55 protein-coding genes and 1 pseudogene (1 of these 56 running past the window's edge) are annotated in these 57,671 nt (G+C 55.6%); 12 read left to right on the top strand and 44 right to left on the bottom strand.

The genetic code is table 11. From position 1 onward, the window contains the following. From JCM12296_RS01350 to JCM12296_RS37705, 24 genes are all read right to left on the bottom strand, one after another. A protein-coding gene (locus tag JCM12296_RS01350; protein WP_083455695.1) for a tetratricopeptide repeat protein crosses the window boundary here: on the bottom strand, nucleotides 1-324 show its 5' end (the start). The gene continues 864 nt to the left of window position 1, outside the view; 324 of the gene's 1,188 nt are visible here — the first part of the coding sequence; it begins with the start codon at nucleotides 322-324; its stop codon lies beyond the left edge, outside the window. After that, on the bottom strand, nucleotides 207-1,088 hold the full coding sequence (locus tag JCM12296_RS01345) for a tetratricopeptide repeat protein (RefSeq protein ID WP_157067283.1): 882 nt from the start codon (nucleotides 1,086-1,088) through the stop codon (nucleotides 207-209). The genes JCM12296_RS01350 and JCM12296_RS01345 overlap by 118 nt, the downstream gene beginning before the upstream one ends. Continuing rightward, nucleotides 1,067-1,549, bottom strand: coding sequence for a tetratricopeptide repeat protein (locus JCM12296_RS01340; protein ID WP_218187915.1), 483 nt, complete (start codon nucleotides 1,547-1,549; stop codon nucleotides 1,067-1,069). Before JCM12296_RS01340 ends, JCM12296_RS01345 begins: the two co-directional genes overlap by 22 nt. Before the next feature lie 162 nt (nucleotides 1,550-1,711). After that, entirely contained in the window at nucleotides 1,712-2,416 is a 705-nt protein-coding gene (locus tag JCM12296_RS01335; protein ID WP_054689049.1) for a hypothetical protein, read from the bottom strand. 65 nt (nucleotides 2,417-2,481) lie between these two features. Next, complete coding sequence (locus JCM12296_RS01330; protein ID WP_083455694.1) at nucleotides 2,482-4,107, bottom strand: putative porin; 1,626 nt, start codon at nucleotides 4,105-4,107, stop codon at nucleotides 2,482-2,484. Nucleotides 4,108-4,211: 104 nt separating this feature from the next. Next, complete coding sequence (locus JCM12296_RS01325; protein ID WP_054689044.1) at nucleotides 4,212-4,910, bottom strand: TonB family protein; 699 nt, start codon at nucleotides 4,908-4,910, stop codon at nucleotides 4,212-4,214. Nucleotides 4,911-5,402: 492 nt separating this feature from the next. Further along, on the bottom strand, nucleotides 5,403-5,753 hold the full coding sequence (locus tag JCM12296_RS01320) for an ExbD/TolR family protein (RefSeq protein ID WP_218187914.1): 351 nt from the start codon (nucleotides 5,751-5,753) through the stop codon (nucleotides 5,403-5,405). Next, a complete protein-coding gene (locus JCM12296_RS01315) occupies nucleotides 5,750-7,441 on the bottom strand; it encodes a MotA/TolQ/ExbB proton channel family protein (protein ID WP_172683717.1) in 1,692 nt (563 codons plus the stop codon). The genes JCM12296_RS01320 and JCM12296_RS01315 overlap by 4 nt, the downstream gene beginning before the upstream one ends. A gap of 147 nt (nucleotides 7,442-7,588) precedes the next feature. After that, nucleotides 7,589-11,449, bottom strand: a complete 3,861-nt coding sequence (locus JCM12296_RS01305) for a filamentous haemagglutinin family protein (protein ID WP_172683716.1) — start codon at nucleotides 11,447-11,449, stop codon at nucleotides 7,589-7,591. Beyond that, nucleotides 11,340-11,909: a hypothetical protein gene (locus JCM12296_RS39570; protein ID WP_054689036.1), complete on the bottom strand. Its 570-nt coding sequence runs from the start codon at nucleotides 11,907-11,909 to the stop codon at nucleotides 11,340-11,342. Before JCM12296_RS39570 ends, JCM12296_RS01305 begins: the two co-directional genes overlap by 110 nt. Next, the gene (locus JCM12296_RS01295) at nucleotides 11,909-12,190 is read right to left on the bottom strand and encodes a hypothetical protein (protein WP_054689034.1); all 282 of its coding nucleotides are present in this window, start codon (nucleotides 12,188-12,190) and stop codon (nucleotides 11,909-11,911) included. Before JCM12296_RS01295 ends, JCM12296_RS39570 begins: the two co-directional genes overlap by 1 nt. A gap of 2 nt (nucleotides 12,191-12,192) precedes the next feature. Further along, nucleotides 12,193-17,340 carry a two-partner secretion domain-containing protein gene (locus tag JCM12296_RS01290; RefSeq protein ID WP_054689031.1) on the bottom strand — a complete coding sequence of 1,716 codons (5,148 nt, stop codon included), beginning with the start codon at nucleotides 17,338-17,340 and terminating at the stop codon, nucleotides 12,193-12,195. 56 nt (nucleotides 17,341-17,396) lie between these two features. After that, nucleotides 17,397-18,458, bottom strand: coding sequence for a ShlB/FhaC/HecB family hemolysin secretion/activation protein (locus JCM12296_RS01285; protein WP_054689029.1), 1,062 nt, complete (start codon nucleotides 18,456-18,458; stop codon nucleotides 17,397-17,399). Continuing rightward, nucleotides 18,418-18,909, bottom strand: coding sequence for a POTRA domain-containing protein (locus JCM12296_RS01280; protein ID WP_172683715.1), 492 nt, complete (start codon nucleotides 18,907-18,909; stop codon nucleotides 18,418-18,420). The genes JCM12296_RS01285 and JCM12296_RS01280 overlap by 41 nt, the downstream gene beginning before the upstream one ends. A gap of 158 nt (nucleotides 18,910-19,067) precedes the next feature. Continuing rightward, nucleotides 19,068-20,417 (bottom strand): thioredoxin family protein, encoded by a 1,350-nt coding sequence (locus JCM12296_RS01275; RefSeq protein ID WP_054689025.1) that lies wholly within the window; start codon nucleotides 20,415-20,417, stop codon nucleotides 19,068-19,070. Between the two features lie 49 nt (nucleotides 20,418-20,466). Beyond that, on the bottom strand, nucleotides 20,467-21,303 hold the full coding sequence (locus JCM12296_RS01270) for a peptidylprolyl isomerase (protein WP_157067281.1): 837 nt from the start codon (nucleotides 21,301-21,303) through the stop codon (nucleotides 20,467-20,469). 368 nt (nucleotides 21,304-21,671) lie between these two features. Next, a complete protein-coding gene (locus JCM12296_RS01265; RefSeq protein ID WP_281491894.1) occupies nucleotides 21,672-22,352 on the bottom strand; it encodes a substrate-binding domain-containing protein in 681 nt (226 codons plus the stop codon). Continuing rightward, nucleotides 22,352-22,972, bottom strand: coding sequence for a hypothetical protein (locus JCM12296_RS43160; RefSeq protein WP_246803893.1), 621 nt, complete (start codon nucleotides 22,970-22,972; stop codon nucleotides 22,352-22,354). Before JCM12296_RS43160 ends, JCM12296_RS01265 begins: the two co-directional genes overlap by 1 nt. Nucleotides 22,973-23,059: 87 nt before the next feature. After that, the gene (locus tag JCM12296_RS01260) at nucleotides 23,060-23,773 is read right to left on the bottom strand and encodes a VPLPA-CTERM sorting domain-containing protein (RefSeq protein ID WP_054689020.1); all 714 of its coding nucleotides are present in this window, start codon (nucleotides 23,771-23,773) and stop codon (nucleotides 23,060-23,062) included. A 488-nt stretch (nucleotides 23,774-24,261) separates the two neighbouring features. Next, entirely contained in the window at nucleotides 24,262-25,065 is an 804-nt protein-coding gene (locus JCM12296_RS01255) for a hypothetical protein (RefSeq protein WP_054689018.1), read from the bottom strand. Next, the gene (locus JCM12296_RS01250; RefSeq protein WP_054689015.1) at nucleotides 25,035-25,517 is read right to left on the bottom strand and encodes a hypothetical protein; all 483 of its coding nucleotides are present in this window, start codon (nucleotides 25,515-25,517) and stop codon (nucleotides 25,035-25,037) included. Before JCM12296_RS01250 ends, JCM12296_RS01255 begins: the two co-directional genes overlap by 31 nt. Before the next feature lie 161 nt (nucleotides 25,518-25,678). Beyond that, entirely contained in the window at nucleotides 25,679-28,288 is a 2,610-nt protein-coding gene (locus JCM12296_RS01245) for a PKD domain-containing protein (protein WP_054689012.1), read from the bottom strand. Between the two features lie 108 nt (nucleotides 28,289-28,396). Further along, a complete protein-coding gene (locus JCM12296_RS01240; protein WP_054689011.1) occupies nucleotides 28,397-28,867 on the bottom strand; it encodes a hypothetical protein in 471 nt (156 codons plus the stop codon). A gap of 147 nt (nucleotides 28,868-29,014) precedes the next feature. Then, a complete protein-coding gene (locus JCM12296_RS37705) occupies nucleotides 29,015-29,239 on the bottom strand; it encodes a hypothetical protein (RefSeq protein ID WP_157067280.1) in 225 nt (74 codons plus the stop codon). A gap of 328 nt (nucleotides 29,240-29,567) precedes the next feature. On the opposite strand from JCM12296_RS37705, the gene JCM12296_RS01235 reads away from it, so the two are divergent. After that, the gene (locus JCM12296_RS01235; RefSeq protein ID WP_054689009.1) at nucleotides 29,568-30,656 is read left to right on the top strand and encodes a 3-deoxy-7-phosphoheptulonate synthase; all 1,089 of its coding nucleotides are present in this window, start codon (nucleotides 29,568-29,570) and stop codon (nucleotides 30,654-30,656) included. A 149-nt stretch (nucleotides 30,657-30,805) separates the two neighbouring features. Here the strand turns inward: JCM12296_RS01235 and JCM12296_RS01230 are convergent, their stop codons facing one another. The 3 genes from JCM12296_RS01230 to JCM12296_RS01215 all read right to left on the bottom strand — a co-directional run bounded on the left by JCM12296_RS01230 (nucleotide 30,806) and on the right by JCM12296_RS01215 (nucleotide 33,678). After that, on the bottom strand, nucleotides 30,806-31,765 hold the full coding sequence (locus JCM12296_RS01230; RefSeq protein ID WP_054689008.1) for a YcbK family protein: 960 nt from the start codon (nucleotides 31,763-31,765) through the stop codon (nucleotides 30,806-30,808). Continuing rightward, the gene (locus JCM12296_RS01225; RefSeq protein WP_054689006.1) at nucleotides 31,762-32,958 is read right to left on the bottom strand and encodes a TetR/AcrR family transcriptional regulator; all 1,197 of its coding nucleotides are present in this window, start codon (nucleotides 32,956-32,958) and stop codon (nucleotides 31,762-31,764) included. The genes JCM12296_RS01230 and JCM12296_RS01225 overlap by 4 nt, the downstream gene beginning before the upstream one ends. A gap of 390 nt (nucleotides 32,959-33,348) precedes the next feature. Further along, nucleotides 33,349-33,678, bottom strand: coding sequence for a hypothetical protein (locus JCM12296_RS01215; RefSeq protein WP_157067279.1), 330 nt, complete (start codon nucleotides 33,676-33,678; stop codon nucleotides 33,349-33,351). Between the two features lie 45 nt (nucleotides 33,679-33,723). Between JCM12296_RS01215 and JCM12296_RS01210 the strand changes: the two genes are divergently transcribed. The 5 genes from JCM12296_RS01210 to JCM12296_RS01190 all read left to right on the top strand — a co-directional run bounded on the left by JCM12296_RS01210 (nucleotide 33,724) and on the right by JCM12296_RS01190 (nucleotide 37,707). Next, complete coding sequence (locus JCM12296_RS01210) at nucleotides 33,724-35,475, top strand: sensor histidine kinase (protein ID WP_054688999.1); 1,752 nt, start codon at nucleotides 33,724-33,726, stop codon at nucleotides 35,473-35,475. An 11-nt stretch (nucleotides 35,476-35,486) separates the two neighbouring features. Beyond that, a complete protein-coding gene (locus tag JCM12296_RS01205; protein ID WP_054688997.1) occupies nucleotides 35,487-35,750 on the top strand; it encodes a hypothetical protein in 264 nt (87 codons plus the stop codon). Beyond that, nucleotides 35,728-35,973 (top strand): hypothetical protein, encoded by a 246-nt coding sequence (locus tag JCM12296_RS01200; protein WP_172683714.1) that lies wholly within the window; start codon nucleotides 35,728-35,730, stop codon nucleotides 35,971-35,973. The genes JCM12296_RS01205 and JCM12296_RS01200 overlap by 23 nt, the downstream gene beginning before the upstream one ends. A 63-nt stretch (nucleotides 35,974-36,036) precedes the next feature. Beyond that, the gene (locus tag JCM12296_RS01195; protein WP_172683713.1) at nucleotides 36,037-36,981 is read left to right on the top strand and encodes a SphA family protein; all 945 of its coding nucleotides are present in this window, start codon (nucleotides 36,037-36,039) and stop codon (nucleotides 36,979-36,981) included. Between the two features lie 177 nt (nucleotides 36,982-37,158). Beyond that, nucleotides 37,159-37,707, top strand: coding sequence for a universal stress protein (locus JCM12296_RS01190; RefSeq protein ID WP_054688990.1), 549 nt, complete (start codon nucleotides 37,159-37,161; stop codon nucleotides 37,705-37,707). On the opposite strand, the gene JCM12296_RS46895 is transcribed toward JCM12296_RS01190, so the two are convergent. From JCM12296_RS46895 to JCM12296_RS01180, 3 genes are all read right to left on the bottom strand, one after another. Then, a complete protein-coding gene (locus JCM12296_RS46895; RefSeq protein WP_340147730.1) occupies nucleotides 37,704-38,165 on the bottom strand; it encodes a class I adenylate-forming enzyme family protein in 462 nt (153 codons plus the stop codon). The two genes, JCM12296_RS01190 and JCM12296_RS46895, sit on opposite strands and share 4 nt — an antisense overlap. 17 nt (nucleotides 38,166-38,182) lie before the next feature. Next, nucleotides 38,183-39,283 (bottom strand): class I adenylate-forming enzyme family protein, encoded by a 1,101-nt coding sequence (locus JCM12296_RS01185; RefSeq protein WP_281491892.1) that lies wholly within the window; start codon nucleotides 39,281-39,283, stop codon nucleotides 38,183-38,185. 317 nt (nucleotides 39,284-39,600) lie between these two features. After that, entirely contained in the window at nucleotides 39,601-40,050 is a 450-nt protein-coding gene (locus tag JCM12296_RS01180; protein ID WP_054688988.1) for a Crp/Fnr family transcriptional regulator, read from the bottom strand. A 90-nt stretch (nucleotides 40,051-40,140) separates the two neighbouring features. Here JCM12296_RS01180 and JCM12296_RS01175 point away from each other — a divergent pair, with 90 nt between their 5' ends. Further along, a complete protein-coding gene (locus tag JCM12296_RS01175) occupies nucleotides 40,141-40,497 on the top strand; it encodes a hypothetical protein (protein ID WP_054688987.1) in 357 nt (118 codons plus the stop codon). A 32-nt stretch (nucleotides 40,498-40,529) separates the two neighbouring features. On the opposite strand, the pseudogene JCM12296_RS01170 reads toward JCM12296_RS01175, so the two are convergent. The 14 genes and pseudogenes from JCM12296_RS01170 to JCM12296_RS01110 form a co-directional block, all read right to left on the bottom strand. After that, a pseudogene (locus JCM12296_RS01170) lies at nucleotides 40,530-41,272 on the bottom strand (HesA/MoeB/ThiF family protein). 16 nt (nucleotides 41,273-41,288) lie between these two features. Beyond that, the gene (locus tag JCM12296_RS01165; RefSeq protein WP_054688983.1) at nucleotides 41,289-41,813 is read right to left on the bottom strand and encodes a hypothetical protein; all 525 of its coding nucleotides are present in this window, start codon (nucleotides 41,811-41,813) and stop codon (nucleotides 41,289-41,291) included. A gap of 172 nt (nucleotides 41,814-41,985) precedes the next feature. Beyond that, complete coding sequence (locus JCM12296_RS01160) at nucleotides 41,986-42,282, bottom strand: MoaD/ThiS family protein (protein WP_054688981.1); 297 nt, start codon at nucleotides 42,280-42,282, stop codon at nucleotides 41,986-41,988. Next, entirely contained in the window at nucleotides 42,279-43,226 is a 948-nt protein-coding gene (locus tag JCM12296_RS01155) for an NAD-dependent epimerase/dehydratase family protein (protein ID WP_054688979.1), read from the bottom strand. Before JCM12296_RS01155 ends, JCM12296_RS01160 begins: the two co-directional genes overlap by 4 nt. Then, entirely contained in the window at nucleotides 43,223-44,161 is a 939-nt protein-coding gene (locus tag JCM12296_RS01150; RefSeq protein WP_054688977.1) for a DUF4037 domain-containing protein, read from the bottom strand. The genes JCM12296_RS01155 and JCM12296_RS01150 overlap by 4 nt, the downstream gene beginning before the upstream one ends. Nucleotides 44,162-44,174: 13 nt before the next feature. After that, nucleotides 44,175-44,792 carry a hypothetical protein gene (locus JCM12296_RS43150; RefSeq protein ID WP_246803892.1) on the bottom strand — a complete coding sequence of 206 codons (618 nt, stop codon included), beginning with the start codon at nucleotides 44,790-44,792 and terminating at the stop codon, nucleotides 44,175-44,177. A 78-nt stretch (nucleotides 44,793-44,870) separates the two neighbouring features. Further along, nucleotides 44,871-45,476, bottom strand: coding sequence for a DUF4125 family protein (locus JCM12296_RS01140; RefSeq protein ID WP_054688973.1), 606 nt, complete (start codon nucleotides 45,474-45,476; stop codon nucleotides 44,871-44,873). Nucleotide 45,477: 1 nt separating this feature from the next. Beyond that, nucleotides 45,478-46,524 carry a vWA domain-containing protein gene (locus tag JCM12296_RS43145; protein WP_246803891.1) on the bottom strand — a complete coding sequence of 349 codons (1,047 nt, stop codon included), beginning with the start codon at nucleotides 46,522-46,524 and terminating at the stop codon, nucleotides 45,478-45,480. 13 nt (nucleotides 46,525-46,537) lie between these two features. Beyond that, nucleotides 46,538-47,182 (bottom strand): hypothetical protein, encoded by a 645-nt coding sequence (locus JCM12296_RS43140; protein WP_246803890.1) that lies wholly within the window; start codon nucleotides 47,180-47,182, stop codon nucleotides 46,538-46,540. A 17-nt stretch (nucleotides 47,183-47,199) separates the two neighbouring features. Beyond that, nucleotides 47,200-48,132, bottom strand: coding sequence for an AAA family ATPase (locus tag JCM12296_RS01130; protein ID WP_246803889.1), 933 nt, complete (start codon nucleotides 48,130-48,132; stop codon nucleotides 47,200-47,202). Between the two features lie 19 nt (nucleotides 48,133-48,151). After that, the gene (locus tag JCM12296_RS01125) at nucleotides 48,152-49,309 is read right to left on the bottom strand and encodes a glycyl-radical enzyme activating protein (protein ID WP_083455685.1); all 1,158 of its coding nucleotides are present in this window, start codon (nucleotides 49,307-49,309) and stop codon (nucleotides 48,152-48,154) included. A 126-nt stretch (nucleotides 49,310-49,435) separates the two neighbouring features. Then, nucleotides 49,436-49,585: a hypothetical protein gene (locus JCM12296_RS01120; protein WP_246803888.1), complete on the bottom strand. Its 150-nt coding sequence runs from the start codon at nucleotides 49,583-49,585 to the stop codon at nucleotides 49,436-49,438. Between the two features lie 146 nt (nucleotides 49,586-49,731). After that, the gene (locus tag JCM12296_RS01115) at nucleotides 49,732-52,158 is read right to left on the bottom strand and encodes a glycyl radical protein (protein WP_054688969.1); all 2,427 of its coding nucleotides are present in this window, start codon (nucleotides 52,156-52,158) and stop codon (nucleotides 49,732-49,734) included. Nucleotides 52,159-52,194: 36 nt separating this feature from the next. Beyond that, nucleotides 52,195-52,371 (bottom strand): benzylsuccinate synthase gamma subunit family protein, encoded by a 177-nt coding sequence (locus JCM12296_RS01110; protein ID WP_054688967.1) that lies wholly within the window; start codon nucleotides 52,369-52,371, stop codon nucleotides 52,195-52,197. A 740-nt stretch (nucleotides 52,372-53,111) separates the two neighbouring features. On the opposite strand from JCM12296_RS01110, the gene JCM12296_RS01105 reads away from it, so the two are divergent. The 5 genes from JCM12296_RS01105 to JCM12296_RS01085 form a co-directional block, all read left to right on the top strand. Next, nucleotides 53,112-53,861, top strand: a complete 750-nt coding sequence (locus tag JCM12296_RS01105) for an SDR family NAD(P)-dependent oxidoreductase (protein WP_054688965.1) — start codon at nucleotides 53,112-53,114, stop codon at nucleotides 53,859-53,861. A 40-nt stretch (nucleotides 53,862-53,901) separates the two neighbouring features. Continuing rightward, nucleotides 53,902-54,648, top strand: coding sequence for an SDR family NAD(P)-dependent oxidoreductase (locus tag JCM12296_RS01100; protein WP_054688962.1), 747 nt, complete (start codon nucleotides 53,902-53,904; stop codon nucleotides 54,646-54,648). Between the two features lie 62 nt (nucleotides 54,649-54,710). Beyond that, entirely contained in the window at nucleotides 54,711-55,952 is a 1,242-nt protein-coding gene (locus tag JCM12296_RS01095; RefSeq protein ID WP_054688960.1) for a CaiB/BaiF CoA transferase family protein, read from the top strand. Further along, nucleotides 55,942-57,192, top strand: a complete 1,251-nt coding sequence (locus JCM12296_RS50005) for a CoA transferase (protein WP_422698464.1) — start codon at nucleotides 55,942-55,944, stop codon at nucleotides 57,190-57,192. The genes JCM12296_RS01095 and JCM12296_RS50005 overlap by 11 nt, the downstream gene beginning before the upstream one ends. A 36-nt stretch (nucleotides 57,193-57,228) precedes the next feature. Further along, the coding region (locus JCM12296_RS01085; protein ID WP_246803887.1) for an acyl-CoA dehydrogenase family protein at nucleotides 57,229-57,671 on the top strand (443 nt) is incomplete at its 3' end.

The following is a 57,671-nucleotide window of genomic DNA, read 5'->3' as shown; positions in this document are numbered from 1 at the left end:
CTTGACATAACCCAGGGGGGTCCGCGGTGCCTTGCGGATGATTTCGTTGTAGGCCGCTTCGGCTTTATTCTCTTTTTTCCTTGATAGGTAGAAATCGCCCAGTTCCGCCTGCACATCGACGGCATTCGGGTATTTATCGACCAGATGGCGAAGGTGCGCCTCGGCCTGGATGTCATCCTGGTCCTTCAGGCAGACCCGGTAGGCGGTCATGCGCAGACTCGGGTTGTCGGGCGCGATGTTGAGTCCCTTGTCCAGCGCCGCCTTGGCATTTGACAGTTGGCCGAGAAGAACGTAGCAATCGGCCAGTTGGACATACCCATCCAAAAATCGGGCTGACGCGCCAGAACGGCGTTGAAATCGGCGATCGCGTCATCGATCCTGCCACGGGTTTTGAACACCACCCCACGAGAGGCCAGGGCCTGCAGGTTGTCAGGGTCCTTGGCCAGAATTGCGTCGAGGTAGGTTTGGGCGCTTACCGGATCCTTGATCGCCAGGTAGATTTTGGCCAACGCGTTGCGCAGATCGTTACGCTCCTTTTCATTGGCTTTTGACTTCCCATCAAGGTCCTTTTTCAACAGGTCGATGGCGGCCTGGGTCTTTCCTGTTTTAAGGTACAGCTCCCCCAGCGCCAACCGCAAGGTTGCCCCCGGATCGCCGGCGGCGATCCCCTTCATCAGAAGATCCGTTGCCCGATCGATCTGCTTTTGTTCAAGATAGAAGTTGGCCACGGCGATTCTGACGGCCGGATTGTTCGTGTTTTTCTCGACAGTCTGGCTCAGGAGCCGATCGGCTTTGGCATCATCCTTGGTTTGCCCGTAGAGTTGTGCCAGGGCAATGGCATGGTCGGCATTTTCCGGGGCCAGGCGGGTGACCGTTTCCATGGAAGCCTGAGCGCCTTTCACGTCTCCGCCACGCAGGAGAAGGTTTGCCATTTGCAGGTGCAGGACGGCTGCCTTGGGATTCTTCTTGATGCCGAACTCCAGGATGACCCGGCCCTTGATCGCGTCCCCCTTTTTAAAATAGGCCCCGGAGAGCAGCAGGATCAGGTTTACGTCGCGCTCTCCTTTCACATAGATCGGGTCAAGCAACTGAATCGCCGCATCCGTCTGGTCCTTTGATAGCAGGGCCGAGCCTTGACCAGGGTTGCCGCCAGGTTGTCGGGCTGGCGTTTCAGAATCGTTTCGACCCGCTGCAATGCCGCATCGGGCTTGCGCGCAAGCATGTAAATGCGGCTCAGGGCCAGTTGGGCATCGGTATGGTCGGGGTCGAGGCTCGTGGCCTTGACGAAATCATCCAGGGCTTTTTTGATGTTTTTCTCTTTAAGATTCACCTGGCCGAGGTTGAAGTAGGCATCCGCATAGTTCGGATACCCAGCAATCGCTTCGGTCAGTTTTTTCCTGGCGGTTGTGTAATCCGCTTTTTCATAGGCCTCAATCCCCTTTTTCAGGGCCTTGCGGGCCGACCGCCCCGGGCCGTCGGCGGCCACGGTGGTGCAGGCAGCGGAAAACAAAAAAACAATGATCAAAATGGCTGCACGCGTTGATATCATTTTTCCTCGAAAGATGGCGTTACGGTAACTGGATATGTTCATCGTGCTATCCCTTCTCCATCATATCGGTCAGTGTCTGTGAAGTGGGCGGTGTTTCAAGCCAACGATTCGTGACACGCCCGTTGCTTACAAAAAGATACTGGGGCAAGGGCTGTTTATCCATTATTCCTCATCCCGGATCGTCTGGTCATCGATCTTATCAAGATAAGCCTGGATCAGCTTTTCCAATTCGACCTTCTTGATCTGGGTAAAGGGCTCCACCTTGAGAATGGACGTCGCAAAAATTCCTTTTTCATCATACCGGGCCAGGATGGACTTGGCGGTATCGGCCATTTTTTGGTTTTCGTTGTGGTAACGATCCCGGGTACGGCTGGCAAACTGCAAGTCCGACTGCAACTGCCGGAGATTCTCCTCCATCTCCGCTATTTTTCCATCGCGCTGTTTGACGGTTTTCTGGGCTTGCCGGTAGGATTCGGTGAGCGAATCGAGTTTCTCCCGCCATTTTTCGATGGCGTCATCTTTCTCTTTTATCCGTGTTTCCAAGGCAATGACCTTGGCACCGACTTTCTTTTCGATGGTCGCCATCTCCGTCGTCTGCTGTTTCAATTGCGCGGAGAGTTCATGGATTTTTTGCTCAGCCTGACGCGTGAGCCCCTCGGCGGCCAGTTTTGCCCGCTGCATGGCCGCCGCCTGGGCTTTCTGCTCGACATATTTGCGCTGCAGCAAGTCGGCACGCCGGTTTGTGGCGTCCATCTCCTTGATCAACGCCGCATGGGCTTCGGAGAGGGTATGCAGGCGATATCCCAGAAAACTGCACAACGCGGCCATGATAATGACAATGATCCAAACCGTGCGCTTCCTAACCAATGTTCTACCCTTTTACTCGTCGTGCTTGCGTGTAAAAATCAAGGCGAAACCCGATCCCTTGCCGTTTAGAACCTGGCGTTGAAGTCCACCTGCAGCGTATCGACGCCGAATTGCGGCCCTTTAATTTCGTCTGACGAAAGCCAGCGGGCGGTCAACCAAAGATTACGATACAGACCGTATTCACAATTGAGAATCCATCCTTTGGCATTGGTCCCCCCCAGGTGAAAATCGGAATCCGTGAATGCATCCAATACCGCATCCGCCCCAAGGTATTTGTACTTCAGCCCAACATTCCACTCACCAAAATTACTAATTTTCGGATAGCCGACCATGGCACCAAACATATAGCCATCGGTGTCTTCGACCGGGCTGTCGTCTCCGGTGACCTCCGCCACGCGATCAGCATCAAAGCCAAAATTTTTGACGTATTGGGCGTCCAAGATGATGTGAATCGGATGAAAAATCCCGATATCGGTTTTTAGGAGAATATCCAATATGTTGTAATCCGTCGCCAAGGCGGTCTGAATGGTATCCTCCGGGTCGATATCCATCAGCGTATTGCCTTTCTGCTGATATAAAGGCGCCGTGAAATTATTCTCATTGGGGTATGCTAATGTATTTTGAATCCCTTCGACATTCTGATAGTCGTAATAGGCGGCGGATAGGGCAAACGCCATATTGTAGCTCGGCTGGTACTGGAGACCAACCTGTGCTCCCCACAACCATTTGTCGCGGTTTGAGAATTCCTCTTCCTGCAAGGGGAAAACGCCCGCCGTGAAAAACAAGTTCATTGGTCGCATCTGCTCAGTATCGGTTTCGTAACTGACGGCCAACCCTTCGAAGTTCAGATCCCCGTCCCACACCAGATCCGTGGAAAACCAGGGGTTCGCAAACCGTCCGCCGACAATACTGATCTGTGGCATGCGATCAAACCACGGATTGATAGGATGCCACTTCCACTTGAGGTAGGCACGGTCAAAGACAAGACTGTCCCGGTTGAAATAGTCCCCCATGGTGTCGTTTGTAGAAACCGGATCCTCCTCGTTGCCAGTGGTGAATCGAAATCCTGTTTCTACTTGACCGACGTTGATCTCCCGATAATCGACGAGTCTGGCTTTCAAACCCAGGCGAGCCCGATATCTGAAACGATGTCGGTCCTCGGTAGTATTCATCACACGGCTGGTATCATCCGGGTTGACGAAAATTGCATTGCCGTCCACGAAAGCGTCCTGTTGGTAGCGCAGCCTGACATCGCCGCTGATCGTAATTCGCTGGGCCCACTCGGACTTGATGGATTTGTCCACCAGCTGATCGAGAACACCGGCTTCCATGTCGTCGATACGGCGGGTTAACAAACGGTGGTCGAGCATCGTGGCGCCGCTTGTCCGCTCGAACTTTTCCTGCAAGGCTGCAACGTCTTGCTGGGTTGCCGGTTCGGGTTTCGGCGTTTTTTCAGTCCCGGTCAATTTTGGCTGCCCCCCGGCAGGAATCTGCGGCCCACGAATTCGCTGCATAAAAGCGGTTGCTTCTTCTTCGGTAATGATGCCTTTCTCTTTTAACAGCTCGAGAATAGCCCGAGTTTGGTCGTCGGACAAACTCGCAGGATGACGCTCCTGGGCCGGAAGAATGCCAACAAAACAAAATAATGTAACACTCACAATCAATACAAGTCGTATAAATCGTCTGGGCATAGATACGCTCCTACTTCACCGTCCATTAGGTTCTTGGGAATGGTTGCAACGATGGGTTATCCCCACGGTTGCCGTGTAAAATGGCAGGACGAAATAAAACGACACTATCCTTTTGCTGAAATTTTAAGTTTTATGATACGGGGCATTCCACGAGGCGGGGGCTCGCTGATGGAGGCCAGTTTAAGAGCATTGATCACGGCATCATCCATCTTTCGGTCACCTGACGACTTGGCGAGCTGGTAGTCGACAATTTTACCGAAATTATCAATTTCTATCTGAATCAGCGCCTTCAGGTTGCCATCCGGAATTCCGCCATTTTCTTCCATATGACGATTCATCTGTTTGCGCAGTTCGTCTTGAATAATGCGGGTATACCAAGCGTAACGGTGCATCAGCGTAACGGAATTACCGCCCCCGCCGATCAATGCCCTTCCGCCTTTGTTGGCCCGCAAACCAAAACCGTCCGTTCCAGCAGATCCTTCGGCATCCAATCCCAGATCTTCTCCAGGAGGGGTATCGTCGGGGGGTTGATCTTCCGACGCCTCCGGAGGTTGGTCTTCGGGTTCAGTTTCGAGGATCTCTTCCTGCTTCTTAACCTCCGGTTCGGGCGGTTTCTCTTTCATCTTTGGCGGAGGCGGCGGTTTGACCACGGTTACCATCTGGATTCGTCGCTGGCGGTGGCGGCCATCATCCCTTAACAGATATTTGACCCCATACACTGTTCCGGTGACCATCAGGGCTAACGCTATCACGAGAACTCCCCTGATAAGAAGGATGTTTGCCTGTTTGTCTTGCGTTTCCATTTTCAATCCGTAAAATAAAAGAAGATCGGAAAAAATCGTTGGTCTCATGTAGAGCTGGAATTTGTAGGGTAAGTTTGTTTGGAAAATATTAGAGAAAAAAAATATAGGAGTATATCATCTGATTATCCATACTTCGAGTTGTGGAAGCGGGCGATGATAGAGACGAGCGGATTAGACGTTTTTACCCGAACCACCAGAGGGTGTGAAGTCAAGGCAAAAATCGCCTGAACCATTTCGTCAATCATGCAGATATAGATCCGGTTAAGCGGCACCCAAGGCAGAAAAGGCAGACTGGAGAATGCCGGAAAGCGTATGATAAAGTTGACAAGGGTGCGCCTGAATAGCAGGACAGACGACCCTGAAGCATCAGAATAGGCGAATCACAACCACTGTCAGAAGCATGCCCGACTGACCCTGTATTGCTCACTTTCCCCGCCTACTTCACCAGTTTTTGGGTAACCAGTCCCATTTGGGTGATTTCCAGCCGCTGCATCAGATCCAGCACATCCACGACTTTCTCATAATAATTTTGGCATCTCCCTTGATGACAACAGGGAAATCCGCTTCCACGGCCTTGTACTGACGCAATCGGGTCTCCATCTCGGCAAGGGTGACGGGATAGGCATCTAGGTAGTATTGGCCGCTGGCGTCAATGGTAATGGCCTTGGTTTTGGGTTTGACCAAGCTGGGCGTGTTGCTGGCCTTGGGAAGGTTAACCTTGATCCCCTGAACCGAGGCCGTGACGGCAATAATGAACACTACCAGCAGCGTCCAGGCAAGATCCAGCAAGGGCGTGACATTGATCTCGTCATAGCCTTTCAGGTCAAACAGATCCCGTCTCATGCCGTTTCTCCCGCTTGGTTTTCGGCCTTCATGGAAAAATCGTCTATAAATACGGCCAGATCCACCGTGATATCCTTGATCCGGGTCGTCAGAAAGTTGTAGGCGAACAGGGCCGGGATGGCCACGATCAAGCCGACGACGGTGGTCGACAGGGCCGAGGCGACACCCGGGGCGATGGCCATGATATTGGCTTCGCCGGCTTCGGCCATGGCGGCGAAAGTATTCATCACGCCCCATACGGTACCGAGAAGCCCCAGAAACGGTCCTCCCGAGATGGCCAGGGTCAGCACGGTCAAATTGCTGTTGAGCCGCTTGGTTTCATCGATGTAGTTTTTCTCCAGCTCGTTCTTCATGGCCTTTAGCATTTGCGGGGATGCCATGGGCAATGTCGCCCCGTCAGCATCGCCAAGCATGCCGTTTCGAATAACCGCATATCCGGCGCGATACAGACGGCAGAGGCCTAAATTGGCAAAACGATCCGTTTCAACGGAGGTGACCACCGGGTTGTCACACGCTTGAAAGGCCGTCATGAATTGGCGATTCTCACGATCGGCCCTGAGCAGAAAACCGGCCTTGCCGATAAACACCATCCAGCTAACGATGGAGAGCACCATCAACAGCCCAATGACGATCAAACCGTCCAAGGTGACATTCCTCAAGATCGTGCCCAGGTAAAAGGCCGGCATGCCCCCGCCGCCGCCCATCTCTTCGATTCCATAGGCGATCATTTTTCCTTCGGGGCCCTGATTGGCGAAGATCGCCCGAATCCGGTCGGCGGAAAGGGGACGGGTGTAGATTCCGACTTCGTCCAGATCACCGAAGACACCGTGGCCGCCGGCGTCGGCATCGCCGATCATCAGATCACCCTCGGGCAGTGGCAATGTCGTGGGCAACGCGATCCAGGTCATCTGCATGCCATCGATAAATATGGTGAGATTGCCGCCGGAAGCGCCAGTCACCGTAACCAAGTGCCACGACCCGGTGGGCAAATCACTGCTGGTGTCCGTGGTCGCCGACTCGCTTTCGTCGGCGTTGGTCACGGTGGCATACACCCGGGTTCCATCGATGCCGACCCTAAGGGCGGCTTTGTCGTCCTGACGGGCAAACAGCCAGGCATCGGTCTGACCCTGGTTGATCCGTACCCAGGCGCTGAAGCTGAATCCGGCGGAAAACGAAAGGCTGGGCGAGCTGGCCGTTTCGATGTGGTCTCCGGCGCCATTGAGGGTGATTCCGTTGCCGATCACCCCCGGCAGTCCCTGACCGCCGGTAAAAACAACGGCGTGGTTGTTATTGACGGTGGCATCCTTGGGGGGGCCTTCCATCTCCCCCAGATGGTAGGCGACCACCTGATCGGCCGCGAAGCTACCCCCCGGATCCTGGCCGCCGACAGCCTCTTCGTTGCCGTAATACATCCAGATAAAGCCCTGATCCGTGGCACCGCCGATTCTTGGCACCTTCACCCAGATCAGGGCAATCTCGTCGAGAACATCGATCTTCTCGATATGGTGCTTGAGCAGGGTGACATCGTCGGCATCCACGAAGCGGATATCGCCGCCGTCGTCACGGGCGCTGGTGAAGGCAAAATTCCCCGAATGCAGGCGGATCAACACCGTTAGGTCGTTATATTTTCCTTGACGTCCGCCGCCGTGGAAGTCGTGTCGAAACTGATCTTGCGCCGGTATTGCCAACCCTCGTTCCACCATCCGTCTTCGGCCGAGCAAAGGCCTGGCAAAATTAATAGACCAAGGAGCATCGATATTAGCCAGACCCAAAACACCGTCGTCGTTCTTCTCACACGAGCCTCCAGGATAGTGCTGATAGACAAAACAAAGCAATCATTGCGTGTCAGCGTTATTATCGGATGCGCCGGATGCTTCCGTCCCCCCAAAACCGATTACTTCCACAGCCAGCCACTTGGGCACCAGATTCTCAGAGAGGTCATCCACATATTTGGAAAAGCGCTCCTGGGCACTGGATAGGCCGGCTTGTTCTTCGGCGACCTTGCTGGTCTCTGACACCGCCCCTGATCCGGCAAGGGCACCCAGGCTGGTAGCGGCCAGGGAGGTGTCGGGCACCCCCACGGCGGCTCCGCCCACCTCGATGTTTTGGACGTTGACAACCTCTATCGCCGCCAGGATGATATTGCTTCCGGCAATACCGGCTTCGCCGGCATCGATTTGGCCTGTCGGCGCAAAAAGATAAATATCGCCGGCATCGGGCTGTTCGATGTTTCCTTCAGGGCCGTCCGGATCATAGGTCAGGGCGCGAATGCCGCTGCCCACCGAGGGCGGTGACCATACGACGTAGGGGTCGCCGTTCTCATCATAGTCGATTGTCGGTGCAGAAGCGGTGATCGCCGTTTTCGAGCCTTTGCCGGCGTTGATATCCCCTTCTTGGGACCACACCGTAATGTCTCCCATACCATTATCGCCACCTAGAAAAGTCATCACCCGCGACTCGTTGACGTTCAGGTCCCCGTTGACGTAGATGTTGATGGACCCGCCGGAGGTGGTGTAGATACCGGTATTCTCTTCGCTGGATGCAGAGAAGGTCGACTTGCCCACGTTCATCTCGCCAGTGGCCACCATGTATATGTGTCCCGCATTTCCGCTGGTGAAGATTTCTGAATTGACCATGTTGATGTCGCCTTCGCCAATCTCGACACCATCGAAATAGGGATTGATCACATTCTCGTTGATATCCTCGAGGATCTCCTGGGCGCCCTCGGTATTCCCTTTTGCCAAGGCCTCGCTGTACGCCTGGCCCAGCTCCCGGATATCATCGAAAAGGGTTGCTGTATCCGCCAATCGAGCGGAGAGGTTGGTCAAATCCAGGTCCAGGCCAGCATAAATGGTTAGGGTCGCGGGAGGATCACCGGCCGCTTCGTCCGGCGTTGGCAATGCCGGGTTCCAAATACCACCCACCGCCCGGATGCCTTCGGAGGATCCCAGGTCGATGGTGTTGCCGGCTGAGATGACGATATCGCCGCCCCCCCCGATTTCAATGCCCGAATTGTTTACCGTGACGAGGCCGGTCGTAAAATAAATATCGTGGCCGGCGGCGATCACGGTGGTATCGTCCAGATTGATGTTCTGGGCGTGATAATAAATATTGGCGATATCCCCACCGGCGATCAAGGTCGATGCCTTGGGAATGTAAAACAGCAGATCACGGACATCCCCGCCGGCGGTAATAACAGCCGGATCGGGGTCGTCTTGATGTAGCAGTTCGTCGTCATGGGCATAGCCGTCGATGATGAGCTGATAAACCGATTTGCCATTCTCGGCAACTCCGTAGATCAGGGAGGGGGCCACATCGGACATGGCCAGGATGTAACGCGCCTGGAAACTCGATTCGCTGGTTGCGCTTCGGATGTCTCCACCGGCCGATAGATTCAGACTCCCGGTTGCACTGGGGGCCAGGTAAAAGGACTTTCCCAGGATAATGTCGCCGGCCGCATCGATGGTCAAATTGGCCGGCAAGATGCGAATCCTGCTATTTTGATCCGCCAATTTATCGTAAAACCGCGTATCCCCCGTCAAAAGGACGCTGCCCGTGACTGACGTCAAGGTGACCGAGGACGCCTCGGTGTATCTCAAATCCCAACTATTGAGTGAGGAGTAGTCAAAGTTGGCGATCGTCGGATTCAGCACCGTGCCCAACGCGATGCTGCCTTGGGCCACCAGCTCGATTTGGGCATCGAAGGCTTCGATGGGTTGGTCGTCGAAGTTTTCCAACGTACCAAAATTTTCCAGCGTGCTCAGCCGGGCCTGCCCCTCGCTGATCAGAAACCGGCCATTGAGATTTCCACCAGCGGCCAGCGTCAGGTCGCCTTCGCCAAAGAGACCGACAGCGCTGGTCACATCGCCGTCAGCCTGGATGGTCACATCCCCGCCGGCCATGGCAACGATGCCTTTACTACCGCCATGTCTATACGCTGCATGATAGTATAGCCCGTTGTACGATGATGCATCCCAGGCATCCTTTTTCAACGTCTTCCCGCGGATGTCTTCGCCCACCTCCAGAATGATGCTGCCACCGTTGGTGTATGACCAGTATTCATTTGAGAGAAGTCTAAGCTCAGCGGTTGTCGCCGAGGCATCCGGCTCTGGTGCTTGGCCAACGGTACGGATGGCACCGCTGTAGTTCCCGTTGGTCAGGACAAGATCTCGGGAAACCGTCAAATGGATATCGCTGGTTGCCGTCTGGATACCACTGCCGTATGTACTGTCATCGGCCTGGAAAAACAGATCCCCGCCGGTATACCCCTCAACCACTCCGGAGAACGAGCCGATGTTGTAGCCCATGTTCGCAGTGGTCATGGGGTCCTGCCTCCCGGCAGCACTGCCCACCACCGTATCGCCGGCCGAAGCGAAGCGGATGGCACCGCTTTCCGTATAGACCCGCACATCATCTTCGATCGTCAACTGGCCTGCCACGGCAGAGGGGTTGACCGCCATGAAATCAGTGCTGTCAAGGTCTGCACCGGCAACCAGGTTGATCCCCCAGGAACGCTGGGTGGTGCTCGCCCGCAGGGTCAAAGCATTGGTGCGCGCATCGATGATGTTTTCGTTAACGGTCAAGTCGCCAGCGCTGCGAAGGGTCAACACTCCGACGGCCGAGTATCCCCCATAATCGCTAAAGTCGATCTCCTCGGCCACCCGCAGGTCATCCTTGGACCGGATTTCAACGCCCGCGAGAACCTGCAGGTCGTCATCGCCGACCCCTGTCAATTGGTGGGTGAACGCCAGGTTGTCCACCCAGGCCTGGGAATCGGCCAAAAGGGTTTGCATATCAACCTCACCCGCTTCGGAAGCGCCGTCGCTCAAAAGCGTGTCGACATCCTCGTAAAGGCTGACCCCTTCGACCGAAACGCTTGCCGCGCCGGTGATGGTGCCTTCAAGGCGCATGTTCACATCGGTCCGATCTTCGTTCTGCTTGGCTCTGAAATAGACGCTGCCGCCATCTTCGCCACCACCGCCGGAAACGTCGATCCGGGCGTCGGACAGGGTCAAGGCCTCGGCGGCATCGCCCACGGCGTTGAGCGTCACACTGCCCCCCTGGCCTTCGCTTTCGGCCGAGGCATCGATCTCGCCGGACAAGAGAATGGTGTCGGCATTGACCTCTACCGAACCACCGTCAGCACTCGAGGCCTTGATGGTACCGGCAATTTCCACGGTTCCACTGTCGGCAGTCAGCGATACCGCATGGGCGGTCAATGTGTCATCGCCAGCCAGGTAAAGGCCACCCCGGCTGACCAGCAGGTCGATCTGCTCGTCGAACCCGCCTGCGGCCAACATGTTGGCAATACCTGAGAGATCGTCGATCAAAAGGGTATCCAGGGTGAAACGTCCTCCCGTGCCGCCGTTGGCCTGCCCGTATAGGTTGCCGGCCACCCGGACCTCGCTGTCAGGCGCGACGATGGTAATGGATCCCGCATCCCCCTGGGCCCCCGCGGATACATCCACGACCGCCCCGTTAACGATGTCGACTCCCCCCGTAACTGCCTCCAAAAAGATGCTGCCACCGGTTGCATTATCGGTTCCGGAAACATCCAGGCTGGCGCCGGTCCGCAAATAGATACCGTCATCCGCCGCCGTTCCGGTGGACGTCAGACGAATCGTTCCCGAGGCTGATGATCCGGCCGCCGTGATTGACGCTCGCCGCTTGCAGGGTGATGGCGCCGCCGTAGCCACTACCGGTTTCTGCCGTGCTGCCGTTGAATCGGGTGGTGATGGTTCCATTTTCGGCCACAAAGGCCGCATCAGCCACGGTAACCGTGGAGAGATCGTCCGCTTCCTCCCCGGTCGTCTCGATCAGGGCGGTTACCAGGGCGGCCGACTCAATGTTCAGGTCGCCGTCGGTGGTCAGAACGCCCTCTCCGGAAACAACCAGACTGTTGGTAACCGAGATGGCCAGCTCTGCGGCACCCACCACCGCCAGGTCGTTGGTGGCATCGCCATCGGCGTTTGTATCGGCCATCTGGCCAAACGTGATGGCCATGTCGGTGGCGGAAAAGGCGATCGCCCCCGTTGCGTTTGCGGACGTCTCGGCAGCCGTGAAAACCTCGTTCGCAAGGCTGGTGTTTTGCAGGATGACCTGGGAAGCCGCAACGGCAACACGGCCACCGTCCAGCACGATGCTATCGCTGTCCATCACCAGGTCCCGGCGGCCTGCAGAGCCACATCGCCCATGAAGGTGATGTCCGATCGGCTCGCGAGACTTATGGTCCCGATCGTCCAAATCTTGTTCCAGAGGGTTCCGTCGATGACGAGGCCGTCCATGGCATCCTGCTCAGCGGCATTTTCGACAATCACGATGGCATCGCTGGCCAATGTCAGCGCACTGTGGTCCACGACGATATCGCCGTCCAGATCGAGGATGCGGGTGTCAATCGCAATTTCGTTGGTGGCGTGCAGGGTGGCCGATTCGTCCACCGTCAGCTTCCCTCGGGTGAATCCAGGGTGAGGATGCCTCCCGCCTCTCCCGAGGCGCTGAGCAGGCTGTTGGCTCCGACGGTGATACTTTCGGTAGCGGTAATGGTGATATTCTCCGCTCCCAGGGTCGAGCCAGCCTCGAAGCTCACCGTCTCGGTGAGGCTGGCATCACCGAGTTGCACACTGCCGAAACCGCCGTCGCTGATGGCGCTGGCGTTGATGATTAGCTGATTTGCAAGGTCGTCCGGCAGCAAACTGGTATAGGTGAACCCGTCCGGCAGTTCGGCACCGGTGGTACTGGCGGTAATGGTCTGGCTGCTCAGGGCCAGCGTTCCTCCGCTGTATTCCTCGGCCAGGGGTGCCGCCGCATAGGTGCCGTTGAGCAGGATCGTACCGGCGGTAACCGAAAAGGTTCCAGCGTCACCGGCAGTAATGCTTTCCACACTGTAACTACCCTCGGCCAGGACATCTTCAGCGCTGCGCACGCTGTACAAATGCTGCTGGGATGCGGAGAAATCCGTGCCCGCGACGACTGTGTAGCCCTTGCTCACCCCATAGCCGTCAGCGGTCAGGGAGGTGCTGCCGTTTGCGGTGGTTACCGCCCCAAGGTCCTCGATAACCATGGCCCCCTCGGCAAAGGCGTAGGATTCGTCCAGAATGGTGTACACCCCCTCCGCAATCAGGTCGTTGCCAGCCAAATAGACCGCCTCACCAGGCAAAGACGCCGAATAGCCGGGAACGATCACGTAAACACCATCCAACGGGTCAGTGGATCCGTCGACGCTGGCAATCCACTGGTATCCGAAAACCTCTCCGCCACCAGAGATGTCCACGGTCGCCCCGTCCCGCATGATCACTTCGTCGGCCACCAGGGTCACGGCAACCCCCGGCGCATCCTCGATCTCCTTTGATGCGTCCTTTGGGGATGTTTTGTCCTTCGTTTGCCAGACGATGCCCTCATCGTCAAAATAGCCGTAGTTGACCGTGGTCTCGCCGGCAACGGAGAGCAAGCTGTCATCGTCCAGGTAAATGCGCCCGCCTTCCGCTGTGGCGGTCATCTCAATCTGGCCCATGGGGGCGTACCAGCGCCCGGCATGCTGGATGTTGGCGGCTTCCAGGGTGAGGCTGCCGTACGCGGAATAAACCGGGTTGGTCGATGGGTTGGCAGTTGTCGCCCGAGTGGTGATGTTGCCGGAAGTAACAATGGAAAAAGCCGTCCCCGTGGTGGGGTAGACCCGGTCGGCATCGATGATCAGGGTCGCCTCCTCGGTGTCAAGGCGGCCCGACCAGACATAGGTATTCCCTAAGTCGTATTGAATATCCTCCAGCCGCAGGTCATGGGTGGCATTGAGGCTGACAGTATCGAAGCCGGAAAGGATGATGTCGCCGGCAATGTCGATCCAGCCGGCGGACAGATGCATTACGCCGCCAACCGCGATCGCTGAGTCGTCATCGGAATCACCAGACAGGTAGGTGTTGGTCAGTACAATCCAGGGGGCATCTACAGCGATGGTTTGATTACTGGTTGAAATCACCGGGGCGTCGAGCGTGAACTTTCTTTCCAGGTTGGCGTCCAGGGCGGTTATGAAAACCAGTTCGTTGTTGCTGGCCAGGGTGATGTCGTCGAAGCCGGCCTGAATGTAAGCCTCGAGCGCCGTGGATGACACTTCATAGGCTGTACCGATGGCGGTCTTCCTGACACTCAGGGTGCCGCCGTGCATGCTTTCCAGGATCGCCTGCCCTCGCAGTTCGCCTTGCAGCTGAAAATCATTCTCGTAGGCGATATCGATAGTTCCCGGCGCGCCGGCAACGGTTTTGGATTGGTAGGTGCCGTCATCATCCAACAGGAGGTAGTCCACCGGCCGGGAAGCGGAGACGTCCAGCACGGCATTTTCCGCCACGATCAGATCCGCGGCGGCGGTGAGGGTGATGCTCCCGCCGTCCAGGGCCTCGTATACCGTGTCCAAAATGGTTTTTGTGGTTTGTTTGGTCGCCAAGTTGTATGCGGCCGCCGACACCCGTGCACCGGATTGAATGGTCAGGGCCATGCCGCTGTCCATGGATGTCGCCTCGAGGTCGATGTTTCCGGCCAGGGCCGACACCTGCCCGGCGATCTCCACGGAGGGGGCGGTGATGCCGATGGTGCCCTGAGGAGCGACCGCCAAAACGGCATCGGCGTCTATGCTCGCCGTAGCCAGTTCATTCTGTTCGGTGAGTTCGGTTGGGAGGATATACTCACAGGTGTTGGATGCATACAGCGTTTTCCCGGCACGAAGGGTGATAGCCGATTCGCCGACCTCGTCGAGCGTCACCCGGACGATTGTCTCGCCGTTGCCTGCCGTAATGGATGTCTCGCCTGCGGTATAGTTCTCAGCCGCTGCATCGGTGCTGTTGGCAACGAGGTCCGGCCAGGCGAGCCTCAGGGTGGACGGTGCCAGAACCACGCCGCCGTCAACAGCCAGGTCGGTCACGCTCGCCAGATGGATCACCGAAGCCCCGGTGAGGTCAAGCTGATCGTCGCTGATGGAAAAAGCACCATCGATTTCATCGGTCAACGGATCGGTGGCGACGAAGTCCTCGGGTAACGTCGACGCCTGGGGGTCCGCCGTCACGGTCATTTCCTCGGCGTGCAGATCAATGGTTCCCCCATCGGCATCGGACAGTGCGTAGGCGTATAGATCTCCGTCCAGATGGATCGAGGCGCCGGATATCTGGATCGTCCCGGCATTTCCGCCGCTGACCGTCCTTCCATTGTCGATTCGCCATCCGCCACTGACGTCGACCGTTGCCTCCGGCATGACGATTATACCCTCCCCGGAGGTGGTCCAATCCGCCAGGATGACCGTTCCGCCATCGATCTGACCCGGGTCGCACGTCGCGCCATCCAATTGCACCTCGTCAGTCAAATCGATATGCTCACCGGAAACATCGATGAGGCTGCCGCTGCCCAGATAGATTCTTTCGTACCCCAAGGTTTCGATGTCGATGTAGGATTCATCATTGGCGTCGGAGCTTTTGTTGCTGGCCAGGATCAGACTGACCTCGCCGTCGGGAACGATGATCTCACCGTAATGCTCGATATGCCGTCCGGCCAGGGTCAGCGAACTGTTGGGATCCAATCGGATCACCGCATCGGCCGCGACAACGATACTTTCGCGGACCGACAGGGTGACGTCACGTAATCCCGATTGATTGAGAAGGTCGGCGGCAACGATCGACAATCCGTCCAGAGACGGGGAGAGTTCACTGGTAACATCAAAATCCGCATCGAGCAGATAGCGTTGCGCGGAAATCAATATCTTCGATACCATGGGATCACGGTCTGCCCACTCGCCGCCGGAATAGGCTCCGCCGACGTACAACGTTCCCGCCTTGGGACGTTCGATCCCCATGGTGCTCTGGTAGCCGTTGTCGTCGGTCCCTTCGTTCTCCTCGGTCTGGTAGAGTCCGGCCGTCACCGAACCATCCAGCATTCCATTGAGCAGAACCACCGGCGCAATGACGTTCAACGAGCCGGCGTCGTCTCCCTGGATGTAGCCCTCCGCATAGTTATGCACGGCACTGGCCGACCCGGTATGGTAAACGCCGTTGTAGGAAGTCGACATGCCGAACCGCTCATTGGTATCGGCAACCGGATTGTCGGGCGAAATGACGAGATCGTAGACCAGGTTGTCGGGCGCGTTTGCGATGCGGTAGACGTCGGTTCCTGAAACCAAGATGGTCGTATCGGTCATCCCATCGGTGTAAATGATACCGCCTCCCGAAAAGTCGATTGTCGATCCTGAGCGGGCAATAACATCGCCGTTTGCGGACGTAATCTCGATATTGCCACCGGCCGTGCTGCGCTCCAGGGCGGTTTTCGAATTGGTGGTCAGCGTACCGGAGACATCGCCAATGTTTGGCCCCTCCACCAGGTTGAAATAGACCGTTTGCCCTTTCAGAATGCTGTCCTTCTGGGCGTAATCGTCCTTCAACTCAACACTGTTGAGCTGAACACTGGCCACCGCCGCTTCCGCCGGCAGGACCACCCAACTGCCACTGACATCGATCAGGCTGGTCGCATCCAGGTAGACGCGCCCGCCACCGCTTATCGTGACGTTGCCCGAGGGTGCCACGATGGATCCCTTGACATCGATGGGGCCTTCGCTTCCCAGGGTGATTTCGCCGGTGAAGAAATCGGAGGTTTCCGCCACGGCTTCGTCGGAGTCGGAGATGGGGCTGGTGGTCAGGCTCTCTTCGCCGAGCGTCAGGGCATCCGAGGCCTTTAAAACGATCCGCCCCCTTTGGCGGATGGCCGTCACCGCCTTGACCAACCCCTCCTGATTGACCACTTGGCCGAACATGCCGATGTAGCCACTGTATGCATCCAGGGAGCCGGCGGCGAAATTCACGGCGTGATCGGTGGTGGCACCGTTGTAGCTGACCGAGTAGGTTTCTCCCGTGGTGGTTTCATTTTCGGTGACCGCCACCTCGGAGCCGGCTGCCAGAATGATGGTGCCCAGCGGAGACGTGATGCTGCCATTGTTCTCCACCACCGGGGCGATGAGCATCACCATGCCGTCGTTGTCCGTTGCCATGGTCCCGTGATTTGCGATCGCCACCGCCGAACCATCATAGCCGTCCATCTCCTGGTAATTTTCGGCGGCAAACGTCATCAAATCGTCTTCAAATGCATCCTGGGCGATATTCAGTGAGGACGCCACCAGCCCATGGACGTCAACACGTGATCCATGGCTGAATAGCATGCCGTTTTGATTGATCAGGTAAACGCTTCCGTCAGCGGTCAGGCGCCCGAAGATCTGGCTGGGGTTGTGGTCGTAGATGCGGTTCAGGGCCGACCAGTCGGTATTGCCCTGCTGGTCGAAGTGGGCCCAGGCATTGGCGCCGATGTCGAAGGATTTCCATTCCAGGACCGCCTTATCGTCCGACTGATGAACGATCAGCTTATTGCTTCCCACTTGTTCCAGGCCGGAGACGTTGCTGACGATACTCTGTATCACCGGCAGTTGATTGGCCGATGGCTGCACCAGATTGCCTGAGGACCCATAAAAACCGGGGATATTTTGCGCGGCGAGGACCGTCGGAAACAGAATCAGGTCGAGCGCCAGTATGAAAGCCAACAGCCGGTTTAGGAAAAATGACGGTTTCATCGCTTAAGTTCCCAATAGAGGGTGCTTTTCCGCGTCGATATCGACAATCGCTTTCATCAGAATTGAAGTTTGGTTAAAAAATAGACAACATGATCCCCATATTCGGTATCCGTGGTGGATTCCAGCGCCATGCCCCAATCCACAACGGCTTCAAATCGGTTGCCCCAGGCCAGCCGAAGGCCGGCACCCGCCCCCTGCAATTTGGTTTCACCGTCCTCTCCTGGCAGGGGGTCGTTTTTGGACAGGTAGGCCGCATCATAAAAAGCATTTAGGTTAATCTTAAAGCGGCTATCGGCAACGAACAGGCCCGCCAGGTCCGGACTGTTCAGCACGGCGTTGCCGAGCGCCCCATTGTCACCGCTGGCTTCACTCTCCTTGAATCCGTGAACGCTCATCATGCCGCCGGCGGTGAATTGCTCGTTGGAAATCAAGGGTTGATCCGCGAGTTGCCCATTGGCCTTGACCTGCAGGCTCAACCCGCCGGGAAGGTTCTGTATCCGTTCCAGCCCCGCGCTCAACACCACGTAATTTCCCCGGGCATTGTAGCGCTTGTATTCGAATTCGCTTTCGCTGCTCACCAGCCCCCTTAGCGCCAGCCCCAAACCAAGGTTGAAGCGTGTGACACCGGTTTCTCCCTTCACGGAAGAACTGTAGGAAAGACTCAGCGGAAGGTAACTGACGGGGACGGTTTCGGATTCCTCGCCGAACCGTTGATCTTCGTCGAAATCCTTGTAATCCACGCCGAGGGACAGATTGTGCGCGTATTCACCGACACGGGGCAGTGGGATGATCTCGCGAAACCCGACGATGGACCCTTTCCCAACGACGGTAAAGTCCCCCCCAAAGGCCGTATCGCTGTCCGATAACACGCCGTAAAGCACACTCATGTTGTCTGCACTGAAAAAGGAGGGCCATACATAGGAGCCGGAAAAGAGCTTTACCTCCTGGGTGTCCTGGGGCGAGGTCTGAAACTGAACGGACAGGGAGTGGTCCTTCTGCCACAAATTGTCGTAGCGCAGCATGCCGTTAAGCCGCAGTTCGGTGGTGGTGTGGGTGTTGCGGTTGTTGAGTTCCAGGCTACCGTGCAGGGGCAGCTTGTCCTTGACCTTGAGCTCCACATCGATAGTGCAGTTCCTTGCCCGGCATGAGCACCGGGGCCACCTTGAGGTCAGGGTTGCGGTTCAGGTCGGCCAGTTCGGTCTGCACGTTGGGAACATAGAGAATTCTTCCTTCCTGGAAGGTGGGCAGAGCATTGAGAATTTTCTCCATGGTGAAGTAGCGGTTGCCGGTAATACGCACCCGCCGAATTTTGCTCTCGATCACTTTCAGGCGAATGATTCCCTCTTCCACCGTCTGCTCGGGAATATTGACCAGAGCCGTGGGGTATCCTTTCTGGTGGTAGTAGCGTTCCAGGGTGGCGCGGGCCTTTTCCACATCTTCGGCAGTCTTGTCTTCTCCCTGATATTGACGCAATTCATCCAGCAGTGTGGATTCGGGAAAGATAGTGTTACCGGTGATCTCGAACGCTTCAATCCGAAAGCGAATCGTTTCGTCATCAGACTGGGCCAAGTTAGGTTGGGCAACCGAGAAGACAAGGAGTGAGATCAGTCCATAAACCCAATTGAAAATGAGTTTCCGATGGCATTTTTCGCGTCGTCCCGTTGAATGGGTCTTCTTCATTTTTTTCCGCAATTCGGTGTGAAACGAGTTTATATTTGGAAAGTTGCCTAATTCACCGACTGACAATGCTGCGCTGAGGAAGCGGATGGATTCGCGGTATGAATCGCCGTTTGTTCTTCAAGCGGTTTGCCGGCCAGCACCCGATCCAGTTTCAGCGACAGCGTGCCGCCATCCTGAAAGCCACCTATTTTTTCAAGAATTTCTCCCTGGTTGTCCATCAAAACGATCATAGGAAAATCCTTCTGTTCGAACACCGTTTTATACATCCGTTCTTTGTCGGAATCGATCTTCAACCAAACGAATCGATCGTGGAACCGTTTGATGCGCGGGTCTTTGAAGGTGTGATTCAGCATTTTCTGGCTCCACTGGCACCAGTCGGCATAAAGCAACAGGACCAATGGTTTTTGTTCCTGGAAAGCCAAATCCATGGCCGTTTCATGATCCTCGATCCAGGGAATCTCGATTTTCTCGAATGTGCTGAATTTCTTCAGGTCACGCACCGTCACATCAAACCGCAAGTCTTCTCCGGCGAGCGGCTGGTTGTAATCCACATAAAAATGGGTGTCTGTTTTGCTACTGATGATGCCGCGATTGTCATCAACCTTGAATGGATGGCCAATCACCGGATCCAGGGTGATGACGATGCGATCGTTTTCCACGTTGATCGTGGCTACACCGAAATCATCCTCGACGATATCGCCGTCAGTAGCGATGTTTTCCAAGCTTACCATGCCGTCTTTGATACCCGTAACGCGGGAGGAAAAATAGGGCGACAGACGCACCTGTTGGCCTGTTTCCGGGGTATCATCAAAGGTTTTGATGTAAGCGTCAACCGGAATGACGGCGGTTCGGGGAAATGTTCGCTGGCGGGAATAGGTTTTAATCTTCTTCTCATCCCTTGGGCCGAAGCTCTTATCCGCCGGCACCATTACTGTTTTGCGCTCGCCCTTGCGCAGCCCCAGGACGGCCTGTCCAGATCCGGGAAACAGGCCGGCGAAGCCGGCCAGCACGGTTTCGCTTCCGGTGGCCGCTCCGGCCTGGGCAAAAGGATCGCGGTAACGGACATCAATGTGGGCGAACATCTCCGGCTGGGTGGCGTAGACAATTCGTCCCCGCGAATCAAAAACCGTGTAGTCCACCGCCACAAGGTCGGCCGGCTGAACCATGTCAGGATCTTCAGCGAGGTGAATGTTGATAGACATTCTTCCCTTTTCCCTGGCTTCCTTGGAGGCCTTTTCGATAATTTGTTTGAGCTGCTCAAAATCATTGACCTCGGCCTCGATAACGTTACCGTGGGTCACGGCATCGCCGGTTTGGGAGGCGATGGTTAACACAGCGGTTGTCATAACGATACATGCGGCGATCATCAGAAGCTTGATGATCTGGATGGAATTCATGAGGCTTACCTTCATCTATGTGATTGACGGCCGAATGGGCGCAAACCGTTCACTGGTTTTTCACCGCGTTATCACTGCCTTCAGACGCAGGATCCTTCATTCTGTCAGGGGATTCGTTTATATGCGTGGCCGTCACCTCACAGGCCAGTTCGCGTCCGCCAAAGGGATGCTCAAAGTCCACGAAGAAGAGTTTGTCGCTGATATCGACGATACGACCGATATAAGATCCGACGCGTACCAGATCGCCGGGACGAACCTCGATCTCCAGGTCGTAGTGATCGCCCCGGTCGCGGACCATTGCCTCGCCATAGGGCATCATCACCTTCTGGCCTTCCGTGAGCAGGTATTGAACTTCCACGCTGTCCGCGCTTACATTCAGTACCTTCCACGGCATTGCCCGATCGGCAAACAGCGTCGCGCCGGCCACCGGCTCCTGGCCGGTATTGGCGACGAACTGGGCTTTGGGAATGCTGCGCTGTTTGGGCCGCCGCATGGTGCGGGCATACTGCATGTAGCGCTCCATTTTGGGAAGATCGGCAACAGCTTCGGTCGTGACGGTCAGATGGTGGGTGTCTTCATAGGTCAGCCCCTCGAGTTGCTTCGACAAACAAACGGCAATTTCACCGGTCAACGGATGGACCACCGGTTTGTCGGGTAACCGAACTTCCTTGCCCACCGGGATCATGACGGGTGCATAGGACGTGGGCGGAATATAGGCATGGGACAGGCGGGCCGACGCATCATGGGCCACTTCCTTGCGGGTAGTCACCAGAATGGAGCCGTCTTCGATGCGGCAGGTGTAGTTGACTTGCACCGTATCGCCCGAAGCGATGGTATCCATTCTTGACGACGTTGTCGCGCATCCGAAAAAAAGCGCAACCCCCATGATGGCTATAGCCGGTATTCTGCATAACGTCCTGAACGTATCAATGCCATGGCTAAACATAGTCGACAATTGCTCCTTGCTCAATCGGTCGCCATCGTGTCAGCAACGTTGAACGACATTCAACCGTTGGGAAATTTTGATGCATTGTTGGCAAGCAATACTCGCACTACCCCACTTTCGGATCATTGAAAAACGTCTTTTCCGACATGGGTGTTAGCCGATGATTAGAATGATGGCATACAAGCAAAAAAAATACGCTGAAACGCCTTAACCCAGTTTATCCCTTGGATGAGATGAGAAAAAAAAGGAACGGCGGACCTCCGAAGAGACCCGCCGCTGATGAAATGTCAACTGCTAAAGATAAAATGCTACTTCCAGGTCGGCCAGGTAAAATCGTCTGCCTTTTGGACCTTCATCTCGTCGGCGGTGGTCCAGAAAGCGCGGCGGCTCTCCGGCATGTTGGCAGAATCAGAAGCAAAGGCACACAGTTCGAGGATCTTTGCCTTGACAGCCTCATCTTCGTCTTCAAGGAAGTACAGCCACTGGGCAGACCAGAAGTCGTACATGCCGTTGATCAGGGTGTAGGCAACGCCGTCTTTACCCATGTACTTGATGCGCCGAACGGTGGAGTAGCTGCCGTCGGAACCGTCACGGTCTGCACCGTTCTTGTCGGAGTCCGCGTAGCCGACGGCGCCGGCACCGGCGTCACGAATACACCTCATCATGTCCGAGGACCCCTTGTTGAAGTAGGTCTCTGGAACATAACCGAGCATAACGAGGGGATCGGTGGCAGTATGTTCGTCTTTCAGCAGGTTGGCTTCACCGCGCATGACATCGGCGTCCAGGGTGGCGTGGGTACCGGAACCGGCGTGACGCAAGCAGACTTTGATTGCCTGCGCAGGGTATCCGAAGTCGCTCCAGTCATTCACTTGGCCGGAAAAAATGGCGGTGGCCATCATACGGGTCAGGTTCTCCTTGCTGTCGCCGATCGGCCACCAGTCATAATAAGACCCCCAGGTGGCATCACTGGCCAGGTCGAGACCGTCCATCACCACGGTGCCCTGATGAACGAAGAAGGAGAAGGGCACATTGATGGGGCGGCAATTGTCCAATCCGTCGGTATCGACGGGGTTGGCATAATAATCGACGAATCCGCCGCCGTTGGGGCCCAGCAACTGGCCATGAGATTCCTGTCCAAAAGTTTCGCCGGCCACGTCGGAAGCGCCGATCTGGATGTCGGCACAGACCAGCCCATTGACCGTGCCGGCGGCAGCCGGATAAGTCGTAAAGGTGCTGTTGTTGACATTGGCGATCTGGCTCTACCGGTCCCGCAACCGTCGTAGCCCGCTTGATTCGAAACCGCCAAGATGCCCTTCTCGGAGGAAAAGGTGGTATAGGTGAAGGTCACGTTGTCGCCGACACCCTGACAGTCCGTGGCCATGGCAATACCGGTGTCACGGGTTCCATCCACGCCGGTAAGCGAGCCCTTGGCGTGCAGGACGGGACCGTTACAAACACTATCCAGAAATGCGGGCGCGGCTGATGTCCAGAATTCGTACTGGGCGGAAGCGCCGAAGAGGTTGACGGTAATGTCTGCGGCCTGAGCCGGCGCGCCCAAGGTGAGGGCAGCGGCGCCGATCATGGCGCCTTTCATGACTTTCTTAAACATTTTGATTCTCCTTTAACCGTATGATGGTTGGTTTTCCATAGGTCACGCATCTCCCATCGTCGTAAGTTAACCGATAGGCGATGCGGGTTAGCAATTTTTTCTACGAATACCGATCAGCCCCAGCAAACCGGAGCCCAGCAGCCAAGCAGCGGCGGGGACAGGAACTTCAGCACCGGTACCGTTGAGAAACACGTCGCCGTCTTGCTGAATGATCAGCGTGGCCGCATAGTCGGTGGAAGCATCGAAGCCCTGGTTCAGGGTGGCAAGATCATACTGGTAGAGATAAATGTACAGATCGCCGTTGGTCAGAGCGCTCAGGCTGGGCTGATAGGCAGCGGTGCCGCCGCTTACGATACCGGCGTAGCTACCGGTATCACTTAAAAGAGTGGAAGCGCTTCTCACATTTGTAGTAGCGATGGTCACCGGAGAATCTCCATTTGCATAACCAACATTCCAGATACTACGCACAGCACTGTTGAAATTTGAGAGCGCGCTAATGGCCATTCCAGGAGTGGTTTCGACGGTCAGGCCAAACCAGTTGGAGTAAGCTGTGTTGGTGGAGTAGAGAGCCACCGTGGCGTTGAGATCGCTGACATCGATCGTGGTGAGGTAACCCTCATAGGACAGGTCCAGGCCATCTCCGATGATGCCGAGATCGTAACCCGTTTCAATAGTGGTGGCTTCATCGTAAACAGACAGGGCCAGTGTGCTGTTTGCACCGTAAATAAAATCAGCCAGGGCATTGCCTGCAAAAACGACCGAGAAGCAAACAGCAGCTAAAAAAACGACAACCTTTTTCATTGGTAACCTCCAAAAATAGTGTGTGATTTGGTTTCCAGGCGGATCAGCCATCCTGTGCGATGCTTGGGTGATCTGGCGCAGGCTTGAGACTTTTAAGTCTTATCCAGTCTACCATCAGCATAGACTTATTGGACCGTCTGTCTTTGCGCCCTTCGATCGATCATGCTCAGGACCTGAATCTTTCCGTCCCTCGGTCACCCGGGGTTTGGCTTTTTCTGGAGGTTTGACATAATTGGTCAAGAGTTCTCATTAATTTCGCCTGATGTACTGCTAAGACGTGGTTCTTTGTTTTCCTTATCACCCCCTTTTCCCCTTTTGCGTTATCGTGAAAAAAAAAAGCCCGGCAGACAGTTATAGATTTGTCTACCGGGCTTTCTGGTGCTCTGTTTTAGAGTCAGCAAAGGTCCCTGTCAGTTGGATTGTGTAATCGCGTTTTTCTTTCGACTCTCTTTTACAGGTCGAATGTTAGCAAGATATTATGATCACGTTTATAATTGGTTAATAAAAAAATTGGTCATCAATCGGAGAAATAGGGCGATCGACCCACCCCCACCAGCGGATTGGATAAAGCAGCCACCACCACCACCGCCACCACTGCCATCGCCGCTGCCAGTCGAATCGGGAATCGCCACGGTATACAGAGAAAAATGGCTCAATCTGCAAATCAGCACGTTGTCCACCGGATCCACATCGATAATAATGCTGACACCCTCATCTTCCTGGCTGTCCTTCCAGCGGCCTTCGGTTACGCTGTAGGTAAAAAGGTGTAGCGCCCCTTGCGCCGAGCCCTGACCAGAGGAGGCGAGCTTTTCAGAATCATAGGGAATTCTCACCTCCACCGGATATTCCGCGTTGAATTCCATGCCGGATGGCCCGAATTCAATAACCGGGCCCAAGGCCTGGGTCCCCTCCGGAAGCGCGGGAGCGCGGGTGGCCTCACCGATATAGACGGTGGTGCTTTCGCTCAACGCCCCTGCCGGGATGGTCATGCGGAGGCCGGACAGATTGCCGTCATCGATGGAAATACTGGTTTCGCTGTCAGAATCGGCGACGACGACCTTGATCACCGTGAATTCGACCGCCGTATCACCGCCGTCCGAGTTGACCCGAAAGCTTGCGGTATTGGTCCAACTGCTCTCCAGAGCCCCGTCCGTGGCCCTTGCCCGCCAGTAATAGGTGGCCCCGTCGTCCAATACCGTTGGCACCTTCCAGGAGGTGATCAGCGTTCCCTGAACGGCTTCATGATCAGCCACGAACTCGGTCAGGTTCTCGTCGGCGTAAAGTTCGAACACGATGCTGAGGCTTCGCCGTCGCCATCGGTGGCGCTGATCACGCTAAGCACCGGCGTCGTGCTGGCCACGGTGCCACCGTCGTATGGCTGATTGATCACCGGTGTGGTCGGCAGGTAAAAATTTGCGTCGATGGTGAATGTGAAAAGATCCGACCACGTACTGAAATCATGGCCGTCATAGGCACGAACTTGCCAGAAATAACGATGTTTGTTCTCCAGATCGGCACTCTGGGGTGTCCAGGACGTGGAACCGTCGTATTCCTCGTCCACTGGGGTGGTGAGGTCGCCTTCACTGAACAGCCGGTAGTCGTAGGTGATTTCGGAAGCACCGTCATCCACGTCCTCGGCCGCCGACACCACCAGGGTGGGTCTGCGGGTGGTAACCACGCCACCGTCCGCTGGCGTGAACACTTTGGGCACGGAGGGCGGATCGTTGGCGAGATTAATGAACATTTCACCGGATTCCCATGCGCTGTATGCCTGACCGTCATAGGCCCGGACCCGCCAGTAATAGCGGGTATTGTCCGCCAGGGTCCCCGGACGCCAGGCCGTGGTACCGCCGGCACCGGCAGCGATGCCGCCGGACTGAGCCAGCTTCTCGCTGCTGTAGGTGTTTACCTTATCGATTTCAAACAGATAGACCAGGGGATCCCCATCGCTGTCGGTAACGTTTGGATGAGAAGTTCAGGCGCCAGCTCCGCGACATCGGATCCATCGCTGACCGAAAGCAGAACCGGTGGGTCCGGAGCGTTGTTCTGGGCATTGACCGTGAAACCAGCCATGGCGCTCCAATCACCGGTCAGGCCGGTGTCATCGGTGGCCGCCGCCCGCCACCAATAGGTTTGCCCCTCGACAAGGGGATCACTGACCCGCCAACCGGTGGTACCATCTGTTTCGCCAATTATCGCGACACTGCGCTGGATATCACCGCCTATTTCCGCCGTCTCGGTGTCATAGAGGCGGAATTCGTAGGTTAGCGGGTCACCGTCCGGGTCCGTGGCGTTGGTCACCTCCAGGGTCGGGGTCAGCGTTGTCACGACGGCCTGATCAACGGGGGAGGATGGTGCGGGTGGTCCTGGTGGCTCTTCGGTCGCGTTGACGAAAAATTCCGCCAGGTCCATCCAGTCGCTGGTATCGATCCCGTCCGAGGCTTGGACGCGCCAGTAGTAGGCTGTGTTTTCCGATAGTTCGGGTGTCTGCCAACCGGTGGTGGAATCGCCGGAGCCGTCGACGACTGCGCTCTCGATCAGATCGGTAAGATCCGAAGTCCCATACAGTTCGAAGGTGTAGTCGAGCTCATGACCGTCGGCGTCGCTTGCATTGTTGATCGAGAGCAGCGGAATCCGGCCGTTTACCTCACCGCTATTAGCCGGTGTGTTGACGCTGGGTGTCGATGGCGGATGATTGGACCAGACGGTGATGGCAACTGTACCGGTGGGCGCGAAACCGGCACTGTCCCTTACCGTCAGCTTAAACGTCAGGTGGAAATCATCTTCGGCAGCAGGCGCCGTGAAGGTTGGTTGGATGGCATTAACGTCGGAGAGCGCGACGGCCGTTCCTTCCGTCTGCTCCCACTCGTAGCTGACGATGTCTTCCACACCGTCCGGATCGGTGGTGCCACTCGCGTCCAAGGTGACGATCGTTCGCTCGAACACGGTCTGGTCGTCGCCGGCGTCGGGAACCGGAGGCTGGTTCGTCCCCATGATGACATTGACCTGAGCGGTCGCCGTATGATTTCCGCCATGGGTGTCGGTGACTGTCAACGCGAAGACGAGGGTGGCATTGGTCAAAGGCGCCGAAAAGGAGACCTGTGCCGAGGAGGCTGACGGATTCAGGATCACTGCCGGACTGCCGCCGATTTGCTCCCAGCTGTAGGCGACGATGGAATCACCCGCGTCGGGGTCGTAACTGCCGGCCCCACTCAGGGTAACCGTATCGCCGACATTGGCGTTCTGTGATTCTGGTGTAGCTACAGCGACGGGCGCCTGATTGACGAATCGAATGCTAACGCTGACCGTATCGTCATCTGTCAGCCCGCCACTATCGGTCACGGTCAGCCGAAGCACCAGGGTTTCATCGGCGTCCACTGCCGGCGCCGCAAAGGTGGGCGTGATGGCCGATGCATCCGACAAGGCAACCGCCGTGCCTGCTTCCTGATGCCAGGCGTACGACAAGCTGTCCCCGGCCTGTTCTGGATCCGTGGAGCCGCTGCCGTCCAAGGCCACCAATGCGCCCTCGGCAACGCTCTGGTCAGCGCCGGCATCGGCCGTGGGGGCCTGATTAATATTGTTCACCGTTACACGTACCGTATCTTCATCAGAAGTATTGCCGGCACTGTCCGTAACCGTCAACCCGAATCTGAGCGTGACACCGTCAGCCCCGACTTGCGGGGCGGTAAACGTCGGCTTGACGGCGGTGGGGTCGGACAGCGAGACGGAAACGGGTTCGCTGTCCTTGCGCGCCCAGGCATATGTGAGGTTGTCGCCATCCTCGGGATCGCTGGATCCGCTGCCATCGAGGGTCACCAAAGCACCCTCGGCGACACTCTGGTCAGCGCCGGCATTGGCGACCGGATCCTTGTCGATGATCGGATTCAATACGACGCTGCCGTCAGCCTTGATGCGGATAACGGCAACATAATCAGTACTGGGGTCAGCCCCCGTGTTCAGCGTGAGAAGGTCGTATTGATACAGGAATATGTCGACATGGCCGTCATCCGCAATGCCGTTCAGGTTTGGTTGAAGGGCTGGGTTACCACCGTAAACAATACCGCAGTAGCTTCCGTTATCCCCCATGATAGAACTGGCGCTTTTGGGAGCGCTAGCAGCAATTTCCACCGGTGAGTCGCCATTTAGATACCCAGAATTCATTATACTGCGGACCCCACTGTTGAAATTGCTGAGAGCACTGGTGGAGATACCTGGCGTGGTTTCTGTGGTCAGGCCAAACCAACTGTAGTACAGCGTATTTGTAGAAAAAAGGGCAACCGTCGCATCCGTATCGGAAACATCTATTGTCACGCCGCCAACCACCTGGTTCACCGCACTCAGGGATAATCCGGCACCGATAATGCCGAGGTCATACCCGATTTCGACGTTGGTGGCTTCATTGTAGACAGATAGGGTTAACGAACTGTTTGTGCCGTAGACGAAATCGGCCATAACGCTGCTTGCAGAAATCAAAACGGCCAAAATGGTGGCCAACAACACAATAATATTTTTCATAATGATTATTCTCTACACGCAGAATCGAGGCCTTAACCCATTACCCAACTTGAATTACCAGTGAGCAAAAGCGATCTGCCAGGTATTGCTTTATTTCTTTTCAAAAGGTCAATTTTGCATTGATTGATCTCGGGTAAATTTTATGTTTCCAAGATTTTGTTTATCGTAGTATCGCAACATAACAGTGGTTCCTTCCAGCTTCCATGCCAGCATTTTCATTTTGTCGTTTCTAATCCTTGGCGGACCATAATCTTTCTCAAACGCCTTGATGAGAAGACCGAGATTTTCATATCCAGAAAAATCGACATTTACGCCGGCAAATGCATCATCGACAAAAATGTATTCAATTTTTTTCACGGAAACCTTGCCGATATGCTGGTTTTCGGATTCGCGCACGGCCCATTTCCATCGCGCACTCCCCCTGGGAATGATGTTCAGATCCGGTATGCTTTCAAGTGGTGTGCCCCATGCAATATCCCGGAACCCGGAACTTGGGTTGATATCGGAGCGCATTGCTGCACAACCCGCAATCATAGACACCACAAAAATAATCAAAGCTAACGGGCGAATGGCATTCATGCGAGCAAGAGAATTCCACCACACGTTTCGTTTCCTTTTCGTTTATAGGAAAAACATCCGGATGCATCGTTGTTAATGTTCATATCGATGTTTCAAGCCCTAATGGTTTAATAAAATCGATAACCCCAAAGTTACACACACAGCGCTTCATTTTTTCAAAATTTCCTCGAATTTCTCTACTCGTCCGATATTACCTTGAGAAAAATTGACTTTTATATAACCGGTAAAGTTCTCATCACGAATGTTTGACAGATACTCGTAAAGCTGCTTGAGTTTATCGGCTTTTTTTGTCTTTGGCTTGTGTATGACTTGAGCGGGCATTGTCCATCCTGCAGATACAATCGTCGCGTCACCCTGCGTTTCGGCTGCCACCGCAACCCGTCATTGCAACGATTCGGTTGATCGGTCGGTGCTCTATCTTATTGTTTTCGATGATTGTCCCGACGAACGGGCCAGAAGAAGAATCGTTCGCATGAACGAGACTACGGTTTAAAATGTTCCTGTTAGGACTCCATTAGCTAAATGTGAATATTTGATTAATGATTGTTAAGGATCCGGTTCACGGAGTTACATTTCTGCATGCCGTGATCGGTGATTGAGTTGGCATGGGGATTGTGGTAGAGGGAAGCGAAGCGATACGGAACTTTCTTTTACATAAATCGATCCCATACAGACTATCTATATGAAAGAAGCGTAGACAATGAAAAGAACCTATGACTTAAACGTCCTCAAGCGCACATCCATCATCACACCGGAACAGTTGCGCGAAGAATTTCCGATGACGGAAAAAGCGACCGAAACCGTGCTTGACAGCCGTCAGGCGATCAAGGACATTCTGGACGGAAAGGACCCCCGGCTGCTGATCATCGCCGGGCCCTGTTCGATCATCAGCCATCGGCAGGCAGTGACCTATGGCGAGCGATTGGCCGGCCTGCAGGAAAAGGTGAAATCGACCATCAAGCTGGTCATGCGGGTCTACTTCGAGAAACCCCGCACCAACGTGGGGTTCAAGGGACTCATTTCCGACCCGCACATCGATAAGAAGAGCTTCGACATCGACGAGGGGCTACGCAAGGCCAGAAAAATTCTCATGAACCTCAACGAGATGGGAGTGGCCTGCGGAACGGAAATCCTGAGCCAAACGGCCGCCGAACGCCTCTCCGGGCTGATCGCCTGGGCCTGCATCGGCGCGCGCACCACCGAATCGCAAAATCATCGGGAATGGGCCAGCGCCTTCTCCATGCCGGTGGGGTTTAAAAACGGCACCGACGGCAACCTGAACACGGCGATCAATGCCCTTTTGGCGGCATCCACCCCGCAGGTTTTTATCGGCAACGATCCCTTCGGTGTCACCTCCCGGGTGTTTTCAAGCGGCAACCCTTACTGCCATATCGTGCTGCGCGGCGGTAAACGGCCCAACTATGATCCGGTCAGCATCAGCGAAGCCTGCGAGATGTTGGCCAAGCATCCATCCCTGCAACAATCCGTGATTGTCGACTGCTCGCATAAAAACTCCGGCAAGGATTACCGCAAGCAGGGTGAAGTCTTCAACCATGTGCTGATTCAACGCATCGGGCATACCAACGGCATCCATATCCAGCCGAACCGAAGGATTTGCGGGATGATGTTGGAGAGCAATGTCGAGGCGGGCAAGCAGCCCTTCGTTTACGGAGAGACGAAGAAGGAAGATCTCAATCCCTTCGTCTCCATCACCGATGCCTGCATCGGCTGGGAAGAGACCGAAGCGATTCTTCTCACCGCCCACCGCCAGATGGCCAGTTGCCTGTAATTCACCGCAGGGCAATTGGATATGGATCGATTGTCGCGGCCAAGGACCGCTCCTACAGGATACGGCAAACTCATGCGGCACTGAAGTTTACCCTTCCCCCGGCTGGAGCTGGCCTTGCCTGCGATAAAAAATTCCGCATTTTTTAATACTCAGGGGCGGCGAACCTCGAATTCCGGCGTCATCGCCGCCGCCGGCATCTTTTCCCATGGATTGTCACAAAAGCGGGCCTCGATGCGGTAGCGCCCCGCCGGAAGGTCCGTGGGCAGGAATACCGCCAGGGCGCGCATCTGATCGATATTGCCAAACCGGTCGCAACGCGTGCCATGCGGGGTTTCTTCACCATCGAGGGAAATTTCTATCCCGGCCCCAGGGTTGTCAGGCTGGCGCGCCGCGAGCAAGCGGAAATCCCGATACACGCCAATGGGAAATGCCGTCATGCGGATAAAGCTTAAATTGACCCGATCACCCGGGGCGTAGACATCGTAATCCGTCACCACGCCGATCAGTTTGTTGTCGTCGGATGCGCCCGTTCCCACCCCGGACGTCTTCTCATCCCAGAAACGCGCCGGCCCCACATCCACATGTACCATACGGCCGTGATAGTATCCGGCCCCACCAAACCCCAGCTCACGCACGGTTTCCCAAACCGTTTTGGAAGAAACGCCCGTCATGACGATATCGGCCGCCATGCCATACTGATGCAGGCTGGCCTTGGCCGCCAGGGCACCCCGTTTGCGCAGGTTGGCGTTGTAGGTCGGTGCGCGGTAACCGGACATAATTCTCAGCCGCGCTTCCGGCTTCAACCGGTCCTCCAGAAAATCAAGAAATTCGATCAGCCGTAGCGACAGCAGCGGGCGCGCGGGATCGTATGGGGCGTCGAAAACCGCTGCGATGGCCCCAAGGGCGTCGTCACGATAGTGCCCGCCGGCATCGCGGTAGCGGCCGCTGAAGGTTTTGCCGTTTTTCTCACTAATCAGGTTGATGACGCCGTTCCCACTGTGGAAAAAGCGAACGGAATCGAGATCGGCGGCAGACAAAGCGTCCGGTGCCCCCATAACCAGAACGACCAACATCGCCAGAGAAGATAAAAGGGAAGCGGATTTCATCATTCGGCTTTCGCGACCACGGCCCGACAGAGCATATCCGTGGCGTGGGTGAACTCTTTCATGAAGGTCAGGGGTACCGGGGTGGAGATAAACAACCAGCGAAGCAGCAAATGGGTAAACGAGCCGATGAAAAGATTACGAAAAACCCGATTGTTCACCCGCTGGCGAAACACACCGGTACGCTTGCCCTCGCCCAGGACTTCAGACAGTTTACTGTAGTAGTTGATAAAATAAAGATACGAATCGGTACGATAGAAATGTTTGTTCAGTTTGATATCTTGTAGAAAAAGGGTCAAGAACTCGTGATTGGTGAAAAAAATTAAAAAATGATTCCAGATGAGGCGTTTTAATTTGGTCAGCGGATCGTCCATTTTAAAAGTCTGGTCGAGGTCCTCTTTAAACTGTTCGAAGCGTTCCTTGGCGATGGAAAGCAAAAGATCCTGCTTGTTGATGAAATACTCGTAAATGGTCCCCTCGGCCACATTGGCTTCATTGCCGATCTCCAGCATCGTTGCGCCGTTGAAGCCTTTCTTTGAGAAAATGGTCGTCGCGGCACTCAACACAGCCTTGGCCTTATCGTCTTTGCGAGCGGAAGCGCTGTTGTCCGGCTCCTTTTTAATCATTGCCAGGACCAATGACATGATGTCCTCAAAATCCGGCAGGGTCGCCGTCAGTTCCCGTGCGGCCAGACAGGATAGGGATTCCTCATCCAATAGGCCAAAGACCATGTCGCGCGTAACGGCGATATCCAAGTCGCTGCGGAACGCACCTTCGGCAACCCCCTCCTTAAGCAGTCCGGTGAGTACCGAGGCATATTCTTTCAGCGAATTGTAGCTTTCATGCTGGTAGAAGTTCTTGTTTGCCCGGCACTCCAACAACAATTGTTTGACGATGCGTTCATTTCCCTGATTGTTGTCGTTGGAATGCAAATGGTACCAGATCATCTTCCCCATCTTGGCGGCGGCGCCGATAATTCCCTGGAACTGGAACTGGATGGCCTGAATGGATGCTTTCAAGTGGGCATCCAAGGCGCAGAACAGAAGGTCTTCCTTATTTTTGAAATAGTGATAAATGATCGAATCAACCACACCGGCGCGGCTGGCGATTTCGGTTATCGTGGATTCGCGCAAGCCCTTCTCGGCAATGATCTCGCTGGCGGCTTGAAGGATTTTCTCTTGTTTGTTATTTTCGGCCAATGCGGTCTCCTTAGACACAAAGCGCACGTCCTCGCATCGAATCATTGCCCAAGGTAAATTTGCCTTGAAACAATGAGGAACATTCAACATCGTGCACGACGACTGATCCATGGAATTCTTGATCAGCATACCATCAAATTTCATAATTTTCAACAGGTTGCCCACCATTATGGATCCAATGGTTTTTGGGCGTCTCCGATCCAAACCATTGCTGAACCCGATGATTTTGAGGTACCCTGAATAGCGCATAAAAATCCAAAGGTTGCTTCTTGGATCGGGTTATTCGCCGCCCCAGCCCCACCCCATCATCGCGGCCGAAAAAGCAGGCGGCCAAAAGCAGAAAGGCCATCATGAACACGGTTTATACTGAGTGAAAATCTGTTACTTCTCTTATTCCATGGATGCGGGGGCCCATAATCCCTTGGGCGACTCCGTCGGCATCCGTTCACCGTCGCGGTTGATGGCAGGATCGCTATTGCCCGGCCCCATCACCGATGCCGCATCCGCTCGAAGAGACGGTCCAATGGCCTGGGAACGCCTATCTTTAAAGCGTTCATGACCTCGGTGCGAATATCTGGAAGCTTCCGCCGGCCCTGCAGAAGCCTTCAACAGATCGGTGATTGCGTCACCACCAGTGCCGAAGAGAGACTCCCCCTTGGCATTGCGAAGAAAATTCTTGACAAGTGCAATCGAAAAATGCATTAACTGAATATCACTCATTTTTTGACTGTAATATGTTATCCCTCTATCTCATAATTTTAATTTATGAAACCTGACGCTAACACGACCGACACCTGGACAAGCCATGCCGAACGGTTTTTCCGAAAGCTCCCGGAACTCTCCCTTACCGGCGATGAGCAGTCTGTCGACCGATTTGCCTATGAGCTGCTGAACCTGCTGATGCAGGGCGTGGATGCGGATACCGGCCAAATCAGCCTGTTGCCCGTCGGCGGCCGGGTCGAGAAAGTCTGCATCGTCAAAGACGGCAAGCCCTGGCTGAAAACGGGCATGAACCTGCATTTGTTCAACCCCGGAACGGGATTTGCCGGCCATGTGGTTTCCACCGGCGAGACCCTCATCGTTGAGGATATTTGGGCCGACGACCGCGAAAATGGACCCAATCCTTTTTTGGCGATTCTTTCCTATATGGATACCCGCTATGTGCAGGAAATCAAACGGCCGGTGGCCAGCACGATGTTTCTGCCGATCAAGCGGGGCAATGAAATCTTCTGCATGATCGAGCTGGGCCGCTACCGGCGCAAATCGGCGTTTACCCCTGCCGACCAAGCGCCCGTGGATGCCTTTATCTTTCAATACGGCAGCCTGATCATCAATCATATCCTCGACACAAAAAACAGAATCGCCCTCAACACGGTTTACAACAAACTGAACCTCATGTCTCGATTCATCGCATCGAGCGCCAAGGTCGACTACACCGATGCCGTATCGGTGTACCAAACCCTTTCCGCGGCAGATCTGGGATTCGCTTTCTTTCGTCGAGGCTCCGGATACGAAAGCCATGCGCTTCGGATTGTGGCCTGGCACGGCGAAGAATTAATGGAAGTCTACTTTCCGGAATTCATCCCCTCCAGCGACAGTATCCTGTGCGATCAGTCGGAAATATCCTACCCGATCGAGGGCGACAATGATTGCCCGCGGATCCAGCGTTTCCGCCGGCGAATCGAGAGCAACGTCGCCATCAAGAAGAAAGAGAAACAATTTCTGCTGAACGTCATCGACAGCATCCGATCCTATGTCGTCTATCCGCTGCACATGCTGGAACAGGATCTGGGTGCCATCCATCTGGCCTCGTCAAGAAGGGACTTTTGCAAATTCCTGCATATGAGTCCCTTTCTCTCCCTTTACAACTCCCTGTTGAAATCGTTCCTGTTGAATGAACGCGTGGCCGAACATCTTTCCGAAATCAGTATGAAGATTCACAATCCCGGTTTCTATTGCCTCGCCGGTCTCAAATCGGCACTCTTGAGCATCAACCCCAAGTTGTTGAACGAACCGGCCGTTTACCGCGCCCTGAATGGCCTCGAGGATCTGTTGGCGGATGTGCATGAAAAGGGTAAAATCCTGAAATGTCGCAATCGGGATATTCATCTCAAGAAATGGCTGAAGGCCTATGTCAATCAAAAACGCTCCCAACATGCCAACATTGACATTGACCTCGTGGCAAAAGGACGCTTTCTTGAAAACGCCGTCGTTCACGCCAATTATGAGCATTTGGAAACAATCTTCGACAACCTGTTTGCCAACAGCATGCGGGCCATCAACGAATTGCAGGCCCAGGAGGCCATCCCCCTTGGGAAGGTCACGATCACACTCACCCATAAGAAGGGGGGGCTGACCATCCTGTTCAAGGACAATGGCCGCCCATACAAAACCGTCAGCGGACGCGGCACGCCCCAGATCAAATCGATCATGAAAGACCTGGGGGGAAATTTCAGGCGTTATCGGAATCCGTTTCGTATCTATCTGACCTTTCCCCAAACAACCACGCAGCGCTAAGGAGGCTCGACATGAAGATCAAAGTTTTGTTTCTGGACGACATTTTCAGCGACCTTTTCCGGCAAACGCTCGATCAGGAGCAGTTGGTCTTCGACGATACCTGGTCGGCGTCATTGGAGCGGGAATTCTCGCGCACCCGGGACATCGGAGCGGATTTCGAAATCGTGAAAAGCGGCGATATCGAAAACTGGCAGCAATTGATCGAAAAGGAACGGCCGGACATTGTCCTTCTGGATCTTTATTGGCATGAACATGCCAGGAAAAAAGTGGGGTGATGTCCGCAGAGCCGTGGATATCAGCCTGGATACGCTAAAGCAGTTACGAAAAAGATACAAAGACCTGCCGGTCATTCAATACACCCTCAAACCCAACCAGCAGTTGATGGAACAATCCTATGCAGCCGGCGCGACCTTCTTCCTCGAAAAGGTTCCCCTGGCCATCGCGGAAGTTCATTGTTCGCTGAAATACATCATGATTTATCTGATGCGTAACCGGTGAAGCCATCAGAAATAGTTATGGATTGATATGGATTTGACATTTAACAACAAGGAGGAGGAAGAGGTGAAGCGTGTAGCGAAAAGAAAAGGCAATTTGGCAATGAAGCGGATCCACAAATTTCTGGTAGTCGGCGGGATGGTATGCTGTGCGGCCATTCTTCTCATCTGTCCGATGGCCCATGCCACCGAAAATGGCGGATCCGCCTATGTCGGCGGCAACGAGGATTTCATGGCCGGCGCCCTGCCACCGCCGGGGAATTATCCGATCCTCTACAACGTGTACTATACCGCCGATAAATTGATGGATGACGATGGTGATGAACAGCCCATCGATTTCGACCTGAATGTCTACGCGAGCGTACTTCGCTTTATTCATGTCACTGAGATAAAATTGCTGGGCGCCGATTTGGCCTGGCATGTCATCGTTCCGTTCATCAAGCAGGACCTGGAAATCGGCGTGGCCAATTTCGACGAGTCCTCATCGGGTATTGGGGATATTGAATTCTCGCCGCTGGTCCTGGGGTGGCATTTCAGTAAAAACATGCACCTGATCGGCGCCGTCGATGTCTGGGCGCCCGTCGGCTCCTATGACGAGAAGGATCCCTCCAGCATCAGCCGGAACTACTGGACCATGGCGCCCATCCTGGCGCCCACCTATATCAGCGACAGCGGATTCGAGGTCTCGGCAAAGATCCAATACCTGATCAACTTCGAGAATTCGGACACCGAGTATACTTCGGGCAATGAACTCGTCATCGACTATCTGATCGGGCAGCACGTGGGCAACTGGAATTTCGGCGTCAACGGCCTCATCTACAAGCAGATCACCGACGACGACCAGGACGGCGACACGGTCGACGCTAACAAAGGGCAGTGCATCTCCATCGGGCCGGCCATCCAGTACAATTACAAAAACATGTTCTTCAACGCCAAGGCGCAGTTCGACACAGCGGTCAGAAACCGGCCGGAAGGACAGAAGTACTGGATCAAATTCATGTATGCATTCTAAGCGGCGGATTGAAAAGTCTGAAGCAGCCTCTAAGAGCGTCCCGGAAGTCGGAAGATTGACATAAGAAGATTGACGTAATAAAATCGGCACCGCTTCACGTCGGGTTGAATCCGCCTTGGCGTGGAGCGGTGTATTTTTCAAAAGGCGGTTTGAAAAAGTCGAATTCAAGGAAATCTCATGCTCAACGAAACGAAAAAAATTCTCCTGGCCACGGATCTATCGGAAGACTGCCGCAATGCCTACACGCATGCATTTGATATCGCCAACGCCTGCAACGGACAAATCGTCCTCTTTCACGTGATCACGGCCAGCCCCATTGCGTCGTCATTGGAAAGACGCATCGACCGCCTCTTGGGAAAAGGCGGCTTTGATACGATCATGACGGATTACGCCAGTGAAGCACGCTCGGTATTGATCGGCAAACGCAAGGAGATCGACATCATCCGGAACGCGCTGGCCAAGTTCAGAACGGCATTGTCACGGTTTTCCGGTGACGCCAAAGCCACCCCAACCGGCGAGCCACTGCCCGATGACGAGGTGATTGTCAGAAATGGAGATGATGTTGTCGAGGAGATCCTCTCCGTCGTCCAGGAAAAGGAAATCGACATGATCGTCCTCAGTGCCCATGCCAAAACATCGGATGAGGCCAACATATCGAAAATGATGTTTCAGCTGCTGAGATTGGCCAGGGTGCCGGTTACCATTGTGCCCCCCATCCGGATTTAGTGCTGACGGATTCGTAAAGCGCAACTTATGGATAACGCATCAGTCTGGCGATTCACATGCATCTTCTTTAGTTCGGATTTCTTAAGTTTTCCCCATACCGTGACGGGCATTTCGTCAATGATTTCGAGCAGGCTGGGAAATTTATACCTTGCCACCCTTCCGGAAAGAAACGCGTGCACGTCGGTCAGGGTGACCGTCGTTCCCGCCCGACACTGGACAAAGGCCTTGCCCGTCTCGCCCCATCGCTCATCCGGCACACCGATAATGGCCACCGCCGCGATATCCGGGTGGTCGCTCAAAACCGCCTCCACTTCCGCCGGGTAGACGTTCTCCGCGCCGCTGCGGTACATGTCCTTGGCGCGGTCGACCAGATAGACGAATCCGTCCTTGTCCATATAGCCCAAATCGCCCGTATGCAGCCCGCCATCGACGATGGTCCGGGAGGTTTGCGTCGGCATGTCCCAATATTCCTTCATCACATTGGGCCCCATGGCGACGATCTCGCCGATTTTGCCGGGTCCCAGCCGTTTTCCGTCCCCGTCCTCGATCCACAGATCGGTGAAGAAATTGGGCAATCCCATGGAGCCCGGTTTTTTTGGAAGGCCCACTGCGGCGTAAGCACCATGGCGGAATTTTCCGTCTGCCCGAAACCGACGAGAAGCTCGACGCCCTTGTCGGCCAAGTTGTCGAGCAGTTGCTCGGAAGTCCGCTCCCCGCCGCCGAAGAACATCCGCACGCTGCGGATATCCAGGGTGCCGAGCAGGCCGGTATCGAGAATGAAGCGAAACATCGTCGTCAGGCCGAACACGATGGTTGCTTGGTATTTCTCGATATCCCTGACAAAGGTGGCGGCATCGAAATGGTAGCGCATCAACAGCGACGCCCCTCGGCACAGCGCCGGTGTGCTCACCGCGCAGAGTCCGGCGGAGTGGCAAAGCGGCGCCTGGGATTGGAAAACATCATCCTGGCGCATATCCGTATAGTTGATGATCTGAAGGCATTTGAAGTAGGTTTGCCCATGGGTGACCACCGCGCCTTTCGGATCCCCGGTGACCCCCGAGGTGTAAAGGATCAGCAGGGGGTCGTCCAGGTCGACGGGCACTTCCATGGGCGGCTCGGTCGTGGTCTGGGACGCAATGGCAGTGTGGTAATCCAGAGCCCAAGCCGGACACGCCGATGCTTCGGCCGATGCATCCGTAGTCGTGGAGACACAGATATACTTATCTTCCTCAACGGTGACGTCGCTGCGGATGGGGTCGATCCGGGCGGCAAATGCATCGTGGAAAACCAGCAGCCGGCATCCGCAGCGGTTCAACTGATAGGTGAGTTCGCGCGACACCAGCCTGAAATTGAGCGGCACGAAAATCAACCCCAGCTTGGCGGCTGCCATGTAGCAGGCCAGAAATTCGGGACAATTCAGAAGATCCACGGCCATCCGGTCGCCTTTGCGCAGTCCCTTGGCATAAAGCAGGGCGGCGACCTGGTTGGTTTGCCGATTCAATTCCGCGTAAGTCACGGGCCTGTCTTCGAACCACAGGGCAATTCGGTCCGGTGTCAACACGGCCCGTTTGCTCAATATTTTCCCCACACTCCACTTCATATAGTACACTTCTCGCAGTGATTGGAACCGGTTTGAATGTCAAGTCAACGGCAGGGGGTCACAGGGCAATCGCAGATAGTGTTTCTATCGATTTTTACTCTTGAGCTCCGGAGGCGCTGAATGTCAAATGACCAATTAAAAATGTCAAATGGTGGCATTCTATCTATTTAAAACGATTTTATCCTTCATTTGACATTTGGATGTTGGCATTTGGCATTTTTCTTCCACCAGACAGCCATCCCCATTGTTGAATTGTCATACGGTTAATTCTACATGCGATTGCCCTGAGGGGGTCAGGGTTTCTCGACCGGGTAGGTCCGGTAAACCAGACGCATTTTGGCAATCCAGGCGATCTTTTTCATCATCAGGTAGCCCAGTTCGAAATCCTGATAAAATAGCTGGATCAGGGCATCGGACCGAAAGCGCAGGATCTTCACCGGCGTAATCGCCCTGGCATCGCTGAGATAGCTTTTCGATGGCATTTCAATCAGCGATGAGAACCCCATCGCACTGCCGGGCACGATCGTCTCCAGGTGTACGGTCTGACCGGTGACACTTTCCACTTCCAAACTGATCTCACCCTCCAGAAGGATATAGAAGGTATGGGCCTCCCTTTTGCGTTGATTGAGAAACGAACCGGCAGGGTAACTTTTCAATTCCGCGGCCGCGGCCAGGCGCTCAATCATCGAATCGGACAATTCTTCAAAAAAGGAGAGGTCTCTCAAAGTCTTTGTGGGCACCATGCCAAGCCTCCTGAGGTCCATTTTCTGGGAATATGACGGTGGTTGCATCCATCGGCCAATCGTGCTACATCTACTCTATTTGAGATTCTTATGGATAGAAATCAGGTAGATAACATCAATGCCGGCCATGATCTCGACCGACTGGTAGCCGTCGAGATCATGGAAAACACGGTGATCGAGGACGATATTTTCGGCCTCATGGAAATGCATACCGCCCCGGATGGCGCGAACATCTACTATCCGCTACGCGCCTATTCGCAAAATCTGCACGACGCCAAACGGGTCATCGCCAAAATGGTTCAACGGGACTACCATCTTGAAGCCGCCTACTGGCAGACCGAAGACCGCCCGGAGGTCATCTGCCGGGCCGCCCTGCGGGCCGTCTTGAAACGGAAGAAAGCCACCGCCCTGCTTGAACGGCGGGCCTGCCTGAGAGTCGTCAAATAGCCGTCCCGAAGCGATCAGCGGGCTGGCGGCCCCTACGGTCCAACAGACCCACAGTCCGGACAATTCGGATCTTTGGGGACACTGAATGCCTCAAAGCGCATCGCCAAAAGATCCACGTAAAGCATCCGCCCGACAAGGGGGCTCCCAATGCCGAGGATCACCTTGATCGCCTCGGCGGCCTGGATGATCCCGACAATGCCGGGAGAGACCCCCATGACCGGCACAACCGCGTCCCCGTCACCGGGATGGGCAGCATAAAGGCAGCGATAACAGGGGCCTTGCCGGGAATGATGGTCATGGTCTGCCCTTCGAAACCGAATACCGCCCCATGGATCCATGGGGTTCCACCTTCCAGGCAGGCGGCGTTGATATGGTAGCGGGCCGCATAATTGTCCGTGCAGTCGACCACCAGATCATATCCCCTGAAGGCCGTGGCCATGGCCTGCGCTGTGGCCAGGCGCGGATAAAGATCAATGGCAAGTGCCGGATGAAGGGCCTGAAGCGTCATCCGCGCCGAAGCGGCCTTGCCCATGCCGATCCGTGAGGCGTCGTGCAGAATCTGACGATTTAGATTGCTTTCCTCGACACAGTCATCGTCGGCAATAGCGAGCGTGCCGATCCCGGCAGCCGCCAGATAATAGGCCGCGGACGAGGCCAAACCGCCGGCACCCACGATGAACACCTTGGCACCGTTAAGCCGCGCTTGCCCTTCCCGGCCCACTTCTGGCAACGCGATCTGCCGTAAAAAGCGTTTTTCTTCGATGGTCGAGGTCATGTCTCTCCCGCTGGACCTATTGCATCACGCCCTTGAACTCGGCATCTTCATCGGCAAACATCTTCTCGAAGGTTCTTTTGGCATCCGCACGCACCTTCTCCGCCTCCCCCGGGCTGAGTTGTCGCCCTTCGATCCATTTCTCCAGCAAGTGCCCCCCGGGCATCCAACGCTCCATGGTCTCCTTTTCAAACACCCACATTTTATCCGTGACCCCGATGGTGGACAGGATATCCCAGACATCCTCACGTTGCCTGAAGTCGCAGTAGACGCACATGACGCATTCGCCCAGCTGAAACGCGTCAATGATCTCGCGATCGTATTTGGCCGCGGGGATGGCCTTCTCCTCGACAAAGGGGTCCATGCGCCGGGCAACATCGGATAGTTTTTCCGAATCCCCGAAAAAGACCCATTTCCCCCAATACTGAAGGTATTCTTTGTTGGTCAATGGTTTTCCGGCATGGCGAATATAGTTGTAACCATGATGCACATGCGCTTTGGGAACGACAAAAATAAAGTGGGATTCCTCACGGTCGACGATCATCTTTCCTCCTCTTAGGCGATTGGCGGAAAAGAATGTCCCATATATTGCGCGGGATTTTTTTTCGTCTTCAAGGCGGCGTCAAGGTTGCATACTTTACGTATTCGGCTTGGCACCAACGCAGAAGACGGGAAAAAAGATAAGCAAGATGGGATATTCTTTGACAGAAATCGCCTTACCCCGCGGCCGCGGCGGGAATGATGTTGATCACATCGCCACCCTTGAGCGGCGTCTTGAGCCCCTGCAGGTAGCGGACGTTGTCACCGTTGACATAGACATTGATGCTGTCGATAATCTCCTCACGACTCGCGCAAATCATTGTCTTGAGGCCGGCATAGTGGCCGTCGAGATCTTCCAAAAGGGTCATCAGGTCATCCCCGCCCCTCACCGGGCAGGCCAGCTCTTTTTGATTGCCGGTATGGCGGGCGAGCACGGTCGCCAATCTCACCACAATGTCTTGATTCTGCGTCATGGACTCTTCTCCTTCTGCATTTGCATGCGTCGCCGAATCACCTCTTGGTAATCCTGCCAGGTCTTGGCCATGCCGAGGATAAACGGCGTGGGCACAAAGCCCAGCGCCTGGCACAGCTTGCGACCATCGTACAGAAGATGCGCGTCCGGCGGAAAGGGCATGGGGACACCCTGCCGGATGATTTCGGCGGTCCCCATGGGTCGGCGTTCAAAGCGTCGCCCGGTCACCTCCTCGATGGTGTCGGCGATCTGCGCGTAGGATATGCGTTCCTCACTGGCCACGTTGAAAGCCTGGTTCATGACCAGCGGATTTTCCAGGCAGGCAATGAGCATTTCGGCAAGATCCTCCACCCAGATAAAGCTGTAGTAAAACTGTCGATTCTCAGGCACGACCAGGGGCGTGCCACTTAAGAGATGATCGAAGAAAAACGACTCGCGGGGGGCGTAATTGTAGCGGCCGTAGATGATCGCCGGGCGTAAAATCGTGTATGGAATCGCCTTTTCCCGGCATATCGCCTCGAGATGGCATTCGGCCAGCCATTTCTGGTAACCATAGTCTGCATAATCACCCAGTTCGGGCTGCGGGGCCTGCACCTTGGGGGCCGTTTCCGGTATCGGCAGTAATGTTGCCGGGGCATAAATGGAGGTGGTGCTGATGAAAAGATAATGGCCCACCGACCCGGAAAGCCGGCTGAGCAAAGACTGGATATGCTCCGGCGTGTAGGCGCAAAAATCGACCACCACGTCCCAGTGGCGCTGGGGAATGCGTTCGGCGATGTCCTGCGGCCGTTCGCGATCACCGGTAATCTGACTCACCCCTTGGATATCGACCCGCAGGTGCCCCCGGTTGAAAAGATAAACGCGGTATCGCGCCAAGGCGGAAAGACACTCGACAAAGACCCTTCCGGCAAAATAACTGCCGCCGATCACCAGTAGCGATTTCATCGGCTGTCCACCCCTCCCCACCACAGGTCAAGCGCTTTGAGGCCCGGGTGCTGAATCCGCGCATGAACGCGAGGTCCGTGATCGAGTAAAAACGGACTGTCGATGTCGGTGAGTTCCTGCGCCTTCAAGGCGGCGATAAGGCATTGCACCATTTCCTCCATGGTTTCCTGGCAGGTCGACGGCTTGACGGTCCGGCTCAGTGTGTCCACCGCCTGGGCGATGGCCGGTCCCGGCGCCGGCAAGTGTTTGGCCGCCGCCCCCGCCCATTTGTAAAACGGCATATACTGCCGATGCAGCAAAAAGACCAGTGCGAGCACGTCTTCACAAAATGTCACCAGGGCATGCTGCGCCGCGTAAAAGGATTTACGCCGGATGCAGCGGCCATAGTTGTATTGGCCGGACTGGGCGGCGGACATGCATTTGGCGGCAATCTTTTTCAGACGGATATCTTCCGGATAATAGTCCAAAAGCCCCTGACGGATGGTCGTGAACGCACCCAAGGGATCTTGAAACACCTTACCGTTGGTGCAGGCCGCCAGATTCGCCTCGGGGATGGCCAGCCAGTTGTCCAAGGTTTCCGGAGCCTTGGACGAGCCGATAAACGATGCGTAAAAGGCATTGATCTGCATGACGCCGACGCGCCTTGCGCCCCAGTCGCTCTTCTTGCGCCGGAAACCCATGAAGCGCTCGGGCAGGCGATCGTAGGCGGTTTGCAGGGAGGTCCCGAAGCGCTCGTAATCGTTCTTTTCGAGCCACAAACAGAACCCCGGCCCCCAATCATGGTCCTGGGACAACCGATCATCGAAACCGAAGCACTCCGAACCCAGCCCCACCAGCCCGACGGCGACGCGGTCCTGACAGGCGGCAAACCCGTCCGCCAACATCGGTCGGCCAAATGTTTGGTAGTAGGCCTCGGATAGGGTCAAGCCTTTCATGGAGACCGTCGATTCAAATTAAGGCGTCGGCGTAAAGGCCAGTACATGAACTTCCTCGGTATGGGTGAACCGGCCGGTTGCGATAAGACGATTGATGGTCCTGGCCGTCTCGGCGGTCACATATTTCTCTCCGCATTGCAGACACAAACCGGCGGGCGTATCCTTGATCACGTAAAGCCGCCCTTCCAACCGGTAATCGAAATTGCCGATCGTGATGGCTTTCACCTCGCCACCGCAAAAAACACCGCTGAAATACCGTTTGCATGGTATCGTTCTCGTTGGGGAAAGTGCCGCGCAGGGCATCCCATGGCGGTGCGGCAGCCAGATAGGCCAGGGAGATGATCATCCCGTCGGCCGCCCCCCGGGATACCCGCACCAAAATGGTCTTGCCGCCAACCGCGGCCTTGAGCAGCAGGCTGGCAGCCCGTCGACCCGGCGGAGACATGTCGACAACCCTTCCGTCCGTGGCGGCGGCCTCGATCTCCGGCACCGTCAACAACCCCGCCATGAGAAAACGGATCACATGCTCCGAAATCTGATACCGTCCCTGCCGGATGTTTTCCCGGATCCAGGCCTTTTCCAGCATGATGGTTCCTGGTTTTCCTTTCAGCCCCAAACGCCAATCATCCATGGCCATCCCGGCAACGGACAACTGTCAGCCGCGATGCCTTTGACGCGAATGGCCCATGGATCGGGGGGCTAATGGGGGCTATTGGGCCAGCTTCTGTTTCCAAAAGGCCTCGGCTTCCTCAAGACCCTGAAAACCGCTTTTCAGCACCAGATGGTTCAGCATGGTCAGGGAGTAATTCATTTCCGAGCGTCGGGCGAGCTCGACCCACTCATAGTAGATATTCAGGGCGGTATCCCCGTACGTCTCGAGCTCACATCGCAAATAGATCGAGAATTCGTTGCCATCCCCGGTTTGATCGTTGTGCCGGCAGACGCGGGCATACAAGGCCGGGTATTGCTGACGAATCGCCTGCTGCCAGGCCTCTTCGATGGCGACGATTTTATCGATCACCGGATTGGTGTTGATCGGCGGAATCAAATTGTCCATGCGGGCGTACTTTTCGGTGAGCAGATTCCGGCCCCGCCGCTTGGCGGCGGTCAACTCGATCAGATAGGCAGCCAAGAGCTTGCGCGGCCATAGCTGAAAAATACTGCCGCGGACCTGCCGGAAGGTTTCCGGAGATTCCTGGCAGGAGGCGGGGCTGGCGCTTTTGACGGCTTTGAACATCTCCCACTCCCGGTCCAGGATCTCTTTAAGGAAGCGTTCACGTTCTCCTTTTTCGATGTCAATGGATGCTTTTTGCATATTAACTCCATCGGCTCTTGCTTAAAAGAGCTCGGAAAAGATCGGGCAGCCGATCGAGATGATCGACAAATTGAACCAGCTTGCCGTATTCCTCGACCAGCTGCTCTTTGCTTTTCTTGCCACACCACATGCCAAGGGTCAGAAGATTGATGCGTTTGCGCTGACAAGTGCGAATCGCGTTCTCCACCCCACACCCCCAGTTCGATGCTCCATCGGTGAGATGGATGATGAACGGCTTCTTGTGCGTCGTCTTGAACCGCAGGGTCGTGGCCATAATCGCCTCGCCGGAGGCCGTTTTCCCATGAGGAAAGATGCTGAAGAACTTCTCGCGCTGGTAAAGTTCCGTCAGCCGGCAGACATCCTTGAACTCATTGTAGGCAAACAGGCGGGCGTTTTTGTTATAGGTGATCAGCGCCGAGAAAAGGGTTTGATAGACCTCCTCGGCGAATTCCCATTTGTTCTGCGCGGCCATGGATCCGGTGGCATCGATGAGCAGGATGATATCGTTGACCAACTCGAATTCATCCTTGCCCGTCTGGAAAATGGTACCGGTGGTGGAGGCCCGATAAAGCCTGCGGCGATCGATCTTGCCGGTTTTAAGGCCCCGATTGACCAGGGTTTTTCGCTGGGCCGTGGTTTTGATCACCAGCTTGAGATGGTGCAGCAGTTTCTTGTTGATGCGCACGGGTGCCGGCATGACGATATCGTTGCCTTCCACATGGACCACATCGTCCTTCTTTTCCAGCACGAGTTCCTTGACGCGGTCGGTAAAATCGATGGTGCGTTTCGGCAGGATGTTCTGGATCTCCTTGGAGAAGAAGATCGGTGGTGGCGGACGATCCTCATGTCCCTCGGGACCCAGCACGTTTTTGCCCACATGGCGCAGCAGGAGAAAGGGGTCCTTGGAATCGGTGGCCCAGTATTTAATGATCTCGAAAAGCGCCGGCCAGAGCAAAAGGTAAAGGTTGACCCGAAAATTGCCCCGTTCGGTCACCCCCTGGATACGCGGGCAGGCGTCCTTGAGCGGTTCGACCAGGGTGTTCAGCATCTCGATGGGGGTTTTATAGAATTTTTCGAGGCTCAGCCGCTTGGAAATGGCCCGGGAAGAAGTGTCCCGATAGCTCCTTGTATTTCGTGCCGCTACGGTCGGCGGCGATTTCCCACCAGATGTGCATCAACTCGGAAATCGTCGGCGGGTGCGAGGCCACGTCGAAAGCCGCATCGAGCTTGTACCGTCGGTGGGCTTCCGTGTAGTACCCCAGCGGGGACCGGTTGGAAAGGCAGTCCAGGTAGACATTTTCACACATGTCGAAGAACAGCTGAAACTTGTAGCCAAAGCGGGACGGCAATTTGACCTTGGCCTGGGCCATCTCGTGGAAGCGGTCGGACCACTCGGTCTTGCGGTAAGCCTTGCGGATGGTCTCGCCAAGGATCCGATCGACCTTGACCGCCGGCACCGGATACTGCCCCATGATCGTGACCGGGTCGATGGCAATGGCGCCGCCGGCCTCCATCCCCGACCAGATGATCGTGCCGCTGTTGCGGCCCACATAGGCGGCGACCTTGCGCATGCCGCCCAAAAGGCGGGCCAGTTCAAAGGTCGCCACGGTCGACTTGTTCCGGCGCCAGTACTCTGAGTATCCCGCCTCGCCGGAAAGATGAAAACGGTTGATTACCGTTTCGTCGCCGATTTTGACGATATCCATGGAGCCCCGCTTCCTGGTCAAACCGTTTCGGGCGTGAAACGAATGTAGTCCAGATCTTTTTTCTCCATGAGACCCTTTTCGATCTGGAGAGACAACAGAATCGACTCAAGCGTGTCCTTGCCGGTTTGCAGACTGCTCACAATGGCATCCCGAAGGGTGCCGCCGGCGGCCAGCACCTCACCGATCATCAGCGTGGTGCGGGTGGAAATCTCGATGGCCATGTCCGAATTGCCCCGCAGCGAACTGATGGCGTCGATGATCGTATCGGCCTGGTCCGGCGAAACGCCGGTTTTCTTGATCAGGACCTCCCGCTCGACCGCCTTGGGCAGGTAGTCCATCAAAAGCACGTAAAACCGGTCGCGCAGGGCCGGATCAAGCAGTTCCGTGCCGATGTATTCGTCGCCCTCATTCAAGGTGGCAAAAAAGGTGACCCCCTCGGCGACCTTGAGGGTCCCCAATTCATCCATCCACACCTCCCGGTCATCGGAGAGAATCGAGAAGAGCATATTCAGCGCCTTGGGGTGTTCGGGACGGTTGATCTCCTCCAGGTGGATCACGCACCCCGGCGTCTGGATGGCTTGCGGAAAGAGAAACTGCTTGTAGCGGGTTTCACCATCTTCAAGTGTGTATTCGCCAAAGAGCTGGCCCGGCTCGGAGAGAATCCCCACCTGAAACGTGGCCAGGGGTTTGTGGTGAACGGCGGCGTATTGCTTGACAATGGAGGACTTGCCGCATCCCTGACGGCCGGCAATCAACACATTGACCGGATGTTTCTGGGAGATCGTGTGAATGATCCTGAGCATGTTGAGCGTTTCATTGTCCGTATAATAATAGGGATCGTGATCCGGAATACACAAGGTGTTGTGGTTTTCATAAGCATTCACTGGAAGCACCCTTTGCTTGAGTCGGCAGCAGTTCATCGATGCGGGACTTACATCGTCGGTCGCCATGGGGAAGGGGTCCTTATCCTCAGGCGCTGGAAACCTTATTCAACAGGTTGGTCTCATGAAAGGTATCGCCCTGCCGGTTCGACCCGATCAAACCACCGACTGTGGGATTCCAGGGGCCGTTTTTTTGAATCAGCTCGCGATAATCCTCGACATCTTCCCTGAAAATGTTGGGGAATCCCTTGAAGAAATGTTTCCTGCCCAGCTTTTCGTATTTCTTGTCCGCGAAATTGTGGTAGGGCATGATATCGATGCCCACCACCGCATTCCCCAGCGTCTTGGCGAATTCGACGATGCCGCGGGCATGTTCCGGATCCCAGTAGTTGACATCGTGAACAATCACGCAGCGCAGCCTGATTTTTGTACCCGCGCGGGCGATCTTGCGGATATTTTCCAGGATCAGCCGGTTGGAGACGCCGGTCCATTTGCGGTGTTTGCGGTCGTCCAGGCTCTTGATATCGAAGAGCACCAGATTGACATAGGGCAAAATGGACGCGATGGTTTCCCACTTGGCCAGGCCGGTGGTATCGAGGGCCGTGTGGATCTGATCCTGCCAGGCCCGTTTGAGCAGGCTCCGCGTGACGTCCGGCTGCATGAGCGGTTCACCGCCGGAGATGGTCATGCCGCCGCCCGAGGATTCATAGAATTTACGGTCCTCGAGCACTTCCCCATAGACCTCGTCCACGGTGGTGGTGCGGCAGGCGGCGGTCAGCGCACCATAGCGGCAGGCGTCGACACATTGCATGCAGTGAATGCATTTGTCGCGATCGAACTGCGGCGCGGCGATTTCATCGGCCATCTCCTCCTCACTGGCCATGGATGCACTCGAGCGCGTGATTTCCTCGGAACCGAAGGTGCCGTCCTGGATCTTGTCCAGGATCGAACCGGTGGAGGAAATGATCGGGCGCACCTCGAAATCCTTGACGAATTTTCGTTTGAGCGGCGGTTTGATGGCATCCGCCGGGCAGGCATCGGCGCAAGCACCGCAACGAACGCATTTCTCCTCGTCAAAAAAGAACTCCTGGAGGGGGCTGATGGATTCGGGGTTGTGACACCAGGCGCACGCCAGGGGGCATCCCTTGAGAAAAATGGTCGTGCGGATGCCCGGGCCGTCGTTGACCGAAAACCGCTGAATGTTGGTAATCAGAAATTCATCTTTTTTGTCTGATTCTGCTTTCATGCGCGGGCCTCTTTTTGTCTTTACCGTCAGGCGGTGTTTATCGACGCGGGGGCGCGACATCCCTCAATTCACAACAGGTCCTTGATATTCTTCCAGGACTCGCCACCCTCGAATTTATCGCAGGCCTCATCCGACTTTTTTGACCATCTTGCCCTTGATGGCCATGGTGGTCTTTTGGGTTTTGGGGAGTTCGGAGCGCTGCTGAATGCAAACCCCTTTGGAAGGATCGCCGGTCGGTGACGGGGTGATGTGCTTACAGTCTTTGCAGGTGGCCATGTTTGGGAGCCCTCCGTTGGTAATGGGATGATAAAAAATGCGTGGCTACCGGGTCGACGGGCCCGTGGATGCACCCGTCATCGGGAAGGCATCCACGGGCTGGGTCTAATTCAATCCATTTTATAGAATGCAACCAAAAATCGAAATCAATTTCTTAAGTCATGTTCCGTACGGGCAATGATCGTATCCTGCGAGTAGCGCGCCAGATCGATGAATTTCGCACTGTAGCCGGCCACACGCACAATCGTATCGGGAAATTTCTCCGGCTCTTTCTGGGCCTGGCGCATATCGTCGGAGGAGATCACATTGAACTGGACATGGTCGATGTTCATCGAATGCCAGGCGTCCATGTAGGAGAGCCAGAGATCGAAACCGGCGTCGCTGCTCATCATCTCCGGGGCCATGCGCTGATTGAGCAGCATGCCCTTGTATTTGGTCGTATCGATCTTGGCCACCGATTTGAGCACCGCCGTGGGGCCCTTTCTGTCGCAGCCCATGTAGGGAGAAATACCGCCGTCGTCGAGTGCCTCGCCGGCATGCCGGCCGTTGGGGGTCGCCCCGGTCTTGGGCCCGTTGACGATATAGCCGGCAACCGACTGGCCCAAGGGCAGCGGATAGGTACCCGAATAGGTACGCACGCGTTTGAACTCGTCGGCCATCATGTCGTAATAGCGCTGGGCGATCTCGTCCACATAGGGATCGTCATTGCCGAACTTGGGCGCATTCCAGAAATCCAGGCGCATCTCTTCGTGGCCTTCCCAGTTGTTGGCCAGGGCGGTGAGCAGCTCTTCCATGGTGTACTTCTTGTCTTCGAAGATCAGCTTCTGGATGGCCGCCAGCGAATCGACCACGACGATGTTGCCGCCAATCAGGTTGTGCCAGGGGTTGGGAATCTCGGCCAGTTCGTTGGCATCCATGCCCTTTTCCACACAACCGTCATCGATGCTGGAGATGAACGGGCAGCACAGATATTTACCCTCCAGGACCCGGCCGACGTCCTTGGAACGGATGGTCAGATCGATGGCGAATCGGGACTGCATTTTCAACGCGTCCCAGACATCCTCCATTTTTTTGAATTTCTTGGCGTCACCGGTGTTTGGTCCCAGTTGCATGTCGGTGAAGAAACCGTCGAAACCGTCGTTGAGGGCAATTTCGAGCAGCTTGGCCGGATACAGGTCGGAGCCCCCCTCGCTGCGGGTCTTCTGGGTCCCCCGCCGACCGGTCACGCCCGGTGACATGCACAGCACCAGGGCCCACTCACGCGCCTTTTCCTCGGGAACGTTGAAGTACTTGACCAGCTGCTCGGTGTTCTTCTCATCATTTTTGATGGACGGAAAGCCCAATCCTGTTTTAATACAATTGAAGACGCGACGCTTGGTTTCGACACGGCCGCTTTTGTTCCAGCGGAAGGCGATGGACGGTTCGGTGGTGACGATGCTCTCGGTCGCATCCAGGATCGCATCCGTGCAGTCGTTGGAACCGTCGCTGCCGTCGGCGTTGATGCCGCCCAGGGTGAGGATGAACAGGTCGTTGGCGCCGGCGAAGAATTCACGCAGCTGGCGACCCTTGGTGCTGCCGTGCTCGGAGACCTTGAGGCGTTCGCACTCGAAAAGTTCCACGGCCTCCTCGCGGGTCATGGGTTGGACGGTTTTGTCGATTACGCTGGCCTTGTAGAAAGGCCACAGGATCTTATCCTCCTTCTGACCATAGCCACTGCTGTAACGCTCGATGGAGTGACACAGAAGATAGGTGAACCATTTGGACTGCATGGCATCGCGCAGGCCCCGGGGAGCCTTGGCCGGCACATGGCGACAGATATCCGAAATATCCAGGAGCTCATCCCTGCGCGTGTCATCGGTTTCATAGTTCTCGGCAATGATCTTGGCCAGGCGCGAATATCGCTGGGCCCAGGCCATGACCGCCTTCAGGGCCACGGCCATGGCTTTCCACTGATCGATTTTGTCCAGGAAGGCCAGCTTGTCCTTGGCGATCCAGGGGGACTGACGCATCTCGGCGTCGGCCTCGGCGATTTTGGCCTCGACCATTTCCAGGCGTTTTTCCAGGCCGTCCTCGAGAACCGACTCGTAGTTGGGCATGATGCTGGAAAAGGCCGTCACGAACATGGGCGGCTGTACCGTGGTGGCCGAATACATGATATCCAGCTCTTCCTGGGTGAAGTAGGCCTCACCCTTGCGCTGGATGGTGTAGGGACGCCAGTATTCGGCGATTTCGCGCATCTCTTCCTTGTGGTGGCAATACGGACTTTCCACCATGTCGATGGTGGCAAAGTAGGAAAGCTCCGGATACATCGGAAAATAATCCGGATGTTCGGTATTGGCCCCAACAATGAGTTCATCGTCCTGGATATGAACCGTCATTTTCTTGAGGATATTCTCAAGACCCTTGGCGCGCTGCATACATACCGGCTCACCCACGCATTGCTTGTGCGCTTCGGTGACATAGCGGGCACGTTCCACACCGGCCCGTACCGCCGGGTCAACATACTCTCCGCCGGCCACATGTTTGTAGCGGCAGCGGGCTTTCAAACGCTTGGTTCTTTCGGTCGTTGCCATTTTCGCCCCTCCATGTTGCATTGCTTGGATATGCCATCAATGTTTCGGCTGCATCTCGTCACAGCCGGGATCGGATTCGAACACAGGCTTTGAAAGCCAGAACCGCCCCTTTTGATCCTGCCGTTCCCGAACACAATCCCCTTTGCCGGGCTCATAATCCAGATCCGTTTCGGGAATCTTGAAAAACTGAGCGCATTCTCCACAAATCGTCATGTCAGGCCTCCTTGATGCGTTGTTGCGTTGCTTCGATCGGTTATTCTTCGTTGACGCTAACGATCCTCGTCATTCAGTGGCTACCCTTGGAAAGCGGGTGTAACGGACTGCTGGCCTATATTAGAGGTGTGTTTGTTTATCAACCAGCCAAAGAAAATGTGAGATTTTTTTATTATATGAATTTTGTTCACCATCACTGAGGGCCATTCAAACTTAACAACGCCATGTTGTCAAGAGTTTTTTTATAATCATAAAATAAAAATTAAATTCCATATGTATTAAAGGGTGTTATCATATTTTTGATAGAAACAAGCATTTGCACAAAACAAAAAGCAAGCTGATTAATAGTGCGTCATATTTAATTTTGAGTTCCATTCTGGACACACATACTCCCCCTGCTTTGATTTTGACGGTCGCTGAGCCGCCATCCCAGGATCACTCCATAATCGTGATTTAATATTTTTATTTAGATAGTTATATTCAATTTGGTAACGTATTCATTTTTTTTAGATAAATTATATATTGACACAGAATCGCATATCATGCTTGAATATGCCTCAAGATGACACACAAATGAAGTTTTGGTTAAACCATTATATTGTCAAGCGCCTACCACAAAGAACACAACTATTTATATTTTTTATTATTTATAGATCCTTTGCCTTTATCAAAAGCTTAATCTAACAAGATTAATGTTCAATCGAAAAAAATAACAACGACGCTAAGGAGGATGAAAAACCATGGAGGTCGTAAAAGACAGAGTAGCCATCGTCTCCGGCGCCTGCGATGCGGTGGGCGCGGCCATCAGCACGCGCCTGGCCCAAAAGGGGGCCACGGTCATCGTCAGCGATTCGGACCCGGCAAAGGTAGATGCCCTGTTGGAAGAGATCCAGGCCGCCGACGGCAAGGCCCTGGGAATGACCGTGGATGCCGCCGATCCGGCGCAAGTCAAGGCTTTTGTGGCCAAGACGATCGCCGACCTCGGCAAGGTGGATATCCTGGTCAACAACGTGGATACCCAAAACGGCACCCCCATCCAGGAGGTCAGCGATGCCCTATGGCAGGCTGGACTGGGCGCCAATTTGAACGCGGTTTTCTATTTCTGCCGGGAACTGGTGCCGCACATGCGTGCCAACCAATACGGACGGATCATCACCATCGGCAACCTCGAATACATGGGCCTGCCGGGAAAATCGAACTATGCGGCCGTCAAGTCGGCGATCTTCGGTCTCACCCGCGCCCTGGCGCTGGAGTCGGCCAGGGACGACGTCACGGTCAACTGCGTGGCCAAGGGCGACATTGCCAGCGCCGACATGTCTCCTGAAGCCATTGAAAAACAGGCCAAGGGCATACCGGTCAAAAGACTCGGCACGCCCGAGGATGTGGCGCGCACCGTGGGCTTCTTTGCCTCGGACACATCCAAATACATCACCGGCCAGACCTTCTTCGTCTGCGGCGGCAAAAGCGCCTATTTCTCAATGTCCATTTAATGGCAGAACGCAACTGCGTCATCGCGCATAGGAGGAAACAATGGGAATCAAAAACCGCGTCGCCCTGATCACCGGATCGGCCAGCGGCATCGGCAAGCAGACCGCCCGTCGCATGGCCGAAAACGGGGCCAAGGTGGTGATCAACGATATCGTCCCTGAAAAAGTGGAGGAAACCGTGGCAGAATTCGCCGCGGCCGGTCTCACGGTCATGGGCCAGGTGGCCGACATCGCCAACAAGGCCTCGGTGGATGCCATGGTCCAGGCCGTGGTGGACAACTTCGGCAGCCTCGACATCCTGGTCAACAACGCCGGCATGGAGCGTGCCGGCGCCCTGCGCAAGCTCAGCGAGGCGGACTGGGACATCACCGTGAACATCAACCTCAAGGGCGCCTTTTTGTGCAGCCAGGCGGCCCACAACCACATGGTGCCCAACACCCATGGCCGAATCATCAACATCGCTTCCCGGGCCTGGTTGGGCGGCCCCGGACAGGCCCCCTACTCCTCGGCCAAGGCCGGCGTGGTGGGCCTGACCCGTGTTCTGGCCCTCGAGTTGGGCACCAAGGGCGTCACCGCCAACTGCATCGCCCCAGGCCTGATCTACACGCCCATGTGGGATGAGCTGCCTGAAAAAAATCAGAAATTTCTCCTCTCCAAACAACCCACGGGCCGGCTCGGCGAAACCGACGACATCGCCCATACGATCATGTTCCTGGCCGATGACGAAAGCGGATTCATCAACGGCCAGGTGATCTATGTGTGCGGCGGCCGCAGTCTGTTTTCGGGTTGATCCAGCGCACTTTACCCTTGGATCCGTTCTATTAGAGAATGATTAGGACAGGGAGAAAACAAATGGAAGACCAACATCAAGAGAATTCTCTTCAAGGATTGAAGGTACTCGACTTCACCGGGGAATTGGGGCCCTATGCGGCCAAGCTGTATGCCGGTCTGGGGGCGGATGTGATTCATCTGGAATCCCCGGCCGGAGATCCCTTGCGGCGGCGTGGGCCATTCTATAAAAACCAGCCGGGTCCGGACAGCAGCCTCCAATTTCTCTACTACAACGCCGGCAAGCGGGGCATGGCCCTGGATATCACCCGGGATGCCGGCAAGGAAATTTTCCTCCAGCTGTGCGCCGATGCCGATCTGCTCTTCGACAGCTTCGCCCCCGGCTATCTGGACGGCCTGGGCCTTTCTTACGATCGGCTCAGCGCGGTCAATCCGCGGCTGATTCAAACCGCCATCACCCCCTTCGGCAGTGTGGGGCCTTACAAGGACTTTCCCGGCTGCGACCTGACCTGCAGCGCCATGGGCGGTTTTCTCTTTTTGGCCGGCATCGACAACGACAAGCCGGTGCGGGCCTGCGATGATCAGGCTTTTCGCATGGCCGAGGCCTATGCCGCCGTGGGTTCCTCCACGGCCCTGCTCTTCGCCCAGCGTACCGGGATCGGCCAGTTCATCGATGTGGCCTGCATGGAATCGGTGGGCATGGCCCTGGAGAACGCCGCCCAGTACTGGGACCTGGAGGGCAAGAATCGTCGCGGCCGTGGCACCGAGGCTGGCTCGGCCACCGTGCATCCCTGCAAGGACGGCTTTATCGCCATTGTCGCCATCATGGGCAGCAACAAGGTCATGTGGGATCCCTTTGCCCAATGGATGCAGGAGGAGAACATCGAGGAGTGGGAGGCCTTCCAGGAGGATTGCTGGATCGAACCGGCCTACCGCAAGTCCAAGGCGGGCTACGAACGCTTCTGCCGTATATTCGAGCGCTTCACCCTGCAGCAGGACAAGCTGACCCTGTATGAAAAGGGCCAGGCCCATCGCGTGGCCCTCACCCCGGTGAGCGACGGCGGCGATCTCTTGGCCAACCCCCAGTTGCGTTACCGGGATTTCTGGAAAACCATTTACCATGAAAATCTGGGGGGCGAGGTGACCTATCCCGGCGCACCCTACGAATTTGGCGCCCTGGAATGGCGCTTGGGGGATCCGGCACCCACCCTGGGTCAGCATACGGCCGAGATCCTGCGCGGCCTCGACTACGCCGAATCCGAGATTTCAGCGTTGGCAAAGGAGGGCATCATCCATGTTGGCTAATCTGAAAAGAGCACTGGACGGCATCGTGGTGTGTGACTTCTCCTGGGTCGGCGCCGGCCCCATCGCCACAAACGTCCTCGGCCAGTTCGGCGCAGAAATCATCAAGATCGAGAGCAAGAAGCGCCCGGACATCCTGCGCAAGGGCGGCCCCTTCAAGGACGGCATCGGCGAGGGACTGGAGCGTAGCGGGTATTTCGCCAACCGCAACCCCAACAAGAAATGCATCGCCCTGAACATGAGCCATCCCGACGGCCGGGATGTCGCCGTGCGATTGATCAAAAAGAGCGACATCATCATCAACAACTTCCGCGTGGGCCAGATGGAGAAGTGGAACCTGGGCTGGGAGGACGTACGCGAGATCAACCCGCGCATTATCTATGTGACCATGAGCCTGCAGGGGGTTTCCGGCCCGCACAAATCCTACATGGGCTACGGGGTCAACCTCAACGCCCTGTGCGGACTCACCGCCCGGGCGGGCATGCCCGGCGGCCGGCCCTTCGGCACCGGCACCAACTACACAGACCACGTCATGGTGCCCTCGCACACCCTCTTCGGCATCATGGCCGCCTTGCTCCAGCGCGAGAAGACCGGCAAGGGCCAGACCGTGGCCGTCTCCCAGCTCGATTCGGCCATCGCCATGAAGCCCACTGACGCCATGGCCTTTGCCGCCGACGGAACCCGCTTCGAACCCCTGGCTACGGCGACCCCAACGCCGCGCCCCACGGGGTTTACACCACCCTGGGCTACCGCAAATGGATCGCCATCGCCGTCTTTGCCGAGACCGAATGGCAGGCCTTCAAGGCCGCCATGGGCCATCCGGCCTGGGCCGAGGACGAGAAGTTCGCCAGCTTCGAGGCCCGTAAGCAAAACGAGACCGAACTCAACCAAAACATCGAGCCTGGACCGCTGGCCAGCATGCCGACGATCTGATGAACCGTTTATGCCGCCAGGGGGTCAAGGCCGGCGTGGTCAACGACGCCCGGGGGGCCGTGGAGGACAAGCATCTGCGTCAGCGCGGTTTCTGGGCCTACCTGGACCACAAGGTGGTGGGCTCGACCCTGTACAACCGGGCACCGCTGATGCTTTCCAAGACGCCCATCGAGATGCACACGGCAGCCCCGATTCTCGGCGAGCACACCCGCGAGGTGCTCACCGGCATGCTGGACTACGCCGATGCCGAGGTGGATCAGATGATCGAAAAGGAGCTTTTGGTCTGATCCGTCTATCCATGTCCTTGTAACCCCCAACGACCCTTTTTTGAGAAAAGGAAGATTCCATGGATTTTGCCATTTCCGAAGAATACATGATGCTCAAGGAGTCGATGCGCGAGTTCGTCAAGCGTGAGATGCTGCCCCTGGAGCGCGAATTTCTCGAACGCGACATGAGCCTGTGGACCGTGCCCGGGCCGCAGCTTCCCAAGGAGCAGACCGCGCGGCTGAAGAAGATCACCAAGGAGCTGGGCTTTTGGGGCATCGAGGTGGGTGAGGAGTTCGGCGGCCAGGGGCTGGGCATGCTGGCCAAGACCCTGGTCATGGAGGAGCTCAGCCGCTCGTTCATCGGTTTTTCGCCCCACGCTTCATGCTGCCGCCCGACGCCCCCAACCTGTATTACCTGCACAGCTGCTGTAAGGGCATCCAGCGCGAAAAATACTTCCAGCCCTATGTGGAGGACCAGCTCGACTCGGCCATGGCGGCCACCGAACCGGGCGCCGGCTCGGAT

The organism is Desulfosarcina cetonica JCM 12296, assembly GCF_001311845.1.
GTDB classification, from domain to species: domain Bacteria; phylum Desulfobacterota; class Desulfobacteria; order Desulfobacterales; family Desulfosarcinaceae; genus Desulfosarcina; species Desulfosarcina cetonica.
The sequence above is the reverse complement of the archived record's forward strand: the minus strand, read 5'-3'. Positions and strand labels throughout refer to the sequence as shown.

Bases quoted from the DNA above. Each gene is read 5' to 3' on its own strand.
- JCM12296_RS01340 (WP_218187915.1), bottom strand. From the start codon at position 1,549: ATGATATCAACGCGTGCAGCCATTTTGATCATTGTTTTTTTGTTTTCC.
- JCM12296_RS01330 (WP_083455694.1), bottom strand. From the start codon at position 4,107: ATGCCCAGACGATTTATACGACTTGTATTGATTGTGAGTGTTACATTA.
- JCM12296_RS01325 (WP_054689044.1), bottom strand. From the start codon at position 4,910: ATGGAAACGCAAGACAAACAGGCAAACATCCTTCTTATCAGGGGAGTT.
- JCM12296_RS01320 (WP_218187914.1), bottom strand. From the start codon at position 5,753: ATGAGACGGGATCTGTTTGACCTGAAAGGCTATGACGAGATCAATGTC.
- JCM12296_RS39570 (WP_054689036.1), bottom strand. From the start codon at position 11,909: ATGGACAGCGATAGCATCGTGCTGGACGGTGGCCGTGTTGCCGTTGCG.
- JCM12296_RS01290 (WP_054689031.1), bottom strand. From the start codon at position 17,340: ATGAAACCGTCATTTTTCCTAAACCGGCTGTTGGCTTTCATACTGGCG.
- JCM12296_RS01275 (WP_054689025.1), bottom strand. From the start codon at position 20,417: ATGAATTCCATCCAGATCATCAAGCTTCTGATGATCGCCGCATGTATC.
- JCM12296_RS01270 (WP_157067281.1), bottom strand. From the start codon at position 21,303: ATGGGGGTTGCGCTTTTTTTCGGATGCGCGACAACGTCGTCAAGAATG.
- JCM12296_RS01265 (WP_281491894.1), bottom strand. From the start codon at position 22,352: ATGGACGGTCTCGACCTGGCCAGTGATGCCACCTGGGGGTCTTATTAT.
- JCM12296_RS43160 (WP_246803893.1), bottom strand. From the start codon at position 22,972: ATGTTTAAGAAAGTCATGAAAGGCGCCATGATCGGCGCCGCTGCCCTC.
- JCM12296_RS01260 (WP_054689020.1), bottom strand. From the start codon at position 23,773: ATGAAAAAGGTTGTCGTTTTTTTAGCTGCTGTTTGCTTCTCGGTCGTT.
- JCM12296_RS01250 (WP_054689015.1), bottom strand. From the start codon at position 25,517: ATGTTCATTAATCTCGCCAACGATCCGCCCTCCGTGCCCAAAGTGTTC.
- JCM12296_RS01245 (WP_054689012.1), bottom strand. From the start codon at position 28,288: ATGAAAAATATTATTGTGTTGTTGGCCACCATTTTGGCCGTTTTGATT.
- JCM12296_RS01240 (WP_054689011.1), bottom strand. From the start codon at position 28,867: ATGAATGCCATTCGCCCGTTAGCTTTGATTATTTTTGTGGTGTCTATG.
- JCM12296_RS01235 (WP_054689009.1), top strand. From the start codon at position 29,568: ATGAAAAGAACCTATGACTTAAACGTCCTCAAGCGCACATCCATCATC.
- JCM12296_RS01230 (WP_054689008.1), bottom strand. From the start codon at position 31,765: ATGATGAAATCCGCTTCCCTTTTATCTTCTCTGGCGATGTTGGTCGTT.
- JCM12296_RS01215 (WP_157067279.1), bottom strand. From the start codon at position 33,678: ATGAGTGATATTCAGTTAATGCATTTTTCGATTGCACTTGTCAAGAAT.
- JCM12296_RS01210 (WP_054688999.1), top strand. From the start codon at position 33,724: ATGAAACCTGACGCTAACACGACCGACACCTGGACAAGCCATGCCGAA.
- JCM12296_RS01205 (WP_054688997.1), top strand. From the start codon at position 35,487: ATGAAGATCAAAGTTTTGTTTCTGGACGACATTTTCAGCGACCTTTTC.
- JCM12296_RS01200 (WP_172683714.1), top strand. From the start codon at position 35,728: ATGCCAGGAAAAAAGTGGGGTGATGTCCGCAGAGCCGTGGATATCAGC.
- JCM12296_RS01190 (WP_054688990.1), top strand. From the start codon at position 37,159: ATGCTCAACGAAACGAAAAAAATTCTCCTGGCCACGGATCTATCGGAA.
- JCM12296_RS46895 (WP_340147730.1), bottom strand. From the start codon at position 38,165: ATGCCGACGCAAACCTCCCGGACCATCGTCGATGGCGGGCTGCATACG.
- JCM12296_RS01180 (WP_054688988.1), bottom strand. From the start codon at position 40,050: ATGGTGCCCACAAAGACTTTGAGAGACCTCTCCTTTTTTGAAGAATTG.
- JCM12296_RS01175 (WP_054688987.1), top strand. From the start codon at position 40,141: ATGGATAGAAATCAGGTAGATAACATCAATGCCGGCCATGATCTCGAC.
- JCM12296_RS01165 (WP_054688983.1), bottom strand. From the start codon at position 41,813: ATGATCGTCGACCGTGAGGAATCCCACTTTATTTTTGTCGTTCCCAAA.
- JCM12296_RS01160 (WP_054688981.1), bottom strand. From the start codon at position 42,282: ATGACGCAGAATCAAGACATTGTGGTGAGATTGGCGACCGTGCTCGCC.
- JCM12296_RS01155 (WP_054688979.1), bottom strand. From the start codon at position 43,226: ATGAAATCGCTACTGGTGATCGGCGGCAGTTATTTTGCCGGAAGGGTC.
- JCM12296_RS01150 (WP_054688977.1), bottom strand. From the start codon at position 44,161: ATGAAAGGCTTGACCCTATCCGAGGCCTACTACCAAACATTTGGCCGA.
- JCM12296_RS43150 (WP_246803892.1), bottom strand. From the start codon at position 44,792: ATGGATGATTGGCGTTTGGGGCTGAAAGGAAAACCAGGAACCATCATG.
- JCM12296_RS01140 (WP_054688973.1), bottom strand. From the start codon at position 45,476: ATGCAAAAAGCATCCATTGACATCGAAAAAGGAGAACGTGAACGCTTC.
- JCM12296_RS43145 (WP_246803891.1), bottom strand. From the start codon at position 46,524: ATGCTGAACACCCTGGTCGAACCGCTCAAGGACGCCTGCCCGCGTATC.
- JCM12296_RS43140 (WP_246803890.1), bottom strand. From the start codon at position 47,182: ATGGATATCGTCAAAATCGGCGACGAAACGGTAATCAACCGTTTTCAT.
- JCM12296_RS01130 (WP_246803889.1), bottom strand. From the start codon at position 48,132: ATGGCGACCGACGATGTAAGTCCCGCATCGATGAACTGCTGCCGACTC.
- JCM12296_RS01125 (WP_083455685.1), bottom strand. From the start codon at position 49,309: ATGAAAGCAGAATCAGACAAAAAAGATGAATTTCTGATTACCAACATT.
- JCM12296_RS01120 (WP_246803888.1), bottom strand. From the start codon at position 49,585: ATGGCCACCTGCAAAGACTGTAAGCACATCACCCCGTCACCGACCGGC.
- JCM12296_RS01115 (WP_054688969.1), bottom strand. From the start codon at position 52,158: ATGGCAACGACCGAAAGAACCAAGCGTTTGAAAGCCCGCTGCCGCTAC.
- JCM12296_RS01110 (WP_054688967.1), bottom strand. From the start codon at position 52,371: ATGACGATTTGTGGAGAATGCGCTCAGTTTTTCAAGATTCCCGAAACG.
- JCM12296_RS01105 (WP_054688965.1), top strand. From the start codon at position 53,112: ATGGAGGTCGTAAAAGACAGAGTAGCCATCGTCTCCGGCGCCTGCGAT.
- JCM12296_RS01100 (WP_054688962.1), top strand. From the start codon at position 53,902: ATGGGAATCAAAAACCGCGTCGCCCTGATCACCGGATCGGCCAGCGGC.
- JCM12296_RS01095 (WP_054688960.1), top strand. From the start codon at position 54,711: ATGGAAGACCAACATCAAGAGAATTCTCTTCAAGGATTGAAGGTACTC.
- JCM12296_RS50005 (WP_422698464.1), top strand. From the start codon at position 55,942: ATGTTGGCTAATCTGAAAAGAGCACTGGACGGCATCGTGGTGTGTGAC.